This window comes from Rhodobacter sp. P2_H5 (assembly GCF_056403335.1).
Genome location: NZ_JBFUFS010000023.1, coordinates 1 through 55507, shown reverse-complemented (window position 1 = coordinate 55507; position 55507 = coordinate 1). Strand labels below are relative to the sequence as shown.

The window sequence follows — 55507 nt, the reverse complement described above, 5'->3', positions numbered from 1 at the left end:
TGGCTGCTTTGCTGCTTCTGGAATTCGTGTTCCTCCTGCTCGGCGTGTCCCTGCACGGTCACGATGTTGACGTGGAGCTGCCCGGAGAGGTTGCGGCCCTGCATGCGCAGTTCGATCTTGCGCATGGGGCGACGCCGGATGTGCCGCAGCTCCTTGAGGCGAGCGCGGCCCTGAGCCAGGTGGAACCGAGCCTTCCCGACAACGGGTTGATGGCCATGATCGGCTTGCAGGATGTGCCGCTGATGATCTGGCTGGCCGCGATGCTGTTCAGCTTTGGCCTCGGCGGGTTTGTGTTTCAGGCCTTGACCGCCAGCGCGCTGCCGACCGCGCTCGTCGTGCTCATGGCGGCAGCAACAGCCCTGATCTTCACGCGCCAATTCGCAAAATTCTTCGGCCGCTTCGTTCCGCGCCTGGAAACCAGCGCCACCTCGGCGCAATTCATGGGCGGCCTGCGCGGTGTGGTCACCCAAGGCACGGCACGGACAGGCTCTGCCGCCGAGGTCCGGCTGCGCGACCGGCATGGCAACATCCATTACATGCGCTGCGAACCCTTCAGCCCGACCGACGTGATCGGCGAGGGCACCGAAGTCCTTACCCTGCGCGAAAGGCTCGGGCCAGATCGCTGGAGCCTTCGCATCCTGCCCCTGTCATGACTTTCCCCTTCTGAAAGGCTGCGCCTGATGGACCTCAAGACCTTGTTAATCGCCATAGCGGCGGTCGTCGTCTTCCTCTTGCTGATCGGTCTGCTGCTTGGACGGCTCTACCGCCGGGCCAGCCGTGAGGTGAGCCTTGTCAAGACCGGGGCCGGTGGCAAGCGCGTGATCATGGATGGCGGGGTCATCGTGCTGCCCTTGCTGCACGAAATCAGCCCGGTGAACATGAAAACCTTCCGGCTCGAAGTGAAGCGCGCCGATGAAGGGGCGCTGATCACCAAAGACCGGATGCGGGTGGATGTCGGCGTGGAGTTCTACGTCTCGGTGCAAGCGACCGAAGACGGGATCTCGCGGGCGGCGCAGACTTTGGGCGCGCGCACCTTCGACGTGAACCTCTTGCGCGAAATGATCGAGGGCAAGCTGATTGACGGCTTGCGCGCGGTGGCGGCCCGGATGACCATGGACGAGCTGCATGAAAACCGCACCACCTTTGTGCAGGAGGTGCAGAACACCGTCGCCAACGACCTGCTGAAGAACGGGCTGGAGCTGGAAAGCGTGTCGCTGACAGCACTTGACCAGACACCCTTCGGCGCCTTGGACGAAAACAACGCCTTCAACGCGGTCGGCATGCGCAAACTCGCCGAAGTGATCGCCAAGTCGAAGAAGGAACGCGCCGAGATCGACGCCGAGGCCGAGGTTTCGGTGGCCCTCTCGGTGATGGAGGGCGAGAAGCGGAAGCTTCAGATCGCGCGCGATCAGGAGGAGGCGCGCCTTGCCCGGGTTCAGGAAATCGACCTGATGAAGGCGGCGCAGAACTCGCAACTGGCCCAGGCCCGCGAACAGGCGGAATCCGAAACCGAACGCGCCCGGATCAAGCGCGAGCAGGACATCAAGTCGGCCGAAATCGCCCGCGCCCGCACGATCGAAGAGGCGCAGATCAGCAAGGAACGCGATATCGAGGTGGCCAACCAGGACCGCCAGATCATCATCGCCGAGAAATCCGAGGCGGAAAGCCGGGCCCGCGCCTCGGCCGACGCGGCGCGCGCCGAGGCGACCAAGGCGGCAGAAGCCATCGAGACCGCCCGCGCCATCGCCGTGGCGGAGCGGACCCGCGAGATTGCCGTGATCGAAGCGCGCCGCGAAGCCGAACGCGAAGCGACCAGGATCCAGCTTGCCGCCGGTGCCGAACGCTCTGCCGCGGTTGACCGCGCCGCTGCGGTGCGGGAGTTCGCTCAAGGCGAAGCCGATGCGCTGACAATCCGGGCTGCCGCGAAGAAAACGGACCTGCTTGCAGAAGCCGAGGGCCGCCAGGCGCTCGCGAATTCCGAAAACACCCTCTCGCCCGAGATCATCGCCCTTCGGATCGCCCTGGCCAAGCTTGAAGCCATGCCGCGGATCGTCGCCGAGATGGTGAAGCCGGCCGAAAAGATCGAGTTCATCCGGATCAACCAGATCAACGGGCTGAATGGGAATGCTGGGGGTGGGGGGGACGCCGCCAAGGCCCCGGTCAACCAGGCATTTGACGCGATGCTCGGGGCGGCCCTGCAACTGCCCGCCATGAAGAAGCTGGGCGAGGAGCTTGGCATGAACTTCGACGACGGGCTGACCGGCATCCTGAGCGACCCCAAGACAGCGCCGTCGCAACCGGATAAGGCCAAGTCATAGTCGGTGACCTGGGGGCCGTGGCCGATCGGCCCCCAATTCCCTGGCCCTCCGGAAAGCCACTTACGGGCGACGGAAATAGTGCAAATGCAGCGATCGCACCGTGGCAGCCCTCGCCGCGCGATCTTCCTCAGGCGCAGCCTCCCAGACCTCGTGCGCAGCGTCCAGGTCCATCACCGCGATGGCAAGATCTGCTACGACATCAGGCCAGACCGACAGGGTATAAGCCGTCACGAAACCCGCGCCGATGAGGGCGATATTCGCCAAAGCATCATTTCGTGCTGACAGGAAGGCGGCCTTGGTCGGGCTTCCGCTAAGATGCCTGTGACCAGACAGACGGAAGGCACAGGTCAGGTTGACCGCCAGAGCCCCGATACCAGTGAGAGACCGGTTGACCGCATCGGGCGGCACCGGATTAGCCCCACATCCCGCGCATCCTGGCCGAGACGTCGATCGGCTTCGGCGCGCTCGGTCTGGGCCTTCCGTCGGCCATGATCGGTGGCGACCAGTGGATGACCTCGAACCTGTCCAGCATCGCGCGCGCGATGAAGCGGCTGCGCATGGCGTGGATATGGCGGTCGCCGTGGCGGGTCTGCTGGGTGACGTAGAAGCGCAGCGGCACGCCGAGGGTCAGCTGGTCTTTTGCGCGGGTCATCGCGACGTAGAGCAGGCGGCGCTCCTCCTCGATTTCGGCGCTGGAGCCGGTGCCGAGGTCGGAGGGGATGCAGCCGTCGACCACGTTCAGCACGAAGACGGCGCGCCATTCCTGCCCCTTGGCGGAGTGGATGGTGGACAGGATCAGGTAATCGTCATCCTTCAAGGGCACGCCGGCCTGGCCGCCCGTCGCATCCGGCGGGTCGAGCGTCAGGTCGGTCAGAAAGCGTTCGCGGGACGGGTAGCCGGCGGCGATCTGCTCCAGTTGCAGAAGGTCGGCACGGCGGGTTTCCGCATCCTCGTGCAGGCGTTCCAGATGCGGGTCATACCAGGCGCGCGCCCTTGCGAGACCAGCGGGCCAGTCGGCAGCATCAAGTCCGCTCAGGGCCTCGATCAGGTCTTTCCAGGCGGTTCCGGCGCGGGGCGGCGGCGGCAGGGTCGTCAGGGCCTCCATCGGGTGGAGATGCGGCGCCAGGGCATCCAGCACCTTGCCGGCGGCGGTCGGACCGATCCCCGGCACCAGTTGCAGCACGCGGAACCCTGCCACCCGGTCACGCGGGTTCTGCGCAAAGCGCAGCACCGCCAGCAGGTCTTTCACATGGGCGCTGTCGAGGAATTTCAGCCCGCCGAATTTCACGAAAGGCACGTTGCGGCGGGTCAGCTCGACCTCGATCTGCCCGGAATGGCTGGAGGTGCGGAAAAGGACGGCCTGGTTCATCAGCCGCATGCCGGTTTCCCGGTTCAGAAGGATCTGGTCGACGAAATGGCGGGCCTGGTCGGACTCGTTCAACAGGGTGACGAGGCGGGGCTTTTCGGCGGACAAACGGTCGGTCCAGAGCGACTTGGTGAAACGCTCGCGCGCCTCTTCGATCACCGCATTGGCGGCGGCGAGGATCGGCTGGGTGGAGCGGTAGTTGCGCTCGAGCGTGATCACTTCGGCGGGCGGGGTGAAGGCCTTGGGGAAGTCGAGGATGTTGCGCACCGTCGCCGCCCGGAAAGCATAGATCGACTGGGCATCGTCGCCGACCACGGTCAGACCGCGGCCATCCGGCTTCAGCGCCAGAAGGATGCGCGATTGCAGGCGGTTGGTGTCCTGGTATTCGTCGATCAGCACATGGTCCCAGGTGGCGCCGATATGGGCGGCAAAGTCGGGATGCTCCAGCACCTGCGCCCAGGCCAGCAAGAGGTCGTCATAATCCAGCACGTTCTGCGCCTGCTTGGCTTCGACATAGGCGGCAAAGAGGCGCTTCAACTCCGCCTCCCAGCTGGCGCACCAGGGGAAGGTCTGGCGCAAGACCTCGGCCAGGGGTTCCTCGGCATTCACTGCACGGGAATAGATGGCGAGGCAGGTGCCCTTGGCGGGAAACCGGCTTTCGGTCCTGGAGAAGCCCAGGCTATGCCGGGTGAGGTTCATCAGATCGGCGGAATCCTCGCGGTCATGGATCGAGAAGTCCGGGTTCAGACCGATCTCCAGCGCGTGCTCGCGCAGAAGGCGGGCGCCGATGCCGTGGAAGGTGCCGGCCCAGGTCAGCGCCTCGGCGGCGTAGCCCTGCCCCAGCGCCTCGGTCGTGATCTTTTCCACCCTTCGGGTCAGTTCGGTCGCGGCGCGGCGCGAGAAGGTCATCAGCAAGATGCGGCGCGGGTCGGCCCCGCCCACCAGAAGATGCGCCACGCGATGCGCCAGCGTGTTGGTCTTGCCCGACCCCGCGCCCGCGATGATCAGCAAGGGCGGCGGCAGGCCCACGCCCGCGCCAAACTCCACCGCCTGCCGCTGCCGGTCGTTCAGTTTGTCGAGATAGGATACCTGCATCGAACTGCCCCCTCCGCCTGCTTCCGGGCGGTTCGGAACAGGTTACATCAAATAGAACAGAAGCGGAACAGGTAGCTTTCGCGCCAAGTGCCTTCCGAAATGGCCGCGGCGGCCAAGCGCCAGGACGAGTCGACCGGAAATGGTTTGATGGCCCTCTCGACGGAATAAAGCTCAGATCGAGCCTCCAATGGCCCCATGCCCGCTTCGCGCTTCGACGCTCAGCCCCCCTCAGGTTGGTTGCATGATGGCGGCGGCCACGGTATCAGCCGCCCAACCGGTCGCAGCCTACCCGGTCATCAAAACAAGGGCCCCATCATGAAGACTGCTGTTGTCTGCTCCGGCGGACTCGATTCTGTTTCGCTTGCCCATATCCTTGCCGCCGAGGGGAACCTCAGCCGCATCGTCTCGTTCGACTACGGCCAGAGGCATCGCAAGGAGCTGGACTTTGCGCGCCGCACCGCCGAACGGCTGGGCGTGCCCTTCCATCTGGTCGACCTGCGCGCCATCGGCGCCGCACTGACCGGCTCGGCCCTGACCGACGACATCGCGGTGCCAGACGGGCATTATGCCGAGGAGACCATGCGCATCACCGTGGTGCCGAACCGCAACGCGATCATGCTGACCGTGGCTTTCGGCGTGGCCGCCGCCAATGGTGATGACGCGGTGGCGACGGCGGTGCATGGCGGCGACCATTTCATCTACCCCGACTGCCGCCCCGCCTTCACCGAGGCTTTCGCGGCGATGCAGCGGGCAGCGCTCGACGGCTATGCCGAGGTGGCGCTGCTTGTACCCTTCGTCCACCGGACCAAGGCCGATATCGTGACCGAAGGCGCCCGCGTCGGCACGCCCTACGTTGAAACCTGGTCCTGCTACAAGGGCGGCGAGATCCATTGCGGCCGCTGCGGCACCTGCGTGGAGCGGCGCGAGGCCTTCGATCTGGCCGGGGTGCAAGACCCCACACCCTATGCCGACCCGGATTTCTGGCGCGCCGCCGTGGCCTCGCGGGGGGCAAGCTGATGTATCGCATCGCCAAGGAATTCCACTTCTCGGCCTCGCACCAGCTGTCGCATCTGGCCGCTGACCACCCCTGTGCGCGGCTGCATGGCCACAACTACGTGGTCGTGGTCGAACTCGCGGCGGCGGAGCTGAACGCGGACGGCTTCGTGCGCGACTATCTCGAACTGTCCGCCCTGAAAGCCTATATCGACGACCACTTCGACCACCGCCACCTGAACGAGGTGCTGGAGGGCCCGACCACCGCCGAGGCGATGGCGCGGCATTTCCACGATTGGGCGCGGGCGCGCTGGCCCGAGGTGGTGGCGGTGCGGGTATCCGAGACGCCCAAGACCTGGGCGGAGTTCCGGCCATGACTCTGCGCATCGCCGAAATCTTCGGCCCGACGATCCAGGGCGAGGGCGCGCTGATCGGGCAGCCGACGGTCTTCATCCGGGCCGGCGGCTGCGACTACCGCTGCACCTGGTGCGACAGCCTGCACGCCGTCGACAGCAGCTTTCGCCACACCTGGGCGCCAATGGAGCCGCCCGCCATCATGGCCGAGGTTGCGCGCCTTTCGGGCGATCAGCCGGTGCTGGTGTCGATCTCGGGCGGCAATCCGGCCCTGCAGGACTTCGCCCCGGTGATCGCACTTGGCCGCGAGAGCGGCTACAGCTTCGCCTGCGAGACGCAGGGCTCGGTCGCCCGTCCGTGGTTCGCTGACCTTGCCCTGCTGGTCCTGTCGCCCAAACCGCCCTCCAGCGGCGAAACCCCGGACTGGGCCGCTTTCGACGCCTGCATCGCGGCGGCCGGGACGACCGAGAAGATCATGAAGATCGTGATCTTCGACGAGACCGACCTCGCCTGGGCGCGCGCCGCCTCCGCCCGCTACCCAAGCCTGCCACTTTACCTGCAGCCCGGCAATCCCGAGGTCGATCCCGAAAAGCCGGTCGATCCCCAGGCGCTCGCCGACCGGATGCTGTGGCTGGTCGAGGCGACGGTGGGCCGCGGCTGGCTGACACCGCGCATTCTGCCGCAACTGCATGTCCTGATCTGGGGCAACCGTCGTGGCGTGTAGCCTGCGTGCCGGGGCCATCGCAGAGCGAGATCTCCTGAAGACACCATGGGATGCATTTGCGCCGCCATCAGCCCGATGCAATCGCCTCTGCCCGACCCGGACTCGAGGCTGAGGCCGCAGCGCGGCATGGGTCCGTCGGGAGCCCTCATGCCCGCCACTCCTGCAATTCCCTCGCCTCCTGCACCCGCTATGCTCGGGTCATCGCTGGTGGGCGCGTACCGGTGCAGATGGCTGGTTGGATGTGGAGGGCTGTGACGCCCTCCTTCCCGGCATATCTTCGGTTGCGCGTCCTTTGACGCGGGCGACGCGAGGGGAAAGGGCGGCGGCGCGTTGGGGTCCGCGGCCCGGGGCCTTCGCGCCCTCCTGGCACGCACTTCTGGCACGGCCTGCCGCGCGGGCGTCAGGCGGTGGGGACCGTGCCCCCGTCGATCACATATTCCACCCCGGTGATGCTGCCCGCGCGGTCGGAGGCGAGGAAGGCCACCAGGCTTGCGATCTCGGCCGGGGTCGAGGGGCGGCCGAGGGGGATGCCGCCGAGGCTTTGCATGATGATCCTCTTGCCGCCGGCAAGATCCGTCCCTGCCTCCTCTGCCAGCCGTTCCGCCAGCCGGATCGAGGCCGCGGTCTCGATCCAGCCGGGGGCCACGCGCAGCACCCGGACGCCTTTGGGCGAGACTTCCTTCGACAGGCTCTTGCTGTAGGTCGACAGCGCGGCCTTGGCGGCGGCATAGGCGGTGGTGGCCTCGGGCAGCGGCAGGAGGCGCTGGATCGAGGTGACATGGATCACCACGCCCGCGCCCTGCGCCACCATCGCGGGCAGAAGCGCCCGGTCCAGACGGACGGCGGGCATCAGGTTGTGATCCAGCTCCGCCTGCCATTCCGCATCGCCCAGGGCAGCAAAGCCTCCGCCGGGGGACGACGAGCCGCCGAGCATGTGGACTACGATATCCACCCCGCCGAGCCGGTCGCGCACCGCCGCGGCCACGGTCGCGCAGCCCTCTGGCGTCGTCAGGTCGGCGGCAACGAAGGCTGCTTCCGGCAGGGTCGCGGGCCGGTTGCGGGCCGTGGTCAGGATCGTGGCGCCAAGCTCGCGGAAGAGCGCCACCGTGGCCGCGCCGGCGCCTTGCGTGCCGCCCGTGATCAGGGCGCGCTTGCCCTGCAAGGTCAGGAAACCGGTCATGCGCCGATCCTCAGGTCAGAGATGCGCTCGCCCGCCAGGCCGAAGGTGAAGCGCAGCACGGCCGGGCTGCCGGGGAAATCGCCGCTGACCCGGGCGCGGACCACGGTCTTGCCCGCGACCTCGGTCAGGTCGAGGGGGGTGGCGCTGTGGTTGTATTTCGCCTTGGCCGCCAGCCACCAGGCGCGGATCTCTGCGGGGCCGCGGTGGGTCGCGCCCTCGTCCTGCACCAGGGCATCGGGGGCAAAGGCCGCGGCGAAGGCGGCGCCGTCTTGCGCGGGTTCTGCGGCGAAATAGGTCGCAATCGCGGGGGGAAGGGTCATCGGAAGGCTCCTTGGTTGGGTCAAGGGAACATAGGCCTCGACAGAACCCAGGATAATCGGGATAAACCGGGACCAGTCGATGACAGGATCGGGATAATCATGGAAGGCGGGCTGAAAGGGCTCGAGGCGGTGCTGACCATCGCGCGGCGCGGGTCGTTCCGGGCGGCGGCGCTGGACCTTGCCATGTCGACCACCGCCCTTTCGCACACTATCGCGCGGCTGGAGGCGAACCTCGGCGTGCGGCTTTTCAACCGCACCACGCGCAGCGTGTCGCTGACCGATGCCGGGCGGGAGTTCGTGGCCCGCGTCGCGCCAGCCCTGGCCGAGATCCGCCTCGCCCTCGACAGCGCCCGCTCGCAGCGCGAGACGCCTTCTGGCATGTTGCGGGTCAATGCCTCGGTGCAGGCGGGCCGGGCGGTGGCGCCGCTGATCCTGGAATTCCTGCGCCGCTACCCGGAAATGCAGGTCGATCTGGTGACCGAGGGGCGGCTGGTCGATATCGTGGCCGAGGGCTTTGACCTTGGCATCCGCACCGCCGACCTCGTGCCGCGCGACATGATCGCCGTGCCCCTCGGGGCGACGCAGCGCCATGCCGTGGTGGCCTCGCCCGGCTGGCTTGCGGTCCATCCGGCGCCGCGGTCGCCGGCAGACCTTGACCCCGCCCAGTGCATCCGGGTCCGTCTGCCCAACGGCGGCTTGCTGCGCTGGCCCTTTGAAAAGGACGGAAATCAGCTGCAATTCGAGGCGAGGGGGCGGCTGACCCTGGACGAGGCCTCGGTCGCGCGGATGGCGGTGCTGGAAGGCGCGGGCATCGGCTTTTTCATCGAAGCGGGCGTGGCCGAGGATCTTGCCAGCGGTCGCCTGATCCGCCTGCTGGAGGACTGGACCCCGCCGCGCCCGGGTTTTTGCCTGTATTACCCCGGGCGGCGCAACCCTTCCGCCGGGTTTGCGGCCTTCCTGGCCCTGGTGCGCGAAAAGGCAAGCGCCCCGCAGCCGAGGCCCTGACCGGCCCATGCCCCATTCAGCCCGATGCCGATGGGTCCGGCTTCTGGGTTTCCTTCGCTGATCTGGCCGGTCCTGCAGGAAATCGCCGGCCGCCGCAGCGGAATTGCGGACGCGGCCCTGCTTTGGGCGATCGCAACGAAGATCGACCTGGCCGTCTTCGCCGTCAATCAGGATGGCATGATGTTGCGCTGCAACCGAACGGCAAAGGGCGTGCTCGAATGCGGGCGCATCCCCAGACGGAACGGGCAGGGAATCTCATGCAGCCGCGACCTTAAGGCCCGCCAGATGCGCGAGGCCGGCGCCACCTGCCCCATTTCGCGCCGAACGGCTCCGACACGGTGATCTTCCTGTCGCCAAAGGGGGGCACAGCAGCACGCATCACCTCTCGTGCGCCGCCCCATTCAACGCATATCTCTTGAGGACCAGCAAAACGACCTGCGTTCCGAAGCATAACCAGGACGCGCCCGTGACCCTGTATCGCCACGTGGGCCTGGGCAAGACCGGCGGCGGCAACAGCCAGGCCGCCGGCACGGTCGGCGCTGACTGGATCGACCTGCGCCTGCCCGGATCGCCCGACAATTCCAACGCCGGGGCCGGGGCGGAAATCGTGGTGGGCAATGGCGACGGACTTTGAAATGAGCGCGTGCACCCTGATCAACGGCACAGACGAAGAGGACGAAGACCACCTGTTTGGCAGCCGTGACAGCGATTTCAAGAATGGCAGCGCGGCCGATGACGCCATGCAGGCCGACGCCGGCAGCAACCTGATGCGCGGCGGCTCCGGCGACGGCTGGGTGATGGGCGGCGCGGCCCTTCCATCACGCATTGGCCGAACTGGGCCCGGACGCGCAGGCCCGCCTGCCGAATGTCAGACTGCAGCGCGGGATGAGGCTCAGGTGATGATCGCCACGCGCAAGCGCACCCTGGCCGATGACCTGCTTGGCCCGGCGCCGAGCGGTCTGGATCTGGCGTTGCGCGAAGACAGGGGCACGCGGCCCGAACGCGGGCGGGAGTCGGCAGCGCAGCCCCGCCCCTTTGGCCCGCCCTGTCAGGCCAGCCGCGATTGCCGGCCCTTGACCCTCCGGATCGGGATCGAGGATTCCAGCGAGGCCACGCCCGGCACCTTGGTCAGCCTGCCGGTCAGGAAGCGTTCGAACTCCTGCGGATCGGCGACCGCGATGCGCAGAAGGTAATCGCGCGTGCCGGTCATCAGCCAGCAATCCACCACCTCGGGAAAGCCCGCCAGCGCCTTCTCGAAGGTCACCAGCCGCTCGTCGATCTGGCGATCCAGCTGGACCGAGACGAAGACCGTGAAGCCGAACCCCATCTTGGCCTCGTCCACCAGCGCCGAATAGCCGGTGATATAGCCCTTCTCCTCCAGCAGCCGGACCCGGCGCGCGCAGGGCGTGGGCGACAGATTCACCCGCTCGCTCAGCTCCTGATGGGTCAGGCGCCCGTCCCGCTGCAGCTCGTTCAGGATCCGGCGGTCGATGGGGTCGAGGTCTTTGCTCATGCCAGATTGGTAATGAGATCGGCCCTGCGGCGCAAGTTTGCTGCTTTGGGGTATCAGGACAGCGCGAGGGCGGGCGGCGGCGCGAGGAGGTTCTGCCCGGCCGCATCGAACAGATGCACCGCCCTCGGCGCCGCGCGGAAGGCGACGGTTTCGCCATCCCGCACCGCCAGATCGCCCGGCACCTTGGCGATGAAGCGGGCCGCGCCTTCGACATGCAGAAGCTGCACCTCGCCCAGCTGTTCGACCAGCCGGATCGTGCCGGAGACCAGCGCCTCGCCGGGCTCGCAAAGGGTCAGATCCTCCGGGCGGATGCCAAGCTGGCCCGACGTCGCGGCGCTGGCCGCAAGCGGCAGCGCCAGACTGGCGCCGGTGTCGAGCGTCACCCGCAGCCCTTCGCCCTCAGGAGTCATCCGGGCCGGAAAGATGTTCATGCTGGGCGAGCCGATGAAACCCGCCACGAACAGATTGGCCGGGCGGCGGTACAGATCGACCGGGCTGCCCACCTGCTCGATCTTGCCACCGCGCAGCACCACGATCCGGTCGGCCAGGGTCATCGCCTCGACCTGATCATGGGTGACATAGATCATTGTCGTGCCCGGCAGCGCCTTTTTCAGCGCGGCAATCTCGACCCGGGTCGAGGCGCGCAGGGCGGCGTCGAGGTTGGACAAGGGCTCGTCAAACAGGAAGACCCCGGCGTTGCGGGTGATGGCGCGGCCGATGGCGACGCGCTGGCGCTGGCCGCCCGACAGGGCCTTGGGATAGCGCGCAAGGTAAGGCGTCAGCTGCAGCTTCTCGGCCGCCTCGGCGACGCGGGCCGCAACCTCGGCCTTGGGCAGGCGGGCGATCTGCAGGCCGAAGGCCATGTTCTGGAACACCGTCATATGCGGGTAAAGCGCGTAGGACTGGAACACCATCGCAATGCCGCGCGCCGCCGGGGGAACCTGGTTCATCACCTTGCCGTCGATGGCCAGCGTGCCTTGGGTGATCTCCTCCAGCCCCGCGATGCAGCGCAAGAGGGTGGATTTCCCGCAGCCCGAAGGGCCGACAAAGGCCACGAACTCGCCCGAGGCGATGTCGAGGTCGATGCCATGCAGCACCGGCATGCTGCCGAAGGTCTTCTGAATGCCGCGCAGGTGAAGCTCTGCCATGGTCTGTCTTTCTGAGCCTTAATGCCCGGGGGTGAGCGTGGAAAGGAAGCGCACCAGCGCGCCGGGGCTTTGGTTGCGGATCTCGGCCGCGTTGCGGCGCGAGATGGCGGCGCGCACGACGCGGGCGCCGATATAGCGGAAGGGTTCGGGTGGCAGCCTGGTGCGGGATTTCAGGCCGACAAGGCCCGAGCGCGCCCATTCGTCATCGCGCCCCAGCACCAGACTGGCCAGGATATGCCCCGCCACCGGGATCTGCGCGATGCCGGTGCCGTTGAACCCGAGGCCGAAGACAATGTCCGGCTCGCCGCTCAAATGGCCAAAGACCGGCAGGTGTTCGGCCACACAGTCAATCGGCCCGCTCCAGTGATAGGCCGCGCGGGCCTTTGCCAGTTCGGGGTAGACCCGCGCCAGTTCGGCCAGATTGGCCGCGGGCCCCTTGGTGCCCCGGTTGAAGCCCTGCCCCAGCCGGTCACCATAGGCGATCCCGCCGCTGCCCCGGCCAAAGATCACCCTGCCCTGCCTGGTCTGCTGCCAGTACAGCACATGCGCCTGCGCATCGCAGATCGAGGCGCCGCTGGCCCAAGGCAAAAGCTCAGGCATCGGGTCGGTCGCGATGATCTGGCTGTCCACGACGTAAAGATAGGGATGAATCTCGGCCAGCGACGCGCTCCAGGCATTGGTCGCGATCACGACCTTGCCGGCCTGCACCACGCCGCCCGGGGTGACCAACCGGCACGGCTTGCCGCTTTCGATGCGCTGCACCGGGGTTCCCTCGTGCAGCACGACGCCTTTCGACAGCGCCAGCGCCCGCAGCCCCAAGGCCAGTTTGGCCGGGTGAACCGTGCCCGCGCGGTCCTCGATCACGCCTTGATAGCTGCTGCGGGTGCCGGTGCGCTGCAGGATCTCTGCCGCATCCAGCGGGCGGAGCGGGGTCTTGCCGCCTTCGGTGGCACCCTTCCACGCCCCCTCCTGCGCCTTGGAGCTGGCGGTCCAGAGCCAGCCATCCAGCCGCAGCTCCATGTCGATCTGGCCCGAGGCCTGCAGCCCCGCCAGTTCCTCGATCGCATCGGCCGTGGCCTGACACAGGCGCAGCGCCTCTGCCTTGCCCACCACCCGCTCCAGAAGGTCGATCTCGGCGAACCAGCTGTGGACCTGCCCGCCATTGCGGCCCGAGGCGCCGCCGCCGCAGATATCGGCCTCCAGCACCATGACCTGCAAAGCCGGGGCCGCGGCCTTCAGCCGCAAGGCGGTCCACAGCCCGCAATAGCCGCCACCGATGATCGCCACATCACAGCGCGCCGGGCCGGACAAAGGGGCCGAGGCGGCGCGGGCGCCCGCGTCCTGCAGCCAGAAGCTGCGATCCCGGGCAATGGCGACGGGTCGGAAGGAATAGTGCGTCATGTCAGGACCCTGCCTCTGCAATGGTGGTGGCGTAGTGGTCGAGCAGGGTCTGCGGGATCGCCCCCAGAACCTGCGGATAGCCGCCGCCATGGCCGCAGGTCTCCGCCGCAGCCAGCGCCGCCGCAGCCATGGCAAAGGCGGCGGGGCGGGCGTGGACCATGTGTTCCGCCAGAAAGGCCGCGATGAAACTGTCGCCCGCGCCGCAGGTATCGACCACAAGCGCCGGGGCGGCGGGCTGGTGCAACAGGGCTGAGCCGTCGTAGAAAAAAGCCCCCCGCGCCCCGCAGGTCAGCACGACCCGCGAAGCCCCCCGCGCCAGCAGCGCCTCGATCGCGGGCCTAACCGGCGCGTCCTCGGCATCGGGGCCGGAGGCGAGCACCAAGGCCACCCCCGCCAGATCCAAGTCCTGATGCCGGGTCGAAACATCGACGCTGAACGCCACCCCCATCCCCGCCAGATCGCGGACCAGTTCGGGGGCGGAGTTGGTGCCCAGATGCACCCATCCCGCCTCACCCAGCGCCGCCATCCGCGCCGCATCGGGCCGGTAGTGCAGGCCAACCCCCAGATCCTCCAGCAAAAACCGGCGGTCGCCGTTCTTTTCCTGCAGAAGGGTGACGGCGGTGGTGCCGGCACGCTCCTCCATATCCGCAACGTCCAGCCCGCCCCGCGCCACGGCGGCGCGCATCAGGGCGCCAGCCTCATCCGTGCCGGTCACACCGAAATAGCGTGCCGCAAGGCCCTGACGGTGCCACTGCATGGCCACGTTCAAGGCATTGCCGCCAAAGGCCATCTGCCCCCGTGTCAGGAACAGGTCGAGGCAATTGTCGCCCACGGCGATCAAAGGCTTGGTCATTTGCCGATCCCCTCGGTCAGGCCACGGATGAAGTAGCGTTGCGTGAGGAAGAACAGGATCACGATGGGCAGGGCCGAGATCGTCATGGCGGCGAAAAGGGCGGCAAAGTTGGTGCCCTGTTTCGACATCATGGAGGTCAGGCCCACGGGCAGCGTCTGCACGCCGGGGCTGTTGGTGAAGATCATGGCGAAGAGATATTCGTTCCAGGCAAAGAGGATATGGAGCACGATGCAGGAGATCAGGATCGGGCTGCACAGGGGCAGGATGATGCGGCGGAAGATCTGGCCGGGGCTGGCACCATCCATCGTCGCGGCCTCGTCCAGGTCGCGCGGCAGATCCAGCATATAGGCGCGGATCAGGAAGGTGGTGAAGGGCACCCGAAAGGCGGTGTAGAGGAGGATCAGCGCACTTTGCGTGTCGTAAAGCCCGATGGCCTGCAGCATCCGCACCAGAGGCACCAGGGCGACGGTGGGCGACAGCATCATGCCGCCAAGGATGAAGGCCACGATCACCGGCTGCCCCGGCACCTTGGTCCGCGTCAGGCCAAAGGCGGCCCAGGCGCTGATCAGCACGGTCGAAACCGTGGAAACCAGCGTCACCGTGAGGCTGGAGAACAGGTAGCCCCGTGTCGCCCCCCAGGCCTCGGCATAATTCGCCAGCGACCAGCTGGTGGGCAGGCCGAAGGGGTCGTTGAAGATCTGCGCATTGGTCCGAAACCCGCCCAAGGCCATCCAGAGCAGCGGATAGAGCACCAGAACCCCGATCGCCAGCAACAGCGCCCACAGGAAAGCCCGCGCCATCGTGGGCCAGAAGGCCGGGGCGGAAGACAGCGCCGTCATGCGAACCTCCTGCGGCCGTTGAGCCAAAGCTGCGCCACGCCGCAGGCCATGGTGATCGCGAAGATCAAAGCGCCGATCGCCGCCGCATAGCCCATGTCGTTCTGGCTGAAGCCCTGTTCGTAAAGCCATGTCCCCAGAACTTGGCTGGAGTTGTTGGGCCCGCCGCTCGTCATCACCATGACCTCGTTGAAAACCTGAAAGGCGCCGGTCACGGTGATGATCACCATCATCCCCGTCATCTCGCGCGTCATCGGCAGGGTGATCGACCAGAGCTGGCGCAGCGGCCCTGCCCCATCCATCCGGGCCGCGTCGTAAAGCTCACCCGGGATCTTCTGGATCGCGACGGAGAAGAGCAGCGCCGAATAGCCGAAACCCTGCCACTGGCTCATCGCGATGATCGCATAGATCGCGGTATTCGCATCGCCGAGCCAGACCCGCGACCAGTCGCCCAAGCCCATGCCGGTCAACAGCCCGTCCAGCAGCCCCATGTTGGGCTGGTAGATGAAGTAGAAGAGCAGCCCGGTGACCGTGGTCGAAATCGCCGAGGGGATGAAATAGACCGCCCGCCAGATCGCCCGCCAGCGCGCCGAGCCGAGGCCCTCGATGATCGCCGCCAGCACGAAGGCGCCGAAGACCTGGAAGATCACCGAAATCACCGCATAGGCCGCGTTGTTCCAGAGTGCTGTCGCGATCACCGGGTCTTCGGTGAGGCGCTGGTAGTTTTCCAGACCGGCGGGGGTGACCTCGCCGGTGAAGATGTCCTGATGGGTCAGGCTGACGCGAAAGTTGTCGAGGATCGGCCAGTAGACAAAGCCGCCCACGATCACGACCGCCACCGCGACCCAGCGCAGGGACCACAGCCCCGCCAGACCCCGGCGCAAACCCGCGCCGGGAAGGGTTGCCATGGTCCCGCCTGTCACTTGGCGTCTTTCGCGGCTTTTTGCACTTCGGCCATGACCTGATCCGCGGTGACCGTACCGCCGAGGAAGCCCTGCACATTCGACAGCCAGGCCGCCGCCACCTTGGGGTGGTTCACCGTATCCAGCCACTGGATGAGATACGACGCCTCGGCCAGATCCTTCAACCCGCCGACGACCGCCGGGTTCATGGTGGCGGGATCAGCCCCGCCGACCACGGCGCTCGGCTGGCCATAGGGCGGCGCCGACAGCACCTTGCCATTCTCCGGGCTGGTCACAAACTTCAGGAAATCCAGCGCCAAAGGCACGTTTTCCGAGGCGGAGGAGACCATATAGCCCTCGGGCGCGCCCTCCAAAGCCTTCGGGTCGCCCTTGGCATCCTTCGGCGCGGGCAGGCGGAAGAAGCCGAACTCTTCCGGCTTCAGCTTGGTCGTGGCATTGGCGGAATTGTCGAATTCGATGATTTCCTGATAATACATCGCAGCCGTGCCATCGCTCAACTGCTGCAACGCGGTCTGATAGGCGATGCCGTTCATCTCCGCACCCACCGTGCAATGGCTGGCGATATCGGCAAGATGGCCAAGGGCTGCGACATAGCCCGGGTCGTCGTAAGTGGCGGTTGTCGGGTCAAAATCCTTCTCCAGCACAGCGCGCGGCACGTCATAGGCGAGAAGCTGGCCCAGGTAGTGCAGCGCCACCCAGGGCTCCTTGTTGCCGATGGCAATGGCGGTCATGCCCTTGGCCTTCAGCGTGTCACAAACCGCCAGCAGGTCCTCCAGCGTCTTCGGGACTTCGACGCCAGCGGCGGCAAAGGCCGGTTTGGAATAGCCCATGAACTTGGCGTCCAGATACAGGGGAATGCCATAGTTCTTGCCGCCATAGACAAACGCATCCAGCGCCGCCGGGGCCAGCGTCTTGCCCCAGTCCGTGGTCGGCCCCGCCACCGGCGTCAGGTCCACCGCCCGATGGCCACGCACGAAATTGCCGCCCCAGGTGCCGGTCCAGGAGAAGAACACATCCGGCATCGCGTTGGAGGCGACCAGCGTCTTGGTCTTGCCCTTCACGCTGTCGTCGTCTTCTTGAATCAGCTCGACGGTGACGCCGGGATGGGCCGCCATATAGGCCTTGGCGATATCGGCGAAGTAGGGTTGCAGACGCTGGGCGCCGAACTTGGTCAGCACTTTCAGCGTGCCGGAGTAATCGACCGTCGCGGCGGGGTCAGCGGTGGCCGTTTCGGCCGCCAAGGGCGCGCCCAGCACGGCCAGGACGGCGGCAAGGGCGGACATATGGGAAAGACGCATGGGAACCTCTCTGTTGATGCGGGACACTGTGTCAAGGATGGGCACTTCGGCCTCGGGGTCTTGGGGGCGCCTGTCTCGGCGCCCCGGTCTGGCAAGCTCAGTATTCGACGCGCTTGTAATAGCGCCGCGTGGTCAGCGGATGGTCGCGCAGCACCTCCAGATGGGCGGAGAGGCGTTCCAGAAGGGTGGCCAGCACGACGGGCGAGATCAGCGCACGCAGCTTCGGCGAGATGCCGGGCAAGGCGACCTGCGCCGCATCCAGAATATGGATCTTGTCGGTATAGCGGCGCAGGAAGCGGTCAACCCGCTCGCCCAGGGGGCGCAAGGCATCTTCGCCCTTGAAGAGGAAGACGCTCACCCCCGGCTCGACCAGTTCCAGGGTGCCGTGGAAGAAATCGGCGGCATGAACCGGGCGGGTGCGGATCCATTGCATCTCTTCCAGGATGCACATGCCGTAGTAATTCGCCTGCGGCCAGACCGCGCCTGCCCCGGTGAAGATATGCCAGGGCTCGTCGCGGATCGCCTCAGCCAGACTTGCGGCCTCGGCCTCATAGGCCTCTTTGGCGGCGACCAGAAGCGCGGGCAGGCCCTGCAACTCGGCCATGAGCGCATCGGCATCGGAAAGATCACCCGTCTCGGCCAATAGGGCCAAGGCGATGATCAGCGTCTGCAGATAGAAGGATTCCGAAGAGGTGTCATCCTCGGCAAAGTTGGTGAAAGTGTGGGTGGCCTCGCGCGCCAGGGGCGTGTCGGCATGGCCGGTCAGGGTCAGCGTCCTGATGCCGCGCGCCTTGAGGAACGCCATCAGCTCCACGCTTTCCCGCGTCGTCCCCGAAAGCGAGGGGATCACCACCAGCGCCTTCTCGTCCAGCCCCTTGGGCGGGTCGAGCACGACCTGCGCCGGAAAGCACGCCTCGACCGGGAAGGTCGAATAGCGCCGGATCACGTCGATCGCCGGCAGCGTCAGAAGCTGCACGCCGCCGGTGCCCATGAAGTACAGCCGCTCCACGCCTTGGTCCAAAAACGCGCGCATCATCGGACGGATCGTGCCCGTCAGCGCAATGGCGCCCGATTGGATGCGCAGGAAACGGTCCTTGTCGAAGTTCAGCATGTTCTGTCCTTGGCTGCTGTGAGACCGATCTCACATTCGGGTTTAAAAAAAGTCGATCCCGAGCTCTTGCGGAGTGTGGGACCGATCTCACACTCACGCTAAGTCCGTGCACACCCGCTTGGCAAGAGGGGTTTTGCGGGGGAAGTGATTTTTCTGATCAGGCCTTGGCAGGCCGGTTGACCGATCCGCGCAGGATCAGTTTCGTCGGAAACCTTGTGCGCCGGGGTGGCAGATCAGCCCCGCCCATCCGGTCCAGCAGCATCTTCACAGCCAGCGGCCCGATCAGCCCAACCGGTTGCGCCACAACGGTAATCTGCGGGTCGGTGAAGGTCGCAAGGTCGAAGTCGTCAAACCCCGCCAAGGACACATCCCGCGGGATCGCCAGCCCCATCGAGCGCAGCGCCAGAAGCGCGCCCTTGGTCATCTGGCTGTCGACGGTGAAGAGGGCGGTCGGCCGGTCCGACTGGCTGAAGAGGCGGATCGTGGCATCAATCGCATGTTCGACGGTCGAGGGTGACACCGCGATCAGCGCCGGGTCATGGGTGATTCCCGCCTCGGACAGCGCCTGCAGATAGCCCGAAAGCCGCTGCCTTGCGGTGACAATCGCCGCCCCCTCGTGGATCACCGCGATGCGCCTGTGACCCTGCGCCACCAGATAGGCCACCGCCTCGCGCGCGCCACCGGCATTGTCGACCGTGATGCTGTCGCAGGGTAGATCGGGCAGATCGCGGTCGATCAGCACCAGGGGCATCCCCGCCGCCGCCACCCGCGCCAGATGGCGGTTGTCGGCATCCGAGGCGGGCGCCACGATCATCCCCCGCACATGCAGCGCCTGAAGATTGCCGACCAGATCGCGCTCCTGCGCCAGATCCTCCTCGCTGGAAGCGATGATCAGGCTGTGCTTGCTCCGCCGCAGGTCAAAGTCGATGTCATGGGCGATCCGCGCAAAGAAAGGGTTCTGGATGTCGCCCGGCACAAAGCCCACCAGCGGCATCTGGCCCTGCCGCAAAGCCTGCGCCACGCGGTTGCCGTGATAGCCCAGGGCCTCGGCCGCAGCGCGGACCTTCTCGCCCGCATCGCCGCCGACATAGCCGTAATTGTTCATCGCCCGCGCCGCCGTGGCCCGCGATACCCCCGCCAGCGCCGCCACATCCTTCAGCGTCGCCCGCCCCGCCTTCACCTGATCGTTCTCATCGTCCATGACCGCACCTCAAGGCCGCGTTCCTAGCATGCGGGCCGGCGCTCTTCCAACCGCGATCGCGCAAAGAAAAACCCCCGGCCTCACGGACGGGGGTCAATCGGTGGGCATCGCTGCCCCAGTGTTCGTAGGCGTTGGCTTGCGGCGTCAAAGCCTCAAGTCCGACGGTCTAATTAAAGACCGCCTTCACGCTGAAGCTTTTTGCGCGCAAGTTTCCTTGCACGGCGGACGGCTTCGGCTTGCTCGCGCGCTTTTTTGACGGAGGGCTTCTCGAAATGCTGCTTGAGCTTCATTTCGCGGAACACGCCTTCGCGCTGGAGCTTTTTCTTGAGGGCCCGAAGGGCTTGCTCAACGTTGTTGTCACGGACGCTGACCTGCATGTGGTTGTCACCACCTTCCTAAGCTAGAGTTGCACTGATGTGCAGGCTCGCCGCGCTTAGCAAAGCTGGCGGCGCTTGTCCACAAAAGCTTGGGAGACCGACGATGGAAGCCGATACAGATCGCGAAATCGCCCTGCAAAAGCTGGTGGAAGCCGCTTTGCCGCATGTGATCTTTGACGGATGGTCGCAGGCCACGCTGGCGGCTGCGATTGCCGAATCAGATGTGCCCCCCGGGCTGGCCCATGCGCTGGTGCCAAGGGGCGGCATCGATCTGGCGCTGGCCTACCACCATCAGGGTGACCGCCAGATGGCACAGACCCTCGCCGCAAGCGACCTTTCCACCCTGCGCTTTCGCGAGAAAGTCACCCATGCCGTCCGCCTGCGGCTGGAAGGCGCCAACCGCGAGGTGGTGCGGCGCGGCACCGCGCTTTTCGCCCTGCCCGCCCATGCCGCCAAGGGGGCGCAGGCGATCTGGGGCACGGCGGATACGATCTGGACGGCGCTTGGCGACACCTCGACCGACGTGAACTGGTATTCCAAACGCGCCACGCTGTCGGCGGTTTACGGGGCGACCGTCCTTTACTGGCTGGGCGATGACAGCGAGGGTCATGCCGAAACCTGGGCCTTTCTTGACCGCCGCATCGCCAATGTGATGGCCTTTGAGAAGGCCAAGGCGGGATTTCGTGAAAATCCGCTGGGAAAGGCGCTTTTGGCTGGACCTTTGAGGATTTTGGAAAGGATACATGCGCCACAAAAGGCGGATGACCTGCCCGGGCATATCTCAAGGAAAGGCCTGTAACATGACCATGTCGAACGCGATGCTGGCGATGGAGATTGCCGCCCCCGGCGGGCCGGATGTGCTGAGCCCGGTGTCCGTGCCGGTGCCGGTGCCCGGTCTTGGCCAGATCGTGATCCGGGTGGCCTATGCCGGGGTCAACCGCCCCGACGCTTTGCAACGCGCCGGGCTTTACGCGCCGCCGCCCAGCGCCTCGCCCCTGCCGGGGTTGGAATGTTCGGGCACCGTGGTTGCGATGGGGCCGGGTTGCACGCGCTGGCAGATCGGCGATCAGGTCTGCGCTTTGCTGGCCGGCGGCGGCTATGCCGAATATGCCGCCTGCCCCGAAACCCACGCCCTGCCGATCCCCAAGGGCCTGTCCTTACGCGAAGCCGCCTGCCTGCCCGAGACCTGCTTCACCGTCTGGTCCAACATGGTGATGCGCGGCGGGCTGAAAGGCGGCGAGCGCTTCCTCGTCCACGGCGGCACCTCGGGCATCGGTGTCACCGCGATCCAGATCGCCAAGGCCTTGGGCGCACGGGTCTTCGCCACCGCCGGAAACGATGACAAGGCGCGGATCTGCGAAACCCTCGGGGCCGAGCGTGGCCTCAATTACAAGTCCGAGGATTGGGGCGCCATCCTGAAGAAAATGGGCGGGATGGACCTGATCCTCGACATGGTGGGCGGCCCCTATCTGCCGATCAACCTGTCCGCTTTGGCCGATGATGGGCGTCTGGTGCAGATCGCCTTCCTGCAGGGCGCCAAGATCGAGGCCAATTTTGCCGAACTGATGATGCGCCGCCTGACCCTGACCGGCTCGACCCTGCGCCCGCAAAGCGACCTCGCCAAGGCCCGCATCGCGGCGGAGGTCGAGGCGCATGTCTGGCCGATGATCGAGGCGGGCAAGTTCAAGGTGGTGATCGACAGCGAATACCCCCTGCCGCAAGCCCCCGCTGCCCATTGGCGCATCGAGGCGCCCGGCCATGTCGGCAAGATCCTGTTGAAGGTCGAGGAATAGCGCCGCCGGAACGCCCGCCTCCGACGCATCTACCTCCGGCGCCATCATTTCTGGCGCCGTGACTTCGACCACGGTGCCTTCGGGCGCATCTCTCCCCGCCGGGCCGCTTCGGGACAGCCTTTTGCGGCGGCCTTCCTGCGGCCCTAGGGGGTCCGCAGCTTGCGGCGGTGTGCGGGTGGGATGCCCAGCATGGCGCGGTATTTGGCCACGGTGCGGCGGGCGATGGTCACCCCCAGATCGGCGGCGAGGCTCGCGGCCAGGGCCTCGTCCGACAGGGGGGCGGTCGCGGTCTCGCCGGCGATCTTGCGGGTCAAAAGGTCGCGCATCGCGGCAGCGGACAGGGCTTCGTCGCCATCCTGCGCCCCAAGGGCGCGGCTGAACAGCTTGCGCAGCCACCAGACCCCCCAGGGCGTGTCGACCGAGGTTCCCGCCACCACCCGGCTGACCGTGCTTTCATGCAGGTCCAGCGCCGTGGCCACCTCGGCCATGGTCATCGGCTGCAGGCGGCCGGCCCCATCGGACAGGGCAAGTTGCTGGCGGCGCAAGACTTCGGTGCCGACGCGCAGCAGGGTCTCGTTGCGCGCCCCCACCATCCGCTCCAGCATCCGGGCCGCGGCGCGGTTTTCCGCGCTGCCCGCCGTGGCCGCGATCCGCATCTCGGGCAGGGCGCTGCCGTTGAGCGTGATCTCCCAGCCGGCATCGGCGCGCTTGCGGGCCAGCAGGTCGGGCTCGCGCAGGGTCTCGGCCATCAACGGGTCAAAGGCGGTGCCCGGCTTGGGGTTCATCGTCCGGATCGAGCGGAAGCGGCGCAGGATCTCGGCCTCGCTCACCCCCGCCATCTGCGCCAGCCGCGCCGTGGCGCCGCGCGCCAGCAGGTCCAGATTGGCCAGAACCACCTTCATCACCGCATCATAGATCCCGGCCTCCTGCGCCTGCAGCTTCAGACATTCGGCCAGGTTGCGGGCGAAAAGCCCGGCCGGCTCGGTCTCCTGCAGACGGTGGAGCACGGCCTCGACCTCGGCGACCTTTACCCCGGCCTCGCGGGCGATGGCCAGAACCGGCCGGTCCAGCCAGCCCGAGGGCGCCAGCGCCTCGGCCAGCAACAGGGCGATCCGCCGCTCGGGCGCGGTCTTGATCCGGCGCTCGATCCCGGCCAGCACATGGGCCATCAGGCTCGGCCCCGGCCCGGCGGTGGTCTCGCCCATGTCGGCGCGCATCGGCTCGGCCCGGGCCGCGCCCGGCAGCACCCCGGCCCAGCGCGGCAGCCAGTCGCGCGGCAGCGGGTCGGTCAGGATCAGGCCGGGATTCTCGGCCGCCTGCTCCTCCAGCTGGCGCGTCAGCCCCGCCGCATCCAGCCGCAGCATGTCGATCGAGGCCCGAAGCCCGGCGGAGAGCTTCAGCCGCAGGCTCTGCTTGACCTCGATGCGCTGTCTTTGGGCCATGGGCCATGGCTAGACCACGAAGTGCAGCCTTGCAACGCCTGTTCCCTCGCCTTTGGCCGCCCGCACCGCTAGGCTCGCGCCGACCTTCAGGAAAGTGCGCGATGCAAGACCCGACCCTGCCCCTCGTCCGTGACCTCGTGCTGATCGGCGGCGGGCATGCCCATGCCCTGGTCCTGCGGATGTGGGCGATGAAGCCGCTGCCCGGCGTCCGCCTGACCCTGATCAACCCCGATCCGGTGGCGCCCTACACCGGCATGCTGCCCGGCCTGATCGCCGGCCACTACCGGCGAGAGGAGATCCTGATCGACCTCGTCCGCCTGTCGCGCTTTGCCGGGGCGCGGCTGATCCTCGACCGCGCCACAGGCCTCGACCGCAGCGCACAACTGATCCACCTCGCCGGGCGACCGCCCCTGCCCTATGACCTCGCCTCGCTCGACATCGGCATCACCTCCGACCTGCCCGACCTGCCGGGCTTTGGCGCGCATACCCATTCTGCCAAACCCCTCGGCGCCTATGCCAAAGCGTGGGAGGCTTTCGTGGCCCGTGCCCTGCCCACCCCAAGCATCGTGGTGATCGGTGGCGGCGTGGGCGGGGTCGAGCTCGCCCTCGCCTCCGCCCACTGCCTGCGCCAGTCCGGTGCCGCGCCGCAGGTCACGCTCGTCGACCGCGAGACCACGCTTCTGCCCCACCTCCCCGCCGCCAGCCGCGCCGCCCTGCGCCGCGCCCTGCAGGCCCAAGGCGTGATCGTCCTGTCAGGCCAGACCCCGGCCGAGGCGAGGCCCGGCCTTGTCCTTTTGCAGGACGGCACCGAACTGCCCTCCGACTTCACCCTGACGGTGGCGGGCGCCCGCCCGCAAAACTGGCTTACCGACACCGGCCTCGCCCTGCACGAGGGCTATGTCGCCGTGGGCCCGGATCTGCGCAGCTCCGACCCCCTGATCTTTGCCGCCGGCGACTGCGCCCACTTGACTCAGGCCCCGCGCCCCAAGGCCGGCGTCTACGCCGTCCGCGCCGCCCCCATCCTGCTGGAGAACCTGCGCGCCACCCTGACCGGCGCGCCCCTGCACCCTTTCAAACCGCAGCAGGATTACCTCAAGCTGGTCTCGCTCGGGCAAAGGAAGGCCCTCGCCGAGAAATGGGGGCTGCGCGCCGGCGGCGGCTGGCTCTGGCGCCTGAAAGACCGGATCGACCGCAAATTCATGGCGAAGTTCGAGGATTTCCCCGCGATGGCGCCCCCCGCCCTGCCCCGCCCCGCCGTCACCGGTCTGGCCGAGGCCTTGGGCGACAAGCCGCTCTGCGGTGGCTGCGGCGCCAAGGTCGGCTCGGTCGGCGTCTCGGCCATGGTCGCAGCCCTGCCCAGCCCCCAGCGGGCCGAGGTCATGGCCGGCGCCGGCGACGATGCCGCCATCCTGCGGGTGATCGGCGGCGTGCAGGTCCTGACCACCGACCATTTGCGCGCCTTCACCCACGACCCGCGCCTGATGGCCGAACTGACCGCGATCCATGCGCTCGGCGACATCTGGGCCATGGGAGCCAAGCCGCAAGTGGCGCTCGCGCAAGTCATCCTGCCCCGCCTCTCGCCCGAGCTGCAGGCCCGCACCCTGACCGAGGTGATGGCGGCCGCAGCGGAGGTCTTCACCGCCGCCGGCGCCGATGTGGTCGGCGGCCATACCAGCCAGGGCGCCGAGCTGACGCTAGGTTTCACCGTCACCGGCCTTGCCCAGCGCCCGGTGCCCAAGGGCGGCGCGCGGCCCGGCGACCTTCTGGTGCTGACCAAGCCCATCGGCTCCGGCACCATCCTCGCCGCCGAGATGGCCATGGCTCGCCTGCCCGACCTCATGCTGGGCGAGGCGGTGGCCGCCTGCTTCACCCGGATGCGCCGCCCCCTGGCCGAGGCCTCGACCCTCCTCGCCCCCCATGCCCATGCGATGACCGATGTCACCGGCTTCGGCCTCGCCGGCCACCTGATCGAGATGATGGAAGCCTCCGGCACCACCGCAGAACTTTGGCTCGACGCCATCCCCCTGATGCCGGGGGCCGAGGCGCTAACGGCAGCCGGCGAACATTCCTCCCTCGCCCCCTCCAACCGCGCGGGCCTCCTCGGCCGGATCCGCGGCGAGGGCCTGACCACCCCGCAGGGCGCCCTCCTCTTCGATCCGCAAACCTGCGGCGGCCTCCTCGCCGCCGTCCCCGCCACCCTCGCCACCCAATTGCTGCCCCGCCTCCACGCCGCAGGCGACCCCGAGGCGCGGATCATCGGCACCGTCACCGCAGGTGTACCGGAGATCATCCTCACCAACCGCCCGGTCGCCGGTTGAACGGCGGGGAGGCCAGCCTCCCCGGGCCCCTCCGGAGTATTTGGGCAAAGCGCAAATGGAAATGGGTAGAAGGCGAAGGACTCAGGTCTGGTTTGTAGGATGGGCAATTTGCCCATCTTCCAGAACAATCTCCGCCAGCGCCGCACGCACCTGGGCCGCCAGACCCGGCAAGTCTGCTTCGGCAAGGCTCGGCGCCGCGATAGTCCGTACCAGAACCGCCATCCGGGCCCGGTGCTTTTCATAGCGCGGGTCGTAGTGGACGCGCATCAGGTCATGCGCCAGCGCCTCGAAATCGCCCGCCTCGGCCAGCGCCATCCAGCCCTCGATCGTCTCGCGGGAATGGGCGTGGCGGAGAAGGTCGATCACCTGCGCCAGCCTCGCGCCATCGGCCACGATATCGGCATAGGCCCGCGTCAGATAGCGCGCCCGCTCCTCCAGCGAAGCCGCGATGCGGATGCGTGGCGCCTTGCCCATCGCGGCCCAGAGATGCGGTGGCAGGCGCAGGTCGCCGACCTTGGCGCTTTCCGCCTCGACCAGCACCGGCCGCGCGGGGTCGAGCCGCGCCAATTCCATCGCCAGCGCGCATTCGAAGGCCTTCTGCGAAGGCTGCCCGCCCGGCATATGCCCGAACAACGAGCCGCGATGCCGCGCCAGCCCTTCCAGATCAATCACCTGCACGCCCTGCGCTGCCAATATCGTCAACAGATCCGTCTTCGCCGTGCCGGTATTGCCATCCAGCACCACCACTTTCGCCGCCACCGGCGTGTCGTACAATTGCTTGACCACCAGCGCCCGCCAGGCCTTGTAGCCGCCCGCCACCGTCTCGGCCCGCCAGCCGATCTGCGCCAAAATCGTGGCGAAAGACCCCGAGCGTTGCCCGCCCCGCCAGCAATAGACCAGGGGCCGCCAGCCGCCCGGCTTGTCGGCCAGGGGCCCCTCCAGGTGCTTTGCCGCATTGCGCGCCACCAGCGCGGCGCCAAGCTTGCGCGCCGTGAAGGGCGAGACCTGCTTGTAGATCGTGCCCACCCGCGCGCGTTCCTCGTCATCCAGCACCGGCAGGCTGATCGCGCCCGGCACATGATCCTCGGCAAACTCCAGCGGCGCCCGCACGTCGATGATCGTGTCGAACCCCAGCGTCACAAGATCCGACAGCGCCGTCAGCGTCACCGCCATCTAAAACCCCGCCTCAAGCCGGGTGAGCAAGGCCGCCATCATCGCCTCGCAGCGCGCCATCTGCTCGACCGAGACGAACTCATCCGGCTTGTGCCCCTGCGCCATCGACCCCGGCCCGCAGATCACCGTCGCAATCCCCAGCCTGGCATCGAACAGCCCGCCTTCCGTGCCAAACGCCACCTTGATCGTGCCATTGGCCCCGGTCAGCCCCTTGACGAAATTCACCACCCCGGCATCCGAGGGCGTGCCGAGCCCCGGATAATCCCAGAGCCGCTCGATCTTGATCGCGGCCTCGGGGAACTGCCCGCGCAAGGGCGCACAGATCGCCTCTGCCTTCGCGCGCAGCCGTTCAATCAAAACCGCCGGGTCATCCTCGGCCAGGGAGCGGATCTCGAAATCCAGCACCGCCGTGTTGGGCACGATATTGACCTGCACCCCGCCCGACATCTTGCCGACATGGAGCGTGGTATAGGGCACATCGTAATCGCCGTCCTTGACGCCATAAGCCGCCACATCCGCCTGCAAACCCCGAACGGCGCTCAGGAAATCCGCCGCCAGATGCAGCGCGTTCAGCGCCATGGGCGCCAGCGCCGAATGCCCCTCGCGCCCGGTGCAGGTCGCGCGCAAGGCCACCTTGCCCTTGTGCCCGGTCGCCACCTGCATCCCCGTAGGCTCGCCCACGATGCAGAACCGCGGCCGCACCGGCGCCCCCTCCAACATGGTGATGAGGGAGCGCACCCCCATGCAGCCGATTTCCTCGTCATAAGACAGCGCCAGATGCAAGGGCACAGCCAGCCTGTGGCCCGCAGCCTCCCGCCCCGCCGCCTCGATTATCAGCGAGATCGCCGCCGCACAAAACCCCTTCATATCCGCCGCCCCGCGCCCGTAAAGCCGCCCCTCGGCCTCGGTCAGCTGGAACGGCGGGCGGGTCCAAGCCTGGCCCTCGACCGGCACCACATCGGTATGGCCCGACAGCATCACGCCACCCTCCCCCGCCCCAACCGAGGCGTAAAGGTTGGCCTTGCCCCCCGTCGCATCCGGGATCAGACGGCTGTCCACCCCGGCCTCGGCCAGCAGCCCCTGCACATAGGTCATTAGGGCCATGTTCGGATTGGCGCTGACCGTGTCAAAGGCGATCAGGCGGGACAGGATCTCTCGGGTGCGGGCAGACAGGATTTCGGGCAAGGGCAGGCTCCTCTTTGCCCCGACGATAACCCCATCCCGCCCCCCTGCGGAAGGGCGCTTCTCTTTCCCCCGCAGTTCCGCCACCATGGCCGCGAAGGAGACCCCATGCGCCCGCTGCCCCTTGCCGCCATCCTCACCGCGTGTCTCGCCCTGACCGCCCAGGCCGATGACCTGCCGCCGCCCAACCTCGCCCCCCTGCCCCAAAGCGCGCCCGCGACCGAAGGCGCCACCGCCCGCCTGATCGAAGCGCACCGCCTGCAGGCCATGGGACTTGCGCTCAAGGACCCGGTTCTGCTGCTCGCCGCCGCCCGCCTGATGGCCAGCGTCACCCTGCGCGAGGTGACACGCGCCACGGCGGAGCCGGTGGCCGAACCCAAACCGCCCGAAAAGCCCGCCGACAAGAGCAAGAAGAAGAAGGCCAAAGCCGACCCCGCACCCGTCCCGCCCGCCGAAGCCCCGCAGGTCGTCCCCGACCCCGCGACCGCGGCCCCCCTGCCCGGCACGCTGGCAATCCCCGCGCTGCTCGATCAGGCCCGCGACTTGGCGCCCGAAGGCGACATCCTGCGCGACGTGATCGCCGATGCCCGCTCGGACCTCGCCCCGCCCGCCCCGGTGGCCGAGGTCACCGCCCTGCGCCAAGCTCCCAACGGGGCGACGACCTTCGCCCTGCCGATGGCGGGCCAAAGCTATGGCGAGATCGGACTTCTGCGCCTGTTCGGCGGCCCTGTGACGCTGAAGGTGACCGATGCGGCGGGCAACCCCGTCTGTCAGGACCAATCTGCCGGGCCTTCCGCGCTCTGCGGCTTTGTGCCACGCGAAAGTGACCGCTTCCTTGTGACCATCGCCAATGACGGCAGCACAGCTGCCGACTATCTTCTGATCACCAACTGACGCCCATCCGCCATAGTGAGGCCACCATGACCCCGACGCGCCGCCAATTCCTGTCCGCCGCCGCAGGCCTCGCCTTGGTCCCCGCCCTGCCCCGTCTGGCGCGCGCCGCATCCCCCGCCCTGACCGTGGCCTCCCGCCAGCTCGAGGTTCTGGGCCGCGCCGCCACCGTCTACGGCATCACCGGCCCCGATGGCACCTCCGGCATCTTCGCCAGGGAAGGCGACCGCTTTCAGGGCCCTGTCCGCAATGACAGCGGCACCGACCTGATCCTGCATTACCACGGCCAGGTGCTCTACAAGAACACCGACGACCGCACCCGCCCCGATGGCGGCTTTCAACCCACCGGCACCGAGGAGGCCTACGACTTCCCCCTCACCCCCGGCACGCATTGGATGCACTCCCACACCCTGACCGAGCAGCAGCTTCTGGCCGCCGCCATGGTCACGCGCGAGGCAGATGCGCCCGAGATGCCCGAGGCCGTGATGATGCTGCACGACTTCGCCTTCCGCCCCCCGGCCGAGATTGCCCAGGAGCTTCTCACCTCCAAGGCCCATCACATGGCAGGCACGGACACGACCGGCGGCAGCATGCCCGGAATGGACATGAAGGGGATGGACATGAAGGGGATGGACATGTCCCACATGGACATGTCCCACACGCCCACCGCCACCGGCGCGATGCCCGGCATGGCGATGCCCGCGATGATCCACGCCAATGACGTGACCTACGACGCCTATCTGGCCAACGACCGCACCCTCGCCGACCCGCAGGTGATCGAGGTCGCCCCCGGCCCCTTCCGCCTGCGCGTGATCAACGGCGCCACCGCCACCGCCTTCTGGCTTTCCCCTGGCGCGCTTGGCGCAAAGATCGTGGCGGTCGATGGCAACCCGGTCACCCCGGTCAGCCAGCCCCTGCTCCCCCTCGCCCAAGGCCAGCGCATCGACCTCATCCTGACCATCCCGCCCGAGGGCGGCGCCTTCCCGATCCTCGCCCAGGTCGAAAAATCCCGCGCCCGCACCGGCCTGATCCTGGCCACCAAAGGCGCCCCCATCACCAAACTCGCCGATGCGGCCGAGGACGAAGCGCCCTACGTCGACCTCTCGCTCGAATCCACCCTCGCGGCCCTGAACCCCCTCCCCGTCAAACCCGCCAACGGGATGCTCCACATCGCCCTCGGCCAGGGCGACAACTACCGCTGGACGATCAACGGCGCCGCCCATGGCGAGGCCCCGCCGCTCGAGGCGGCCCTCGGCTCACGGGTGGAACTCATGTTCATGAACCCCACGATGATGATGCACCCGATGCACCTGCACGGCCACCATTTCCAGGTCGTCGACATCGGGCAAGGCCGCTTCAACGGCCCCAAACGCGACACGGTCATCGTCCCCCCCGGCGGCATGGTGACGGTTGCGGTGGATTTCACCAACCCTGGAGGCTGGTTCCTGCACTGCCACCACCTCTACCACATGGCCAACGGCATGATGACCTCCATCACCGTGGCTTAAGCCCCCCCATTTCATTGGTCCATAAATATCCCGGGGCCCGGGGCAGCGCCCCGGACGCTTCCGCAAAAGCAAACGGCGCAGGATCTCTCCCGCGCCGCGAACCCTGAACCTCGCGAAACCCCTCAGCCGGTGATTTCCGACACCAGAACCGTCCGGCCTTCCTTGACCGATTTCAGCGCCGCTTCCGCCAAAGCCAAGGCCAGAAGCCCATCCTCGCCCGAAGGCAAGGCCGGCGCCTTCGCCGCCACCGCCGCGATGAAGGCCGTGATCTCCGCCGCATAGGCCTCGGTATAGCGCGTCATGAAGAAATCGTGCAGCGGCGGGCGGGTGTAGCCCTTGGCATTGGCCACCTCGATCGACACCGGGCGCTGGTTCTCGGCCGAAACCTGGCCTGCCGCGCCATGCACCTCGATCCGCTGGTCGTAGCCATAGGTGGCGCGACGCGAGTTCGAGATCAGCGCCATCTTGCCCGTCGCCGTCCGCAGCATCACCTGCACCGAGTCGAAATCGCCCGCCACCCCAATCGCCGGATCCACCAGGACCGAGGCCATCGCCGACACTTCCGTGATCTCCTCACCCAAGAGGAACCGCGCCATGTCGAAATCATGGATCGTCATGTCGCGGAAAATCCCGCCCGAGCGCTTGATGTAATCGACCGGCGGCGCGCCCGGATCGCGCGAGGTGATCGTCACCATCTCGACCGCGCCAATCGCGCCCCTGTCGATCTCCGCCCGCACCGCCATGAAATGCGGGTCAAAGCGGCGGTTGAAGCCGACCATCAGCGTGCCCTTGGCCTCGCGCACCACCTTCAGGCAGGCTTTCACCCGGTCGAGGCTCAGGTCGATCGGCTTTTCGCAGAACACCGCCTTGCCCGCCTTCACGAATTTCTCGATCAGGTCGGCATGGGTGTCGGTCGGCGTGCAGATCACCACCGCATCAATATCCGAGGCGGCAAGGATCGCCTCGATCGTGCGGACCTCGCAGCCGTATTGATCGGCAATCGCCTGCGCCGCAGGCGCCATCGCATCGGCCACCGCCACCAGCCTGGCCTGCGGATTGCCCGTCACCGCCTTGGCATGCACTTTCCCGATCCGGCCAGCGCCCAAAAGCCCAAAACGCAGAGTCATGTTCCGTCCCTTTCCACCGGCCACACCCCGACGGCGCGGCCCATCCCGAATTTCATGGAATGCATATTCCATTTTCCGACTTTTTCAACCACAAATTCCAAAATCGGCGCGCCTTTGCGCTTTGGCAAAATACTCCCGCCGGAGGCTACTCGGCCGAGCGCAAAACCTGCGCCGGCCGCGCCGAGATCGGCGCCAGGGCAAAGACCACCCCCGCCGCCAGCGTGGCGAGCATCCCGCCCAGCACGATGCCCACCGCCGACCACGGCTCGAACGCATAGGGCAAATCCATCACCAGCCGCAACACCGCCCAGCCGCCGATGCCGCCGGCCAGCATCGCGACCAGCCCCGCCGCAGCCCCGGTCAACGCCGCCCGCAAAGCGAAACTCGTCAGAATCCGCCCCCGCGTCGCCCCCAGCACCTTCAGGACCGAGGCTTCCTGCATCCGCCCGCGCACCCCCGCCGCCGCCCCGCCGATCAGCACGACCAGCCCGGTCACCAGCACCGCCCCCGCCGCGATCACCGTCGCCATCGCAATTGCGCCCAGGGCCTGCCCGACCCGCTCGATCGCCTCTTTCACCGAAATCGCCGTCACATTCGGAAAGGCCCGCGAGGTGTCGCGCAGGATGCCACCCTCGGCCCCCGGTGCCGCATAGACCGTCGCAATCGAGCTGTGCGGCGCCCCCGCCACCGCGCCCGCGTTCATCACCATGACAAACCCCATCCCCGCGGTGGAGAAATCGACCTTGCGGAACGAGGTGATCTTCGCCTCGATATCCCGGCCAAGGATGTTGACCACCAGCATGTCCCCCAGCTTCAGATGCATCTCCGTCGCCTCTTCCTCGGCGAAAGAGATCTCCGCCGGGCCGGTGTCACCCTCGGGCCACCACTTGCCAGCCACAAGCTTCGTGCCTTTCGGCATCGCATCGGCAAAGCTGATGCCGCGATCACCGCTGACCACCCAGTGATCCCCCGCCACCTCGCGCGCCGGGCGCCCGTTGATCTGGGTCAGAAGCCCGCGCAGCATCGGCGCGGATTCCATCCGCGACACCGCCGGATTGCCCTGCATCATCGCGGTAAAGGCAGGCATCTCGTCATCCTGCAGGTCGATGAAGAAGAAAGACGGCGCCTTGGCCGGCAGATCCCGCGCAATCGCGGCGCGGAAGTTCGCGTCGATCTGCCCCACCACCGCCAGCACGCTGAGGCCCAGCCCCAGCGACAGAACCACCGCCAGCGCCTCCGACCGTGGCCCGCCAATCGCCGCCAGCGCCAGCCGCAAGCCCGGTCGGCCCGCCACAAACCCCCGCCGCGCAGCCCAGCGCGCCAGCGCCGCCAAGCCCAGACCCGCCAGCGCCAGCACCAGAAGCGCCGCAAACACCCCGCCCAACGTGCCCAAGGCCAGCATCGCGCTGCCCGAAAACCACACCGCCCCGCCGACAAACAGCGCGAGCAGAGCAACCATCGCCGCCAGATGCGACGCCTTCGGCCAAACCCGCGCCGCAGCCCCCCGATAAAGCGAGGCCGCGCCCTGCCGCACCGCCTGCGCCAAAGGCCAGAGCGCGAACAACAGCCCCGTCACCACTCCATAAAACGCCGCCTGCGCCAGAGGTGCGGGATAAAGCGCAAACTTCACCGGAAAGGGCATTACCCCGGCCAGGAACGGTGCCGCAACCAGTGGCCCGCCCCCGCCCAGCACCAGCCCGATCCCCACGCCCACCGCCGTGATGGCCAGGATCTGCACCAGATAAATCCGCAAGACCAAGGCACTTTCCGCCCCCAGCACCTTCAGCGTCGCAATGGTGGCGACCCGGGCCTCCATGAAGGCCCGCACCGCCGAGGCAACCCCAACGCCCCCCACCGTCAACCCGGCGAGGCCGACGAGGATCAGGAAAGACCCCATCCGCTGCACGAACCGCTCAATCCCCTGCGCCGCGTTGCGCCGGTCGGACCATTGCATGCCCTTGTCGCGGAAGGCCTGCTCGGCCGTGATCTGCAGGGCGGCAAGATCGGCGCCCTCGGGCAGCGCCAGCCGATATTCCGTCTCGTACAGAGTGCCCGGCGCCAAAAGCCCCGACTGCGCGAGGTCGGCGGTGCGCACCAGCGTGCGCGGCCCAAGGCCGAAGCCCGCCGTCGCGGTGTCCGGCTCGGTCACCAGAAGCGCGCCAAGGCGGAAGGTCTGGCTGCCCAGCTTGAAATGATCGCCCGGCTTCAGGCCCAGACGCGCGGCGAGAACCGGCGCCATCAGGCCGCCCGGCACGCCATCCTTGACGGCCAGCGCCGCCTCCAGCGTGCCCTGATCCAGCCTCGCCTCGCCCAGCAGCGGCCAAAGCCCGTCCACCGCCTTGACCTGGGTCAGCGCGCGGTCATCGCCGGTGACCGCCATCGAGCGGAAATCCACCACCTCCGAGACCCGGGCCGCATGCGCGGCCATCCACTGCTTTTCCGCATCCGAGGCGAGGCGGTAGGTGAATTTCATCTGAGCATCACCGCCGAGGATCACCGCCCCCTGATCGGAAAGCCCGCCCTCGATCGCGGCGCGCAGGGTGCCCACCGCGGCAATCGCGGCGACGCCGAGGGCCAGGCACAGGATCAGGATGCGAAAGCCGGCCAGCCCGGCCCGAAGCTCGCGTCGGGCCAGGCGGAAGGCCAGCGCCCAGTCGGCCGCGCCGGTCACGCCGCGGCCCCCCCGGCCCGGCTGTCCTCGACCAGGCGGCCATCGGCCATCCGCAAGACCCGGTCGCAGCGCGCCGCCAGTTCCGGCGCATGGGTGACCATGACCAGCGTGGCGCCATGCCGGTCGCGCAGCTGAAAGATCAGATCCATGATCGCCGCCCCGTTGACGGTGTCGAGGTTCCCGGTCGGCTCATCCGCCAGCAACAGCCTTGGCCGCGGCGCCGAGGCGCGGGCCAAGGCCACCCGCTGCTGCTCGCCCCCCGACAGCTGGCTCGGGTAATGGTCGCCCCTTGCGCCAAGCCCCACCGCCGCCAGCTCGGCCTGCGCGCGCGCCCCGGCCTCCGCCATCCCGGCGATCTCCAGCGGCAGCGCGACGTTTTCCAGCGCGGTCAAGGTCGGAATAAGGTGGAAGCTTTGGAAAACCACCCCCATATTCCCCCTGCGGAAGCGGGCCAGACCATCCTCGTCCAAGGCGGTCAGGTCCTGCCCCAAAGCCGCAACCCGGCCCGCCGAGGCGCGTTCCAGCCCGGCCATGAGCATAAGGAGCGAGGATTTGCCCGACCCCGAAGGCCCGACCAGCGCCAGGCTCTCGCCCGAAGCCACATCCAGGCTGATGCCGCGCAGGATCTCCACCGGCCCGGCATTGCCCTTCAGCGTCAACCGCACCTCTTTCAGATCGAGAACCCTGTCCATGCCCGCCCCATTCCAAACCGTTTTCAAACCCCTGTTCCGGGGCCGTTGGATGTCATATGGGCCGATCCGCGCCCTGCGCAATGTCACTTTGGCGTTATCGCTGGCGCTTTGGGCGCCGATCGCCATGGCTTCGGTGACCATCGCCGCTTTGGGCGACAGTCTGACGGCGGGCTTCGGCCTGCCGCGCGAACAGGGCTTCACCGCCCAGCTGCAGGACTGGCTGCGCGCGCAAGGCGCCGATGTCACGATCGCCAATGCCGGTGTCTCGGGCGACACCACCGCCGGAGGCCTGTCGCGGCTGGACTGGACCCTGTCGCCCAGCGTGAAGGCGCTGATCGTCAACCTCGGCGCCAATGACATGCTGCGCGGCATCGACCCGGCGCAAAGCCGCTCCAATCTCGACGCCATCCTGAAGGAGGCGACCAGCCGCAAGATCCCGATCCTCCTCGTCGGCATCAAGTCCACCCGCAACTTCGGCCCCGACTACCGCACCCAGTTCGACGCCATCTACCCCGAGCTTGCCGCCCAGTATCACACCCTCTTCTTCCCGGATTTCTTCGGCCCCTTCCTCGCCGTGAACCCCGACCCCGCCGCCATGGGCCAGTTCCTGCAGGACGACCACCTGCACCCCAATGCCAAGGGCGTCGCCACCATCGTCGCGGCGCTCGGCCCGCAAGTCCTCGACCTTCTGAAGGCCGTGAAATGACCCTTCTGGATGACCTCCGCACCCTCCTCGGCCCCGCCCATGTGATCACCGGCGCAGGCCTCGCCAAATATGGCGAGGAGTGGAGCGGCCATTACCACCCCGAACCCCTCGCCGTGGCCCGCCCCGCCAATACGGCGGAGGTGGCCGCCACCCTGCGCCTTGCCGCCCGCCACAAGATCCCGGTGATCCCGGTCGCAGGCCTCACCGGCCTCGTCGGCGGCGCGATGACCCGGGGCGGGTTGATGCTCTCGGTCGAGCGCCTGAACCAGATCCGCGAGATCCGCCCCGAAACCCGCATCGCCGTGGTCGAGGCCGGGGTTGTCCTGCAGAGCCTCCACGACGCCGCCGAAGCCCAGGGCCTCTACTTCCCGCTCTGGTTCGGCGCCCGTGGCTCGGCGATGATCGGCGGCGTCCTTAGCACCAATGCCGGCGGCTCCAACGTCGTGCGCTACGGCTCCACCCGCGCGCTGTGTCTGGGGCTGGAGGTGGTGCTGCCCGATGGTCGCATCCTCAACCTCATGTCGGAACTGCACAAAAACAACTCCGGCTACGACCTGCGCCAGATGTTCATCGGGGCCGAGGGTACCTTGGGCGTCATCACCGCCGCCGTCATGAAGCTGGTGCCGCGCCCGAAAGCCTATGCCACGGCCACCCTCGCCGCCCGAAGCCTCCCCGACGCCCTCACCCTCCTGAACCGCCTGCAAGAAGCCTCGGGCGGCCAGGTCGAGGCCTTCGAATACATGCCCGCCAGCTTTATGCGCCGCCTGTCCGAGGCCCGCCCCGACATCCGCCTGCCCTTCGACCGGCGGTATGAGACCAATATCCTCGTCGAACTCGCCGCCACTGCGCCGAAGGACTACACCCCCGGTCCCGACGGCACCGTGCCCCTCACCGCCCTCCTCGAAGATACCCTCGGCGCCCTGATCGAAACCGGCGCGGTCCTCGATGCCGAAATCGCCCAGAACGACGCCCAGCGCCTCGCCATGTGGAAGCGCCGCGAATTGGCGGCCGAAATCACCATCGCCCGCCAGCCCACCATCGACACCGACATCGCCCTGCCCCTGCATCTGGTGCCCGACTTCTTCACACGCATAGAAGCCCGCCTGCCCGCCCTCGACGCCGGGGCCGAAACCCTCTCGGTCGCCCATCTCGGCGATGGCAACATCCACTTCACCGTCTACCCGACCCGCGACGACCCCGCCCTCTACGACGCGGTGATCGAGGCGGTGGAGGACGTGGTGCAAGACCTCCACGGCAGCTTCTCCGCCGAACACGGCGTGGGCCTGTCGAAGTTGAACACCATGGCCCGCCGCAAGGACCCCGTGGCGCTGGACGTGATGCGCGCCGTGAAGGCGGCATTGGACCCGCAGAACCTGATGAACCCCGGCAAGGTCATCCCGCCAAAACCCTGACCCGACAAAGGGGCTTCTTGCCCGATTTGTCCCGCGACAAATCGGGCCGCGCCTGCCTGCCCCCGGGCAGGCGCGTTCCCGCGCCCACCCCAGTCAGGCGCGCCCCGATTTTCCAACCTGCAGCTTGCTGCATGAACCCCCTTGGCCTCCAGCTCACGCCTCCGGCCAACCGTCCCGGGCAAGGCTCCCCCGGAGCCTCGCCTTGTCGGGCTGGGGCGCCCGAAATTCATCTCGTCAGAGCCCTGGGCCGATGCTAGCCTCCTCTGACGAGATTGAAGGCCGCCCAATGCCCCCAAGCGTTTTCTCCCGCCGCGACCTTTTATTGCATGCGGCCACCCTGTCGACGGGCGCCTTTGCCGTTGGCTATGGGGCTTGGGGGCTGATCCACAGCATGGCCCCCTCCGAAGACGTCGTGGCCGAGCAGCGCTACATTGATGCGCTTCTTGCCGAAGCGGCGACCATTGACCTGCGGCAACTGCCCGAGAACCAATACGAGAGGATCATCGCCTACGGTCGGCCCATTGCCATCTTGCACCGGACCAAAAGGACCATCGCGGCAGCCGAGGCTATCAAGTTGACCAGCCTTCGCGATCCCTTGGCGCGCAACGCCAATCTGCCTGCCGAAGCTTCAGCGCTGGACCAAAATCGCCGCGCCACCCCTGATGGCAGCTTCATCGCCTACAGCCTGGTTTGCCCGAAGCAAGGCTGCGTTGTCACGGCGGCAGGCTCCCATTGGACTTGCACCTGTGACGGATCGGAGTTCGGCGTGAACGGATTGCTCACCAAGGGCCCTGCGGCCCGGAATCTGTCGATCCCGCCCTATCGCATGCTGGACCCAAACACGCTGCAATTCCAGCCCCGGCGCGGCTGACCCGAAGGGCTTTCCCACCCATCCCGCCTTAACAAAAGGTGAATAAGATTCATCTTCCCAAATTATATCAACCCCTTACGTCACATTGCACGCGTGCAATCCCCCTGATTGCACACTCATTTCCCCTTCCAGACCGGGTCCCTCTTCTCGGCAAAGGCCCGCGCCCCCTCCAGCTGATCCTCGCTCGAATAAAGCTTGTCCACCGTCGCAAGCTGCCGCTTCGTCACGCGATTCAACGCGTCCTGGAACCGCAAGGCCTCCGCCTCGCGGACCACTTCCTTGATCGCCGCGTAAACCAGCGGCGGGCCAGACTCGAGCAGCCGCGCCAGATCCCAGGCCTTGGCGAGCAGATCGGCCGGAGAGGTGATCTCCTTCACAATCCCCCACCGCAGCGCCTCCTCGGCATCGAACCAGCGGCCCGTCAGCAGAAGATCCATCGCGACATGATAGGGAATCCGCTTGGGCAGCTTGATCGAGGCGGCATCGGCCACGGTGCCGGACCGGATCTCCGGCAGGGCGAAGGTCGCATTGTCCGAGCACAGGATCAGATCGCAGGACAAGGCCAGCTCCAGCCCGCCGCCGCAGCAGATGCCATTCACGGCGGCAATCACCGGCTTGTTCAGGTTGGGCAATTCCTGCAACCCGCCAAAGCCGCCAACGCCATAGTCGCCATCCACGGCGTCACCATCGGCGGCAGCCTTCAGATCCCACCCCGGGCAGAAGAATTTCTCCCCCGCCGCCCGCAGGATACAGACCCGAAGCGAGTCATCATCCCGGAACGCCCGGAAGGTCAGCCCCATGATCCGGCTGGTCTTGAGGTCGATCGCGTTGGCCTTGGGACGGTCCAGCGTGACCTCGAGGATCGCGCCCTCCCGCCGGGTCTTGATCGGGCCTTCGGTTACCATGTCCATCTTACGCTCTCCTGATCAGGGCATCCACCGCCACGGCGCCGCTGTCGCGGAGCAGAACGGGGTTGATTTCAATTTCCTCAAGGCGGGCATCCTCGGCCATCAAGGCGCCCAGCCGCACCGCCAAGGCGGCCAGCGCCGCCACATCCGCCCGCTTGCGGCCCCGGTAGCCATCCAGCAGCGGCCAAAGCCTAAGCTTGCGCAGGGCGGAGAGAACCTCCGCCTCGGTCGCGGGCAGGACCAGCGTCACGGTATCGGCCAGAACCTCCGCCGTCACCCCGCCCATGCCCAGCGTCAGGCTGACGCCATAGACCGGGTCGCGGCGGAGCCCGACGAGGATTTCCGCCACCGCACCCGTCACCATCTCCTCCAGCAGGTAGCCGGTGGCGCCAGCCATCTCCGCCTGCCCCTCCAGCGAGGTCAGGCCAAGCCGCACCGCCCCGGCCTCGGTCTTGTGGGCAAAGCCCAGGCCCTTCAGCGCGAAAGGCGCGGTCATTGTGCCGGCCTGGGCCGCCACCTCGGCCAGGGTGGCGCCACTGACCGAACGCGGCACCGCCACGCCCGCCCGGGCGAGGAGGGCCTTGCCCTCGGCCTCCGACAAGAGATGGCTCGCCCGCTCCACCACGGGGGGCAGCGGCACCCAGGCCGCAGGCCCGGCTGGGGTCTGCGCCGCACGCAGCGCGGCCAGCGCGGTTTCCAGACCCATCAGCACGCAGACGCCGGAATCGATCAGCCGCGCCGCCTCAGCCTCACCGAAGTTCTCCGGCATCGAGGCGACAGGGAAGGCCGGCTTGCCGGTGTTGGCCTGCGCCGCCACGATCGCATCGAGCGCCGGCTGATAGCCGGAAGGATCGCAGCGGTCCGCCCGCGGCGTGTCGATGATATAGATGCCGGCGTCATAGCCCGAGAGCATCGTGGTGAAGACATCCGTGGTGCGCGGCCCGTCGCCCCAGATGAAGGTGTGGTAATCCAAGGGATTGGCCACGGTCACGATCGGCCCCAGGATCTCGCCCAGCCGCTGTCGGACAGGCGCCGGCACCGGCGGGAAGTCAATGCCGAAGGGCGCGGCGAGGTCCGCCACCAGCCCCGCCTCACCGCCCGAACAGGACAGCGAGCAGAGCGCGGTGCCCAGCCCCAGGCCATGGACGTGAAAGATCTTCAGCGTCTCGATCAGCTCGGAGGGCGTGTTGACCTCCGCCACCCCGATCTGGCGCAGGAAGGCGCTTGAAGCGGCGCCGCCCCCGGCCAAGGATGCGGTATGCGAGGCAGCGGCGGTACGGCTGAGCTCGGTCTTGCCCGATTTGATCAGGACAATCCCCTTGCCCATGGCGCGGGCCCGCTGGGCCAGGCGGGCAAAGGCCGCGGCATCGTCGATGCCCTCGATATACATGCCAAGCGCCGTGACTCGGGGATCATCCAGCAAGGCGCCGGCAAGCTCGGCCAGCCCCACCACGGCGGCATTGCCGAGGCAGGCGACATAAGACACCGGAAGCCCGCGCTTCTGCATGCCAAGATTGATGACGATGTTCGAAGACTGGCTGATCAGCGCCACGCCCTTCTCCACCGGAACTCCGCCATGCTGGTCGGGCCAGAGGAGCGCGCCATCAAGGTAGTTGATCACGCCGTAGCAATTCGGCCCGAGGATCGGCATCTCGCCCGCCGCCGCAACCAGCCGCGCCTGCAACTCGGGCTCGCCCGCCTCGGTCCAGCCCGAGGCAAAGCAGATTGCCCCGCCGGCGCCCATGGCAGCCAGTTCCGCCACGACATCGATCGTCGCGAACCGGTTGACCCCGATGAAAGTCGCATCCGGAGGAGAGGGCAGATCGGCGAGAGAAGCATAGGCCCTCAGCCCGCCAATCTCGGCCTTGGTCGGATGCACCGGCCAGACCTCGCCCACAAAGCCCATCTTGCGGCATTGTTCAATGACATTGAGGGCCCAGCCCGCGCCCAGAACGGCGATGGTCTTCGGTCGCAACAGGCGGTCGAGGCGCGTCATGCCAAGGCTCCGCACCGGTTGAGGCGGCCGGGGGCCAGCCCCCGGACCCCCGGGATATTTATGGACCACTGAAATTGCGCGGCAAGACGCCCTGCCCCGATCCAACGAGGCAGGGAATCTTCACCGGTCACCGTCATCGGGGTCCCCCCCTGTTCGGTGATGTCATGATGGCAGCAAATGGTTAAGATCTCGTGCATTTCATTGGTCCATAAATATCCCGGGGGTGAGCCCGGCACGGGCGAGGGGGCAGCGCCCCCTGATTTTTCGCCGAAAAATCGTCGCTCCGGCGGGTCAGGCGCCCAAGGGGCGCAGAAGTTCGCGGCTGATGATGTGGCGCTGGATTTCCGAGGTACCCTCCCAGATCCGCTCGACCCGCGCATCGCGCCAGATACGTTCCAGGGGGAGTTCCTCCATCAGGCCCATGCCGCCGTGGATCTGGATCGCCTCATCGGCGATCATCGCCAGCACTTCGGTGGCTTTCAGCTTGGCCATCGACATGTCGGCCTCGGTCACCGAGCCCTGGTCGTATTTCCAGGCGGCTTCTCGGGTGAGGAGTTCGGCGGCCTTCAGCTCCATCGCCATGTCGGCGAGTTTGAAGGAGATGCCCTGGAACTTGCCGATCTGCTGGCCGAATTGCTTGCGCTCGGCGGCATAGCTCAGGGCATGGCCCATTGCGCGCTCGGCGCGGCCGAGGCAGGTGGAGGCGACCTGCAGGCGGGTGGCGCCCAGCCAGGAATTCGCCACCTCAAAGCCCTTGTGCGCCTCGCCGAGGATCTGGCGCTTGTTGATGCGGCAGTCGTCGAACTCCAGCACGGCATTGGTGTAGCCGCGGTGCGAGACGTTGCGGTAGCCGTCACGGACGTTGAAGCCCTTGGTGCCCTTGTCGACGAAGAAGGCGGTGATTTTCTTCTTCGGGCCGCGCGGGGTGGCCTCCTCGCCAGTCGCCATGAAGACGATGGTGAAGCCGGCCAGATCGGCGTGAGAGATGAAATGCTTGGTGCCGTTCAGCACCCAGTCATCACCATCCTCACGGGCCGAGGCCTTCATGCCGCGCAGGTCGGAGCCCGCGCCGGGCTCGGTCATCGCCAGACAATCCCAGGTCTCGCCCCGGATGCAGGGCATCAGGTACTGCTCGCGCTGTTCGGCATTGCCGGCCAACAGGATGTTCGAGGGGCGCGCGACGCAGGTCCAGTGCAGGGCGTAGTTGGCCCGGCCAAGCTCCTTTTCGTAGAGCAGCCAGCTCAGCGTATCGAGCCCCGCCCCGCCCACTTCGGCGGGCATGTTGGCGGCGTAGAGGCCCGCCTCCATCGCCTTCTTCTGGATCTCGCGGATCAGCTCCAGCGGCAAGTGACCGGTCCGCTCCACCGCGGCCTCATGCGGGTAAAGCTCCCGCTCCACGAAGGTGCGGGTCGTGTCGACGATCATCTGTTGTTCTTCGTTCAGGCCGAAATCCATAGGTCCCATCCCTTTGCGGTTATTGCGGGTCCACGTTGTAGGTCATGCCATCGACCGCCAGCGCCTGGCCCGAGACCATGCGCGCGCCGTCGGAGGCGAGGAAAAGCGCCATCTCGGCCACGTCCTGCGGGTCGGAGAGGCGTTTGAGGGCGGTGCCCGAGGCATAGCCCTGCCGCACGGCATCGGGGGTCAGGCCCTTGGCCTCCGCCTCGGCCGCGATCACCGCGTCGATGCGCGGGCCGGTGACCGAGCCGGGGCAGATCGCATTGGCGCGGATGCCATAGGGGCCAAGTTCCATCGCCACGGTCTTCATCAGGCCAATGACGCCCCATTTCGCCGCCACATAGGGCGCGCGATACGGCGTGCCGTAGAGGCCGGAGGTGGAGGAGGTGAAGATCATCACCCCCGCCTTCGCCGGTTTCATCAGGCGGGCGGCATATTTCGCCGCCAGCATCGCGCCGTCGAGGTTGACGCCGAGGCACTGGTGCCAGGCCTCCAGCGGCATATCCTCGATGGCCGCCGTCGGCCCCTTGATCCCGGCATTGGCGCAAAGCACGTCGAGCCCGCCCCAGTCCTTCTCGATATCGGCAAACAGGGCCTCCATCGCCAGTTCGTAGGCGGCATCGACATGGCTGCCCCTGATGCCCGGCGGCAGGGCGGCGATCATCGCCGCATCGACGTCCGTCACCCAAACGCGGTGGCCAGCGGCCTGGAAGGCCTCGGCCATCACAAGGCCAATGCCATTCGCGCCTGCGGTGATGAGGACGCGTTTCACTTCTTCTGCCCCACGGCGCGGCCGGCGCCTTCGGGCAGTGGCAGGGAGGCTTGGGCGTCAGCGATGGCCTTCAGCTTGGCCCAGACCTCGGGCGCTGCCGCAACCGTCTTGCCGGCAGCCATGTCGACATGCAGGCAAAGCTGCTCGATGGTCGCCACGCATTCGTCGCCCTTCATGATGCGCACGAAGGAGCGGAAGCGCTTCTCGTCCGCCGAGATGATCTGCACCGTGCCGAGCAGCCTGTCGCCCAGCTTCGCCTCGCCCAGGTGGCGGATGTGGGTCTCGGCGGAGTAGTAGGAGTGCCCCGCCTTCACATAATCCATCCCCGCCCCGATCAGCCGCAGGAAAGCATCCACGGTCTCGGAATTGGCAAAGTAATAGCGGCTTTCGGTCATGTGGCCGTTGTAGTCGATCCAGCCGGGCAGGACCTGCATATGGGCCATGGCGAGGGGCGCGGCCTTCGGCGCGGTGTCGGTGGCCGCGTTGAAAACGGCAGCACGAGCCTCGTCATGTTCGCGCAGGACCTTGCCCGCGCCCCAGTTGCGGTCTTTCAAGGCGCGCAGGAAGCCGATCAGGTTGCTGTCGCGGATCCGCTCCAGCTCGCGGATCGTGTGCATGCCCGATTGCGCATCGGACTGGCCAGCGATCAGGTCGACGAGTTCATCGTTGAACTCGGGCACGTCCATCAGCTTGGTCCAGGGCCAGGTGAGACACGGCCCGAACTGCGCCATGAAATGCTTCATCCCGGCCTCGCCGCCCGCCACGCGGTAGGTCTCGAACAGGCCCATCTGGCCCCAGCGCAGGCCGAAACCCATGCGGATCGCCTCGTCGATTTCCTCCGTGGTGGCGACGCCGTCCTTGACCAGCCACAAAGCCTCGCGCCAGACGGCTTCGAGGAAGCGGTCGGCGATATGGGCGTCGATCTCCTTGCGGACATGCAGGGGGAACATGCCGATCTCTTTGAGGATCTGCTTGGCCGCCTCGATCACCTTGGCGTCCGACCGGGGCGAGGGGACGACCTCGGCCAGCGGCAGAAGGTAAACCGGGTTGAACGGGTGGGCGACGAAGATCACCCCGGGGTTGGCCGCCCCCTCCTGCAGTTCCGAAGGCTTGAAGCCCGAGGTGGAGGAGCCGATGGGCGTGCCCAGACCCGCCGATTGCTGGATCTGCGAGAAGACCCGGTGTTTGAGGTCGAGGCGTTCCGAGACGGATTCCTGAATGTAATCCGCGCCTTCCACCGCCTCTGTGATGGTGGCGGCAAAGCTGAGCTTGCCTTCGGCGGGCATCGGCACATCGCTGAGGGCGGGGAGGGCCGCCCGCGCATTGGCCAGCACTTCGCTGATCTTGCGCTCCGCCTGCGGGTCCGGGTCGAAGACCGAGACGTTCCAGCCGTTCAGCAGGAACCGCGCCGCCCAACCGCCGCCGATAACGCCGCCACCGATGATTGCTGCTTTCCGTGTCATCATAGTACCCTTCGATTTTCCTTATTGGACGATCTCTTGCAGGTGCCCGTTTTCATCAAGTTGGGCCCAGGAGCCTCGCCCTCTCTGAGCCGCGCATTGGTGGGTGTCTCCATCGCAAAAGAGTGAGCAGTCCGTTGATTTAGAACAAGACTTCCCCGAGTCAGCAGCATCAGGATAGGGATAGACGCAATTCACGCCCCCCATCAAAATATCGTACATCCCGACTACGCCACCTTCCGCTTTGCATTTTGCCTGATCGGCGGCGTTATCTTCTACCGTACGGGCCGGGCAGATCTGAGGAGTAGGCTTGGCCGGGTCCACACTGTTAACGCACTCGGCATTCTGTAAAGGCTTGCCCGCAGGGGTTACCCAATTGATGACCGGGGCGCAGGCGAGTGCCAAAGCACCAAGGCCAGCCAGTATTCCGATGATCCAAAGTCGATATTTCGACATCTCATCCTCACTTCGCCACCGGCGCCCGCTTCTCCAGCTTCAGCTTCGCCCGCACCTCGGCCGGGGTGATCACCCGGGCGCCGAGGTTGGAGATGATGGTCACGGCCCGTTCGACCAGTTGCGCGTTGGTGGCCAGCACGCCCTTGTCGAGCCAGAGGTTGTCCTCCAGACCGACGCGGACGTTGCCGCCGGCCAGAACGGCGGCAGCGACATAGGGCATCTGGTTGCGGCCGATGGAGAAGGCGCTCCAGAACCAATCCGACGGCACGTTGTTGACCATGGCGAGGAAGGTGTTGAGGTCATCCGGCGCGCCCCACGGTACGCCCATGCAGAGCTGCACCAGGGTCGGGGCGGGGATGACGCCCTCTTTTGCCAGTTCCTTGGCGAGCCAGAGGTGGCCGGTGTCAAACGCCTCGATCTCGATGCGCACACCCGCCGCCGTCATCCGTTTGGCCATGTCCCGCAGCATGCCGGGGGTGTTGACCATGACGTAATCGGCCTCGTTGAAGTTCATCGTGCCGCAGTCGAGGGTGCAGATCTCGGGCCGGCATTCGACGACATGGGCGACGCGCTCGGTGGCGCCGGCCATGTCGGAATGGCCCGCCATCTGGTTCATCTTCTCGGTGCCGTCGAACAGAAGGTCGCCGCCCATGCCGGCGGTCAGGTTCAGGACGACATCGGTGCCCGAATCGCGGATCCGCTCGGTCACTTCGCGGTACAGCTTCGGATCACGCGAGGGTTTGCCGGATTCCGGGTCGCGGACGTGGCAATGGACGATGGCGGCGCCGGCCTTGGCGGCGTCGATCGCGGATTTGGCGATCTGCTCGGGCGAGCGCGGCACATGGGGGGAGCGGTCCTGCGTGCCGCCCGATCCGGTGACGGCGCAGGTGATGAAAACTTCGCGGTTCATGGAAAGCGGCATGGGGGTCCTCCGATTGGGTTGCCGGCACCATAACGGGCTTGGCAAGGCGCGCTTGACGATTTACGAAATCCTCATGTCAAAAAGCGCATCAATTTTCACGTCCTCGCGAGAGGCTTTGACGCTGGCCCTGCTAGTCCTGCCGCAGTCTTCGATTCTGGAGGTCGCCTCGACCCTCGACCCGATGCGGTCGGCCAACCGGCATCTCGGGCATGAGGCCTACCGCTGGCGCGTGGTGTCGCCCGATGGGCGGGCGGTGCCCCTGACCTGCGGGATCGAGCTGCCCTCCTCCGGCCCCCTGGCCGCGGCCGAGGGTGCGGATGCCTTGGTGGTGATCGCGGGGTTCCGGCAGTCCGAGGTGGCGACGGTACCGCTGATCCGCGATCTGTCGCGGATGGCGGGGCGGTTCCTGGCGGTCGGCGGGATTGATGCGGCCCCCTGGGTCATGGCGCGGGCCGGGCTGCTGTCCGGCCACCGCGCCACCGTGCATTGGGAGGATCAGGAGGATCTCGCCGCCGCCCACCCCGATGTCGATGTGGTGCCCGACCGCTGGGTGATCGACCGCAACCGTTTCACGGCGGGAGGGGCCGCCCCTGCCGCCGACCTGATGCTGCATCTGATCGGCAGTCGCCACGGCCCGGGTCTGGCGCGGCAGGTCGCGGCGTCCTTCCTGACCATGCCGCGCCCGGGAAGCGAGCCGCAGGTGGCGCCCTCCCCAATCAGCGACCTGCGGTTGGACCCGAGGGTGGCGCAGGCCGTGGCGCGGATGGAGGCGCGGATTGATACGCCCGAGACGGCGGCGGAGACGGCAGCGGCCATCGGCCTGTCGCCCCGCCGGATGGAGACCCTGTTCCGTCAGACCTTGCAGACCACGCCTGCGGCCTTTGCGCTGCTTCTGCGCCTGCAGGCGGCCCGCAGGATGATCACCGACACGCGGCACCCTTTGGCCGAGGTCGCGCTGCGAACCGGGTTTTCCAGCGCCTCTTCCCTGTCACGCGCCTTTCGCCAGCAGTTCGGCCAACCGCCGAGCGGCTTGCGCTGAAGTTCGGGCCGGTCGCTTGGGGCCGGGGCGGGGAGGCCAGCCTCCCCGCGCCCCTCCGGAGTATTTGGGCAAAGCGCAAATGGGTTGGGGGTCAGGCGGGCAGGCCTTCGACCAGGATCACCCCGGCAGACCCTCGACGATGATGATCTGCACCTTGGCCGCCCCCGTGCGTTCGGCGCGTGCGGCGGCATATTCGGGCGAGGCATAGCAGGCACGCGCCGCCGCAAGGCTGGGGAATTCGATCACGACATGGCGCTCATAATCCGCCGGGCCTTCCACCACGTCACTTTCGCCGCCGCGCGCCAGAAAGCGCCCGCCATGGGCGGCAAAGGCAGCGGGGCCGAGCGCTTGATAGCCCTTGTAGCGGGCGGGGTCGGTGACGGTGACATGGGCGATCCAATAGGCGGGCATCAGCTTTCCTCGGCTTGCAGAAGGCGGCGGGCGATCTGGGCGGCCTCGGTCAGATGGTCGTGGACGGCCTGGCCCGCGCCCGCCACATCATTGGCCGCGATGGCCGTGCAGATCCGCGTCATCCGGGCCAGACCCGAGACATTGCGTTCGCGCGTGGCAAGGGTCAAAGCGCGCAACCGGCTGATGCGGCCGTTCAGACGCTGGACGATCTCCCAGGCGATCTCGTGGCCGGCGGAGAGGAAGATCACCTCGTAAAACTTTGTGGTGGCCTGAAAGAGGGCGAGGCTCTGGCCCTTTGCAAAGGCCGCTTCGATGCCCTGCAAAGCCTCGGTCAGGCGGGCCTTCACGCTGGCATCGGCCACTTCGGCGCAGGCGCGGGCGGCGCCCTGCTCCAGCAAGAGCCGGATGTCATAGATCTGCCGCGCCTGTGCCCAGTCCAGCGTCGCCACCGTGGGGCCCCGGTTGGGCAGGGCTTCGACCAGACCCTCGGCCTCGAGAATGCGGATCACCTCGCGCACGACGGAGCGGCTGACGCCGAGTTGATCGCACAAAGTGCGCTCCACCAGCCGCGCGCCGCTGGCGAAACGGCCCGACAGAATGGCGTCGCGCATCCGGCCCAGCACGATCTCGCGCAGGGTCTGGGGCATCTGGTCGATCTTCAGGTCGTCATAGGGCTGGTCCATGGCACCCTTTAAGCATTTTTCGCCGGGGCATGCAAGTTTTCTTGACATGTTGTCTTATGGTATACCAAGATAGGAGAAACCACGGAGAGAGACTCATGCCCGCGCAGATCCGCAAGACCCTGACCCATGTCGAGACCACCTTCATCGAAGGTGGCAAACTGGCGCCGCGCCCCCTGGTGCTGATCGCCGCCGCTGCCGTGATCAAGAACCCCTGGGCCGGGCGCGGCTTTGTCGAGGACCTCGGGCCGGAGATCCGCGAGGTTGCCCCGGTTCTGGGCCAGCTTCTGACCGAGATGGTGCTGGAACGCAGCGGCGGCGGGGCGGCGGTTGAAGGCTATGGCAAGTCCGCCGTGGTGGGCCTGGATGGCGAGGTCGAACATGCCTCGGCCCTGATCCACACCCTGCGCTTCGGCAACCACTACCGGACGGCGGTGGGCGCGAAATCCTACTTGTCATTTTGCAACACGCGGGGGGGTGCCAATGCGCCGATCATGATCCCGCTCATGCACAAAGACGATGAGGGCGCGCGGTCGCACTACCTGACCATCCATTTCGCGATCCCGGATGCCCCTGCGGCGGATGAAATCGTGATCGCCTTGGGTGCCTCGATCGGCGGGCGGCCGCATCACCGGATCGGTAACCGCTACAAGGATCTGGAGGAGCTGGGCCATGACGCCAAGAACCCTGCAGGCGTCTGACGGCAGCACCCTGCGCTGGATCGAGGCGGGCAGCGGCGCGCCCCTGTTGCTGATCCATGGCGTGGGGATGCGGGCCGAGGCCTGGGGGCCGCAGATGGGCCTGCCGGGCCGGGTGATCGCGCTGGATATGCCGGGGCACGGCGGCACCTCCGCCCTGCCCGAGGGTTGCTTGTTGCAGGATTACGTTGCCTGGGCCGCAAGGGCCATGGCGGAACTGGGCCTGACCTCGGCCAGTGTGGCCGGGCATTCGATGGGGGCATTGGTCGCCCTGGGCCTGGCCGTGACACATCCCGACAAGGTGCGCCGGGTGGCCTTGCTGAACGGCGTCCATCGCCGGACGCCGGAGGCGCGGGCCGCGGTCGTGGCGCGGGCCGATGCGATTGCGGCGGGTGAGTTCGACCTTGAAACCCCGCTGAACCGCTGGTTCCAGCCCGGCGAGGAAGCCGAGCGCGCCGCCGTGGCGGGTTGGCTGTCTCAGGTGAACCGCGCGGGCTATGGGGCGGCCTACAGGGCCTTTTCTCTGGGCGATGATACCTATGCCGACGAACTGGGCCGCCTCGCCTGCCCGGCCCTGATGCTGACCGGCGCGGGCGACCCGAACTCGACCGCCGAGATGGCCGAGGCGATGGCCAGGGCCGCCCCGCTGGGTCAGGCCGTGGTGATCGAAGGCCACCGCCACATGGTCAACCTGACCGCCCCCGAAGCCGTCAATGAAGCCCTGACCCGCTGGCTTGCCACCGAACCGATGGAGAGACGCGCATGAGTGATCCTGACGCCCGCCGCCGCCTGCGCGACGCTTTCGGCACCTTCATGACCGGGGTGACGGTCGTCACCACGATGGCCGAGGGCAAACCCCTGGGCTTCACCGCCAATTCCTTCTCCTCGGTCTCGCTGGAGCCGCCACTTCTGCTGGTTTCCATCGCGAAGGCCTCGGCCAACTACGCGGCCTTCACCGCCGCAAAAGGCTTTGCGATCAACGTCCTGGCGGAAGACCAGCGCGAGGTGTCCAACACCTTCGCAAGGCCCGTCGCCGACCGGTTCGGCATGGTGGACTGGCAGCAAGGTCCGCATGGCGCGCCGGTCCTGTCCGGTGTCTCGGGCTGGTTCGACTGCGCGATGCATCAGGTGATCGAAGCAGGCGACCACGCTCTGCTGATCGGCAGGATCGAGGCGTTTTCGGCCAATACCACCTCGGGCCTCGGCTACTATCGGGGCAGCTATTTCACCGCCACCGCCAGCGCAGTGGCCCCCGGCCCCGATGTCGTGATCAGCGCCATCATCGAGAAGGAGGGCACCGTCCTTCTGATCGACGACGGTTTCGGCGGCTTGACCCTGCCCACCGCCAAGGTTGGCCGCGACGGCGCCACTGCCGCCCTGACCCGCCTGCTCGACGGGCTGCACCTGCAGGCCTCCCCCGGCTTCATCTATTCCGTCTTCGAAGACGTGGCACGCGGCCACCAGCACATCGCCTTCCGCTGCCCCTGCACCGGGGGCACGCCGGCCAAGGGCGCCTTCGTTGACCTCGCCCCCGACAGCCTTGGCGACATCACCGACCCAGCCCTGCGCATCATGCTCGACCGGCTGGCCGAGGAGACCCTCCACGGCAATTTCGGCATCTATTTCGGCAACCAGACCTCGGGCCGCGTGGCCAAAGTGGCAGGAGAAACCCCATGAAATTCTCGCTTTTCGTTCATATGGAGCGGCTCTCGGCCGATGTCCCGCACCAGCAGCTCTATGAAGAGATGGTCGAGCTCTGCCGCATCGCCGACGAGGGCGGCATGCATGCGATCTGGACGGGCGAGCATCACGGGATGGATTTCACCATCGCGCCCAACCCCTTGCTGAACCTTGTGGATCTGGCGCGCCGCACCAAGAATGTGCGCCTCGGCACCGGGTCGATCATCGCCCCGTTCTGGCACCCGATCCGTCTGGCCGGTGAGGCCGCGATGGCCGATATCATCATGGATGGCAGGCTGGAGCTTTGCGTGGCGCGCGGGGCCTACAGCTTTGAATACGAACGCCTTTCGCCCGGTCTGGATGCCTGGAACGCGGGCCAGAAGATGCGCGAGCTGATCCCGGCGGTCAAGGAACTCTGGAAGGGCGATTACGCCCACGACGGCCAGTATTGGCAGTTCCCCAAGACCACCTCGGCCCCCCTGCCCCTGCAACAGCCGCATCCGCCGATCTGGGTGGCGGCGCGCGACATCAACAGCCACGAATTCGCCGTGGCCAATGGCTGCAACGTGCAGGTCACGCCGATGCACCAGGACGATGGCGAAGTGCAGTCCTTGATGGACAAGTTCAACTCCGCTTGCGCCAAATACTCCGACCTGCCGCGCCCGAAAATCCTCGTCCTGCGGCACACTTACGTCGCCGACAGCGAGGAGGACGCGATGCAGGCGGCGCGGGAATTGTCCGTCTTCTTCAACTACTTCGCCGCCTGGTTCCGCAATGAAAAGCCGGTAACCATGGGCCTGATGGAGGCGATCCCCGAGGCAGAGATCGCCGCCAACGCGACCTATGCCCCCGAGGTGCTGCGCAAGAACCACATCGTGGGCGAACCGGCCGAGGTCATTGAGCGGGTGAAGAGCTACGAGGCCATGGGCTACGATGAATTCGCCATCTGGATCGACAGCGGCATGAGTTTCGAACGCAAGAAAGCCTCGCTGCAACGCTTCATTGCTGACGTCATGCCCGCATTCGGGGGCTGAGATGGAACGCTTCCAGCTTTACATCGACGGCGCTTTCGAAGACGGCGCGGCCCAGTTTGAAAGCCTTGATCCGGCGACCGGCACGCCTTGGGCCCTGATGCCTGAAGCGCGCGAGGACGAGGTCAACCGCGCCGTCGAGGCCGCAGACCGCGCCTTCCGCAGCGGCCCTTGGCCCGCGTTGACCGCCACCGCGCGGGGGAAACTGCTCTTGAAGTTGGCCGATCTGGTGCAGGCCGCAGCGCCGCGCCTTGCGGCCTTGGAGACGAAAGACACCGGCAAGATCATCCGCGAAACCTCGGCCCAGATTGCCTATGTGGCGGATTATTATCGCTATTACGCGGGCCTTGCCGACAAGATCGAAGGCGCGCATCTGCCGATAGACAAGCCGGACATGGAGGTCTGGCTGCGCCGCGAACCGATCGGCGTGGTGGCGGCCATCGTGCCGTGGAACAGCCAGCTGTTCCTGTCGGCGGTCAAGCTTGGCCCGGCGCTCGCCGCCGGCTGCACGGTGGTCCTGAAAGCATCAGAGGACGGCCCGGCGCCGCTTCTGGAGTTTGCGCGGCTGGTCCATGAGGCGGGCTTTCCGCCCGGCGTCGTCAATGTGATCACCGGCTTTGGCCCGAAATGCGGCCATGTCCTGACCTGCCATCCGAAAGTGGCCCATATCGCCTTCACCGGTGGGCCGGGCACAGCGCGGGCAGTGGTGCGCAATTCGGCCGAAAACCTCGCCTCGACCTCGCTGGAACTGGGCGGCAAGTCGCCCTTCATCGTCTTCGAGGATGCCGATCTGGAAAGTGCCGCCAATGCCCAGGTCTCGGGCATCTTCGCCGCCACCGGGCAAAGCTGCGTCGCAGGCTCGCGGCTTCTGGTGCAGCGCAGCGTGAAGGCGGCCTTCCTCGCCAAGCTGAAAGCCAAGGCCGAGGCGATCCGCATCGCCGCCCCCGACCTGATGACGACCGAGGTCGGCCCCCTGTGCACCCAACGCCAGCGCGCGCATATCGAGGCCACCATCGCAGCCTCTCTCGCCAAGGGCGCAAGCCTCGTCACCGGCGGCACCGCCCTGCCCGGCCCGGGTTTCTACTTCCCGCCGACGATCATCGACTGTTCCGAAACCCCCGATGCCCCCGCGCTGGCGCGGGAATTCTTCGGCCCGGTCCTGTCGGTGGTCACCTTCGACACCGAGGAGGAGGCGATCCAGCTGGCCAATGACACGGAATATGGTCTGGCTTCGGGCGTCTTCACGGGGTCCCTGACCCGGGCGCACCGGATGATCCGCGCGCTCAGGGCCGGGGTGGTCTGGGTCAACACCTACCGGGCCGTTTCGCCCATCGCGCCCTTTGGCGGCCACGGGCTTTCGGGCCACGGGCGCGAGGGCGGGCTTGCGGCGGCGCTGGACTACACCACGACCAAGACGGTCTGGCTGCGCACCTCGGATGCGCCGATCCCGGACCCCTTCGTGATGCGGTGAACTCTAGTCCACGGCGGGCCGAGCCAGATAGGCCTGCAAGGCCCTGGCCCGCCGCCGCGCCAGCGCCACCGCCTCGGCGGGCGAGATGAAGCGGAAACGCGCGGTGTCACGGGGCCGCAACTGAACGAAACCGTCGAGATCGTCGGAGAGGATCGTGGCGATCTTCGGGTAACCGCCGGTGGTCTGGTGGTCAGCCAGCAGCACCGTCGCCACCCCCTCGCCCGAGACCTGCACCGAACCACGCAGGATCGCCTCCGACGGGATCGACAGGGCGCCTTCAGGCCGCAAGGCGGGGCCGCGCAGCCGCACCCCCATCCGGTCATAGGCATCGGTCAGATGGAAGGGCTGGCTGGCGAAATCGGCGAGTGTCTCGGCAGAGAAAAAGCGGTCCTGCGGCCCGGCCACGGCATTGAGAACGGCCCTGGGCCGTGCCCAGACCGGGCAGGGAATTGGGCCGTCCCGGCGCAAGACACGCGGCGCGGTCACCACGATCTCTTGCCCGGCCACGAGCTTGCCGCCGCCGAGGCCCGAAGGCCCATGCGTGGCGTGACTGCCCAACCAGGCGGGCGCCTCCAGCACACCGGCAAAGGCCAGATAGGTCCAGCTGCCCCAGGGGCCGGGGCGGATCACCAGGCGCTCGCCCGGAGCCGGATGCATGATTTCCCAGGACCCGCGCCGCTCTGCCCCCTTCTGCACGACAAACCCGCCGCCCACGACGGCGAGCGTGACGGCACCCGAAACCGCCTCCAGCGTCAGGCCCCCCAACGAGACCTCGATCGCGGTGGCGCCAGGCGGGTTGCCCAAAGCGGCCTGGGCGATGGCAAAGGCCTTGGCATCCATCGGGCCAGAGGCGGGCACGCCAAAGCGCATCATGCCGCGCCGCCCGGCGTCCTGAAAGGTGACATGCGGGCCGGCAAAGACCACGCGGAGCCGGGCTTCGGTCATCGGAAGGCCTCGTCATCGCTGCGAATGCGGCGAAACTTCACTCGGTCACCGACGTCAAACAGGAAGGGCCGCGCTGGATCGCCGGTCAGGATCTTGGTGGGCGAGCGGCCGATGATCCACCAGCCGGTCGGCATGGTGAGCGTGGTGACCAGGCATTGGGCGCCCGCGATGATGACGCTGCCCGCCGCGATGCCGCGCAGGGGGCTGGCCTTGCGGTCAAGGTGAAGCGGCTTGGGCAGGCCGCCCAGATAGGCATAGCCGGGGGCGAAACCATACATGAAGACGCTGTAATCGCCGGAAAGATGCGCCGCGATCACCGCCTCGGGCGCAAGGCCGGTCAGGCGGGCCACCTCGGCCAGATCGGGCGAGTCCTCATAACAGACCAGCACCTCCCGCGTGGCGGAGGCAGTCCTGGTCGGGCCGGCGGTAGCCTCTGTCAGGCGGCGCAGATGGGTTTCCACGGTGGCATGGTCGGTCAGAACCGGGTCGAAATCGACCAGCAGGTTGACGAAGGCCGGGATCGCCTCGCGCAGGCCCGGGAAGGGATGGGCGGCCAGGGCCTGATCCAGCGCCAGCACGGCGTCATGGGCGGCATCGGTGATCGTCGCGCCGAATTCCACCAGAATTGCGTGGTCGGCCACAGGGCGGAACAGGGCCATGGCCTAGCCCGCAAAGGCCGCGAGGGTGACGCCCGCCGCGGTCAGCCGGGCGCGGATCTCCCGCGCCATGGCGACGGCATGCGGGCTGTCGCCATGGATGCAGATCGACTGCGCGGCAAGCGGGATCGGCGGGCCATCGACCACCGGCATCAATCCGGTGTCGAGAAAGCGCAGCAGGCGGTCGGCGGCCTCTCCCGCATCTTTGATCATCGCATCGGGGCGGCTGCGGGGCACCAGGCGGCCCGTCGAAAGATAGCCGCGGTCGGCGAAAATCTCGGAATAGACCGGGTGGCCGGCGGCGCGGGCGGCCAGTTCGACCTCGGTCCCCGAGATCGCCAGAAGGGCGAGGTCGGGCGAGATGGCACGGGTGGCGGAAAGGATCGCCTCGGCCACGTCACGGCGGTCGGCGGCGAGGTTGGCCAGGGCGCCATGCGCCTTGACATAGGCGACCCGCGCCCCGGCGAGGGCCGCAACCCCCATCAGGCTGCCGATCTGGGCGGCCACCATGCGGGAGATCTCCTCCGGCGTCATCGGGATCACCCGGCGGCCAAAACCCTCGCGGTCGGCATAGCCCGGATGCGCCCCGACCACGACGCCATTGGCCGCGGCCAAGCGCAGCGTGGCGAACATCGTCTCGGGGTCGGAGGCATGACCGCCGCAGGCGATATTGGCCGAAGTCACCAGCCGCAGCATGGCAGCGTCATCGCCCATGGCCCAGGGACCATAACCCTCGCCGAGGTCGGAATTGAGGTCGATCTTGTGCATGGAGCCTCCGCTTTCGGCCATGCAACTATGGCGCGCCGCCGGATGCAAGGGCCACGATTTTTCGACGAAAAATCAGAGCCAGGCGCTGCACCTGAATTTTCGCAGAGGGTCTTGACTAGGAGAGCGGGTTTTCGCGGCAGATTTTGAGCAGGATCCTGGTCAGGTTCTTGCCGCGATTGTTGTATCTGAACTCGCATTCCTTGAGGTGCAAGGGGAAGGTTTTGGGGCTTAGGCCGCGGAAGCGGGCGAGGCGGGTTTTGGCGTAGCCCCAGAAGGCCTCGATGCCGTTGATATGGACCTCGCCACGGGCGAATTCGTCGCGACCGTGGTCGACGCGGACATGGGCATAGCCGA

Annotated in this window: 54 protein-coding genes (1 of these 54 cut by a window edge); 22 read left to right on the top strand and 32 right to left on the bottom strand. The window is 67.2% G+C overall.

Annotation, left to right across the window (positions count from 1 at the left end):
- Window positions 1-653 carry the 3' portion of an OB-fold-containig protein gene (locus AC1DVR_RS20935; protein WP_478002556.1) on the top strand. The gene continues 43 nt to the left of window position 1, outside the view, so 653 of the gene's 696 nt are visible here — the last part of the coding sequence; its start codon lies beyond the left edge, outside the window; its stop codon occupies window positions 651-653.
- A 27-nt stretch (window positions 654-680) separates the two neighbouring features.
- The gene (locus tag AC1DVR_RS20930) at window positions 681-2318 is read left to right on the top strand and encodes a flotillin family protein (RefSeq protein ID WP_478002555.1); all 1638 of its coding nucleotides are present in this window, start codon (window positions 681-683) and stop codon (window positions 2316-2318) included.
- A 60-nt stretch (window positions 2319-2378) separates the two neighbouring features.
- Here the strand turns inward: AC1DVR_RS20930 and AC1DVR_RS20925 are convergent, their stop codons facing one another.
- Window positions 2379-2726 (bottom strand): cation efflux transmembrane domain-containing protein, encoded by a 348-nt coding sequence (locus tag AC1DVR_RS20925; RefSeq protein WP_478002554.1) that lies wholly within the window; start codon window positions 2724-2726, stop codon window positions 2379-2381.
- A gap of 4 nt (window positions 2727-2730) precedes the next feature.
- Entirely contained in the window at window positions 2731-4779 is a 2049-nt protein-coding gene (locus tag AC1DVR_RS20920) for an ATP-dependent helicase (protein ID WP_478002553.1), read from the bottom strand.
- 315 nt (window positions 4780-5094) lie between these two features.
- Between AC1DVR_RS20920 and queC the strand changes: the two genes are divergently transcribed.
- From queC to queE, 3 genes are read left to right on the top strand one after another with little or no spacing between them, the layout of a single operon-like run.
- Window positions 5095-5796 (top strand): 7-cyano-7-deazaguanine synthase QueC, encoded by a 702-nt coding sequence (gene queC / locus AC1DVR_RS20915; RefSeq protein WP_478002552.1) that lies wholly within the window; start codon window positions 5095-5097, stop codon window positions 5794-5796.
- Window positions 5796-6149 (top strand): 6-pyruvoyl trahydropterin synthase family protein, encoded by a 354-nt coding sequence (locus tag AC1DVR_RS20910; protein WP_478002551.1) that lies wholly within the window; start codon window positions 5796-5798, stop codon window positions 6147-6149. The genes queC and AC1DVR_RS20910 overlap by 1 nt, the downstream gene beginning before the upstream one ends.
- Complete coding sequence (gene queE, locus AC1DVR_RS20905) at window positions 6146-6850, top strand: 7-carboxy-7-deazaguanine synthase QueE (RefSeq protein ID WP_478002550.1); 705 nt, start codon at window positions 6146-6148, stop codon at window positions 6848-6850. Before AC1DVR_RS20910 ends, queE begins: the two co-directional genes overlap by 4 nt.
- A 400-nt stretch (window positions 6851-7250) precedes the next feature.
- On the opposite strand, the gene AC1DVR_RS20900 is transcribed toward queE, so the two are convergent.
- Window positions 7251-8030, bottom strand: a complete 780-nt coding sequence (locus tag AC1DVR_RS20900) for an SDR family oxidoreductase (protein ID WP_478002549.1) — start codon at window positions 8028-8030, stop codon at window positions 7251-7253.
- Window positions 8027-8350 carry a nuclear transport factor 2 family protein gene (locus AC1DVR_RS20895; RefSeq protein ID WP_478002548.1) on the bottom strand — a complete coding sequence of 108 codons (324 nt, stop codon included), beginning with the start codon at window positions 8348-8350 and terminating at the stop codon, window positions 8027-8029. The genes AC1DVR_RS20900 and AC1DVR_RS20895 overlap by 4 nt, the downstream gene beginning before the upstream one ends.
- A 99-nt stretch (window positions 8351-8449) precedes the next feature.
- On the opposite strand from AC1DVR_RS20895, the gene AC1DVR_RS20890 reads away from it, so the two are divergent.
- From AC1DVR_RS20890 to AC1DVR_RS20880, 3 genes are all read left to right on the top strand, one after another.
- On the top strand, window positions 8450-9355 hold the full coding sequence (locus AC1DVR_RS20890) for a LysR family transcriptional regulator (protein ID WP_478002547.1): 906 nt from the start codon (window positions 8450-8452) through the stop codon (window positions 9353-9355).
- A gap of 30 nt (window positions 9356-9385) precedes the next feature.
- Window positions 9386-9697, top strand: a complete 312-nt coding sequence (locus tag AC1DVR_RS20885) for a hypothetical protein (RefSeq protein WP_478002546.1) — start codon at window positions 9386-9388, stop codon at window positions 9695-9697.
- Window positions 9698-9821: 124 nt separating this feature from the next.
- A complete protein-coding gene (locus AC1DVR_RS20880; protein ID WP_478002545.1) occupies window positions 9822-9989 on the top strand; it encodes a hypothetical protein in 168 nt (55 codons plus the stop codon).
- Window positions 9990-10403: 414 nt separating this feature from the next.
- On the opposite strand, the gene AC1DVR_RS20875 is transcribed toward AC1DVR_RS20880, so the two are convergent.
- The 10 genes from AC1DVR_RS20875 to rpsU form a co-directional block, all read right to left on the bottom strand.
- On the bottom strand, window positions 10404-10868 hold the full coding sequence (locus AC1DVR_RS20875; RefSeq protein ID WP_478002544.1) for an Lrp/AsnC family transcriptional regulator: 465 nt from the start codon (window positions 10866-10868) through the stop codon (window positions 10404-10406).
- Window positions 10869-10921: 53 nt separating this feature from the next.
- The gene (locus AC1DVR_RS20870; protein ID WP_478002543.1) at window positions 10922-12016 is read right to left on the bottom strand and encodes an ABC transporter ATP-binding protein; all 1095 of its coding nucleotides are present in this window, start codon (window positions 12014-12016) and stop codon (window positions 10922-10924) included.
- 18 nt (window positions 12017-12034) lie between these two features.
- Window positions 12035-13417 carry an NAD(P)/FAD-dependent oxidoreductase gene (locus tag AC1DVR_RS20865; RefSeq protein ID WP_478002542.1) on the bottom strand — a complete coding sequence of 461 codons (1383 nt, stop codon included), beginning with the start codon at window positions 13415-13417 and terminating at the stop codon, window positions 12035-12037.
- A gap of 1 nt (window position 13418) precedes the next feature.
- Window positions 13419-14270 (bottom strand): PfkB family carbohydrate kinase, encoded by an 852-nt coding sequence (locus AC1DVR_RS20860; protein WP_478002541.1) that lies wholly within the window; start codon window positions 14268-14270, stop codon window positions 13419-13421.
- Window positions 14267-15109, bottom strand: a complete 843-nt coding sequence (locus tag AC1DVR_RS20855) for a carbohydrate ABC transporter permease (RefSeq protein ID WP_478002540.1) — start codon at window positions 15107-15109, stop codon at window positions 14267-14269. The genes AC1DVR_RS20860 and AC1DVR_RS20855 overlap by 4 nt, the downstream gene beginning before the upstream one ends.
- Window positions 15106-16014 carry a carbohydrate ABC transporter permease gene (locus AC1DVR_RS20850; RefSeq protein ID WP_478002539.1) on the bottom strand — a complete coding sequence of 303 codons (909 nt, stop codon included), beginning with the start codon at window positions 16012-16014 and terminating at the stop codon, window positions 15106-15108. Before AC1DVR_RS20850 ends, AC1DVR_RS20855 begins: the two co-directional genes overlap by 4 nt.
- 11 nt (window positions 16015-16025) lie before the next feature.
- On the bottom strand, window positions 16026-17327 hold the full coding sequence (locus AC1DVR_RS20845; protein ID WP_478002538.1) for an ABC transporter substrate-binding protein: 1302 nt from the start codon (window positions 17325-17327) through the stop codon (window positions 16026-16028).
- A 97-nt stretch (window positions 17328-17424) separates the two neighbouring features.
- Window positions 17425-18438 (bottom strand): SIS domain-containing protein, encoded by a 1014-nt coding sequence (locus tag AC1DVR_RS20840; protein ID WP_478002537.1) that lies wholly within the window; start codon window positions 18436-18438, stop codon window positions 17425-17427.
- A 157-nt stretch (window positions 18439-18595) separates the two neighbouring features.
- Window positions 18596-19639 carry a LacI family DNA-binding transcriptional regulator gene (locus tag AC1DVR_RS20835; protein ID WP_478002536.1) on the bottom strand — a complete coding sequence of 348 codons (1044 nt, stop codon included), beginning with the start codon at window positions 19637-19639 and terminating at the stop codon, window positions 18596-18598.
- Between the two features lie 170 nt (window positions 19640-19809).
- Complete coding sequence (gene rpsU, locus AC1DVR_RS20830; protein ID WP_008027119.1) at window positions 19810-20016, bottom strand: 30S ribosomal protein S21; 207 nt, start codon at window positions 20014-20016, stop codon at window positions 19810-19812.
- A 103-nt stretch (window positions 20017-20119) separates the two neighbouring features.
- On the opposite strand from rpsU, the gene AC1DVR_RS20825 reads away from it, so the two are divergent.
- Complete coding sequence (locus AC1DVR_RS20825; RefSeq protein WP_478002535.1) at window positions 20120-20815, top strand: COQ9 family protein; 696 nt, start codon at window positions 20120-20122, stop codon at window positions 20813-20815.
- A gap of 7 nt (window positions 20816-20822) precedes the next feature.
- The gene (locus AC1DVR_RS20820; RefSeq protein ID WP_478002560.1) at window positions 20823-21809 is read left to right on the top strand and encodes an NAD(P)H-quinone oxidoreductase; all 987 of its coding nucleotides are present in this window, start codon (window positions 20823-20825) and stop codon (window positions 21807-21809) included.
- A 143-nt stretch (window positions 21810-21952) separates the two neighbouring features.
- Here AC1DVR_RS20820 and rpoN read toward each other — a convergent pair whose 3' ends face one another.
- The gene (gene rpoN, locus AC1DVR_RS20815; RefSeq protein WP_478002534.1) at window positions 21953-23251 is read right to left on the bottom strand and encodes an RNA polymerase factor sigma-54; all 1299 of its coding nucleotides are present in this window, start codon (window positions 23249-23251) and stop codon (window positions 21953-21955) included.
- A gap of 101 nt (window positions 23252-23352) precedes the next feature.
- Between rpoN and selD the strand changes: the two genes are divergently transcribed.
- Window positions 23353-25569, top strand: a complete 2217-nt coding sequence (selD, locus tag AC1DVR_RS20810; protein WP_478002533.1) for a selenide, water dikinase SelD — start codon at window positions 23353-23355, stop codon at window positions 25567-25569.
- A gap of 81 nt (window positions 25570-25650) precedes the next feature.
- On the opposite strand, the gene mnmH is transcribed toward selD, so the two are convergent.
- A complete protein-coding gene (mnmH, locus tag AC1DVR_RS20805) occupies window positions 25651-26742 on the bottom strand; it encodes a tRNA 2-selenouridine(34) synthase MnmH (RefSeq protein WP_478002532.1) in 1092 nt (363 codons plus the stop codon).
- The gene (argE, locus tag AC1DVR_RS20800) at window positions 26743-27927 is read right to left on the bottom strand and encodes an acetylornithine deacetylase (protein ID WP_478002531.1); all 1185 of its coding nucleotides are present in this window, start codon (window positions 27925-27927) and stop codon (window positions 26743-26745) included.
- A 105-nt stretch (window positions 27928-28032) separates the two neighbouring features.
- On the opposite strand from argE, the gene AC1DVR_RS20795 reads away from it, so the two are divergent.
- Entirely contained in the window at window positions 28033-28818 is a 786-nt protein-coding gene (locus tag AC1DVR_RS20795; RefSeq protein WP_478002530.1) for a hypothetical protein, read from the top strand.
- Window positions 28819-28844: 26 nt separating this feature from the next.
- The gene (locus tag AC1DVR_RS20790) at window positions 28845-30323 is read left to right on the top strand and encodes a multicopper oxidase family protein (protein ID WP_478002529.1); all 1479 of its coding nucleotides are present in this window, start codon (window positions 28845-28847) and stop codon (window positions 30321-30323) included.
- A 122-nt stretch (window positions 30324-30445) separates the two neighbouring features.
- Here the strand turns inward: AC1DVR_RS20790 and iolG are convergent, their stop codons facing one another.
- The 3 genes from iolG to AC1DVR_RS20775 all read right to left on the bottom strand — a co-directional run bounded on the left by iolG (window position 30446) and on the right by AC1DVR_RS20775 (window position 34813).
- A complete protein-coding gene (gene iolG / locus AC1DVR_RS20785; RefSeq protein WP_478002528.1) occupies window positions 30446-31450 on the bottom strand; it encodes an inositol 2-dehydrogenase in 1005 nt (334 codons plus the stop codon).
- Window positions 31451-31595: 145 nt separating this feature from the next.
- Complete coding sequence (locus AC1DVR_RS20780) at window positions 31596-34121, bottom strand: ABC transporter permease (protein ID WP_478002527.1); 2526 nt, start codon at window positions 34119-34121, stop codon at window positions 31596-31598.
- Entirely contained in the window at window positions 34118-34813 is a 696-nt protein-coding gene (locus AC1DVR_RS20775; protein ID WP_478002526.1) for an ABC transporter ATP-binding protein, read from the bottom strand. The genes AC1DVR_RS20780 and AC1DVR_RS20775 overlap by 4 nt, the downstream gene beginning before the upstream one ends.
- 49 nt (window positions 34814-34862) lie before the next feature.
- On the opposite strand from AC1DVR_RS20775, the gene AC1DVR_RS20770 reads away from it, so the two are divergent.
- The 3 genes from AC1DVR_RS20770 to AC1DVR_RS20760 all read left to right on the top strand — a co-directional run bounded on the left by AC1DVR_RS20770 (window position 34863) and on the right by AC1DVR_RS20760 (window position 37802).
- A complete protein-coding gene (locus tag AC1DVR_RS20770) occupies window positions 34863-35519 on the top strand; it encodes an arylesterase (protein ID WP_478002525.1) in 657 nt (218 codons plus the stop codon).
- Window positions 35516-36931 (top strand): FAD-binding oxidoreductase, encoded by a 1416-nt coding sequence (locus AC1DVR_RS20765; protein ID WP_478002524.1) that lies wholly within the window; start codon window positions 35516-35518, stop codon window positions 36929-36931. Before AC1DVR_RS20770 ends, AC1DVR_RS20765 begins: the two co-directional genes overlap by 4 nt.
- Before the next feature lie 250 nt (window positions 36932-37181).
- The gene (locus AC1DVR_RS20760; RefSeq protein WP_478002523.1) at window positions 37182-37802 is read left to right on the top strand and encodes a ubiquinol-cytochrome c reductase iron-sulfur subunit N-terminal domain-containing protein; all 621 of its coding nucleotides are present in this window, start codon (window positions 37182-37184) and stop codon (window positions 37800-37802) included.
- A gap of 116 nt (window positions 37803-37918) precedes the next feature.
- Here the strand turns inward: AC1DVR_RS20760 and AC1DVR_RS20755 are convergent, their stop codons facing one another.
- The 6 genes from AC1DVR_RS20755 to bcoG all read right to left on the bottom strand — a co-directional run bounded on the left by AC1DVR_RS20755 (window position 37919) and on the right by bcoG (window position 45774).
- Window positions 37919-38707 (bottom strand): carnitinyl-CoA dehydratase, encoded by a 789-nt coding sequence (locus AC1DVR_RS20755; RefSeq protein WP_478002559.1) that lies wholly within the window; start codon window positions 38705-38707, stop codon window positions 37919-37921.
- 7 nt (window positions 38708-38714) lie between these two features.
- On the bottom strand, window positions 38715-40706 hold the full coding sequence (locus tag AC1DVR_RS20750; protein ID WP_478002522.1) for an acetate--CoA ligase family protein: 1992 nt from the start codon (window positions 40704-40706) through the stop codon (window positions 38715-38717).
- A gap of 291 nt (window positions 40707-40997) precedes the next feature.
- On the bottom strand, window positions 40998-42161 hold the full coding sequence (locus AC1DVR_RS20745; protein ID WP_478002521.1) for an acyl-CoA dehydrogenase family protein: 1164 nt from the start codon (window positions 42159-42161) through the stop codon (window positions 40998-41000).
- 19 nt (window positions 42162-42180) lie between these two features.
- The gene (locus tag AC1DVR_RS20740; protein WP_478002520.1) at window positions 42181-42936 is read right to left on the bottom strand and encodes an SDR family oxidoreductase; all 756 of its coding nucleotides are present in this window, start codon (window positions 42934-42936) and stop codon (window positions 42181-42183) included.
- Window positions 42933-44399 (bottom strand): carnitine 3-dehydrogenase, encoded by a 1467-nt coding sequence (locus AC1DVR_RS20735; RefSeq protein ID WP_478002519.1) that lies wholly within the window; start codon window positions 44397-44399, stop codon window positions 42933-42935. Before AC1DVR_RS20735 ends, AC1DVR_RS20740 begins: the two co-directional genes overlap by 4 nt.
- 460 nt (window positions 44400-44859) lie before the next feature.
- Window positions 44860-45774 (bottom strand): 3-dehydrocarnitine:acetyl-CoA trimethylamine transferase BcoG, encoded by a 915-nt coding sequence (gene bcoG / locus AC1DVR_RS20730; protein ID WP_478002518.1) that lies wholly within the window; start codon window positions 45772-45774, stop codon window positions 44860-44862.
- Between the two features lie 73 nt (window positions 45775-45847).
- Between bcoG and AC1DVR_RS20725 the strand changes: the two genes are divergently transcribed.
- On the top strand, window positions 45848-46813 hold the full coding sequence (locus AC1DVR_RS20725) for a GlxA family transcriptional regulator (protein ID WP_478002517.1): 966 nt from the start codon (window positions 45848-45850) through the stop codon (window positions 46811-46813).
- Between the two features lie 117 nt (window positions 46814-46930).
- On the opposite strand, the gene AC1DVR_RS20720 is transcribed toward AC1DVR_RS20725, so the two are convergent.
- Both AC1DVR_RS20720 and AC1DVR_RS20715 read right to left on the bottom strand, forming a co-directional pair.
- The gene (locus AC1DVR_RS20720) at window positions 46931-47224 is read right to left on the bottom strand and encodes a DUF1330 domain-containing protein (protein WP_478002516.1); all 294 of its coding nucleotides are present in this window, start codon (window positions 47222-47224) and stop codon (window positions 46931-46933) included.
- Window positions 47224-47907 carry a GntR family transcriptional regulator gene (locus tag AC1DVR_RS20715; RefSeq protein WP_478002515.1) on the bottom strand — a complete coding sequence of 228 codons (684 nt, stop codon included), beginning with the start codon at window positions 47905-47907 and terminating at the stop codon, window positions 47224-47226. The genes AC1DVR_RS20720 and AC1DVR_RS20715 overlap by 1 nt, the downstream gene beginning before the upstream one ends.
- A 95-nt stretch (window positions 47908-48002) precedes the next feature.
- Between AC1DVR_RS20715 and AC1DVR_RS20710 the strand changes: the two genes are divergently transcribed.
- Genes AC1DVR_RS20710 through AC1DVR_RS20690 form a run of 5 tightly spaced genes read left to right on the top strand, consistent with a single transcriptional unit; the run spans window position 48003 to window position 52784 of the window.
- Window positions 48003-48605: an amino acid synthesis family protein gene (locus AC1DVR_RS20710; protein ID WP_478002514.1), complete on the top strand. Its 603-nt coding sequence runs from the start codon at window positions 48003-48005 to the stop codon at window positions 48603-48605.
- Window positions 48577-49368 carry an alpha/beta fold hydrolase gene (locus AC1DVR_RS20705; protein ID WP_478002513.1) on the top strand — a complete coding sequence of 264 codons (792 nt, stop codon included), beginning with the start codon at window positions 48577-48579 and terminating at the stop codon, window positions 49366-49368. Before AC1DVR_RS20710 ends, AC1DVR_RS20705 begins: the two co-directional genes overlap by 29 nt.
- Complete coding sequence (locus AC1DVR_RS20700; protein WP_478002512.1) at window positions 49365-50279, top strand: flavin reductase family protein; 915 nt, start codon at window positions 49365-49367, stop codon at window positions 50277-50279. The genes AC1DVR_RS20705 and AC1DVR_RS20700 overlap by 4 nt, the downstream gene beginning before the upstream one ends.
- Window positions 50276-51316, top strand: a complete 1041-nt coding sequence (locus AC1DVR_RS20695; protein ID WP_478002511.1) for an LLM class flavin-dependent oxidoreductase — start codon at window positions 50276-50278, stop codon at window positions 51314-51316. The genes AC1DVR_RS20700 and AC1DVR_RS20695 overlap by 4 nt, the downstream gene beginning before the upstream one ends.
- 1 nt (window position 51317) lies before the next feature.
- Complete coding sequence (locus AC1DVR_RS20690; protein WP_478002510.1) at window positions 51318-52784, top strand: aldehyde dehydrogenase; 1467 nt, start codon at window positions 51318-51320, stop codon at window positions 52782-52784.
- 3 nt (window positions 52785-52787) lie between these two features.
- Here the strand turns inward: AC1DVR_RS20690 and AC1DVR_RS20685 are convergent, their stop codons facing one another.
- The 4 genes from AC1DVR_RS20685 to AC1DVR_RS20670 form a co-directional block, all read right to left on the bottom strand.
- Window positions 52788-53729 carry a 5-oxoprolinase subunit C family protein gene (locus AC1DVR_RS20685; protein WP_478002509.1) on the bottom strand — a complete coding sequence of 314 codons (942 nt, stop codon included), beginning with the start codon at window positions 53727-53729 and terminating at the stop codon, window positions 52788-52790.
- Complete coding sequence (locus tag AC1DVR_RS20680) at window positions 53726-54388, bottom strand: 5-oxoprolinase subunit B family protein (RefSeq protein WP_478002508.1); 663 nt, start codon at window positions 54386-54388, stop codon at window positions 53726-53728. The genes AC1DVR_RS20685 and AC1DVR_RS20680 overlap by 4 nt, the downstream gene beginning before the upstream one ends.
- Before the next feature lie 3 nt (window positions 54389-54391).
- Window positions 54392-55153 (bottom strand): LamB/YcsF family protein, encoded by a 762-nt coding sequence (locus AC1DVR_RS20675; RefSeq protein WP_478002507.1) that lies wholly within the window; start codon window positions 55151-55153, stop codon window positions 54392-54394.
- Between the two features lie 115 nt (window positions 55154-55268).
- The coding region (locus tag AC1DVR_RS20670; protein WP_478001260.1) for a transposase at window positions 55269-55507 on the bottom strand (239 nt) is incomplete at its 5' end.

Bases quoted from the DNA above. Each gene is read 5' to 3' on its own strand.
- AC1DVR_RS20930 (WP_478002555.1), top strand. From the start codon at position 681: ATGGACCTCAAGACCTTGTTAATCGCCATAGCGGCGGTCGTCGTCTTC.
- AC1DVR_RS20920 (WP_478002553.1), bottom strand. From the start codon at position 4,779: ATGCAGGTATCCTATCTCGACAAACTGAACGACCGGCAGCGGCAGGCG.
- queC (WP_478002552.1), top strand. From the start codon at position 5,095: ATGAAGACTGCTGTTGTCTGCTCCGGCGGACTCGATTCTGTTTCGCTT.
- AC1DVR_RS20910 (WP_478002551.1), top strand. From the start codon at position 5,796: ATGTATCGCATCGCCAAGGAATTCCACTTCTCGGCCTCGCACCAGCTG.
- queE (WP_478002550.1), top strand. From the start codon at position 6,146: ATGACTCTGCGCATCGCCGAAATCTTCGGCCCGACGATCCAGGGCGAG.
- AC1DVR_RS20900 (WP_478002549.1), bottom strand. From the start codon at position 8,030: ATGACCGGTTTCCTGACCTTGCAGGGCAAGCGCGCCCTGATCACGGGC.
- AC1DVR_RS20895 (WP_478002548.1), bottom strand. From the start codon at position 8,350: ATGACCCTTCCCCCCGCGATTGCGACCTATTTCGCCGCAGAACCCGCG.
- AC1DVR_RS20890 (WP_478002547.1), top strand. From the start codon at position 8,450: ATGGAAGGCGGGCTGAAAGGGCTCGAGGCGGTGCTGACCATCGCGCGG.
- AC1DVR_RS20885 (WP_478002546.1), top strand. From the start codon at position 9,386: ATGGGTCCGGCTTCTGGGTTTCCTTCGCTGATCTGGCCGGTCCTGCAG.
- AC1DVR_RS20875 (WP_478002544.1), bottom strand. From the start codon at position 10,868: ATGAGCAAAGACCTCGACCCCATCGACCGCCGGATCCTGAACGAGCTG.
- AC1DVR_RS20870 (WP_478002543.1), bottom strand. From the start codon at position 12,016: ATGGCAGAGCTTCACCTGCGCGGCATTCAGAAGACCTTCGGCAGCATG.
- AC1DVR_RS20865 (WP_478002542.1), bottom strand. From the start codon at position 13,417: ATGACGCACTATTCCTTCCGACCCGTCGCCATTGCCCGGGATCGCAGC.
- AC1DVR_RS20860 (WP_478002541.1), bottom strand. From the start codon at position 14,270: ATGACCAAGCCTTTGATCGCCGTGGGCGACAATTGCCTCGACCTGTTC.
- AC1DVR_RS20855 (WP_478002540.1), bottom strand. From the start codon at position 15,109: ATGACGGCGCTGTCTTCCGCCCCGGCCTTCTGGCCCACGATGGCGCGG.
- AC1DVR_RS20850 (WP_478002539.1), bottom strand. From the start codon at position 16,014: ATGGCAACCCTTCCCGGCGCGGGTTTGCGCCGGGGTCTGGCGGGGCTG.
- AC1DVR_RS20845 (WP_478002538.1), bottom strand. From the start codon at position 17,327: ATGCGTCTTTCCCATATGTCCGCCCTTGCCGCCGTCCTGGCCGTGCTG.
- AC1DVR_RS20840 (WP_478002537.1), bottom strand. From the start codon at position 18,438: ATGCTGAACTTCGACAAGGACCGTTTCCTGCGCATCCAATCGGGCGCC.
- AC1DVR_RS20835 (WP_478002536.1), bottom strand. From the start codon at position 19,639: ATGGACGATGAGAACGATCAGGTGAAGGCGGGGCGGGCGACGCTGAAG.
- rpsU (WP_008027119.1), bottom strand. From the start codon at position 20,016: ATGCAGGTCAGCGTCCGTGACAACAACGTTGAGCAAGCCCTTCGGGCC.
- AC1DVR_RS20825 (WP_478002535.1), top strand. From the start codon at position 20,120: ATGGAAGCCGATACAGATCGCGAAATCGCCCTGCAAAAGCTGGTGGAA.
- AC1DVR_RS20820 (WP_478002560.1), top strand. From the start codon at position 20,823: ATGTCGAACGCGATGCTGGCGATGGAGATTGCCGCCCCCGGCGGGCCG.
- rpoN (WP_478002534.1), bottom strand. From the start codon at position 23,251: ATGGCCCAAAGACAGCGCATCGAGGTCAAGCAGAGCCTGCGGCTGAAG.
- selD (WP_478002533.1), top strand. From the start codon at position 23,353: ATGCAAGACCCGACCCTGCCCCTCGTCCGTGACCTCGTGCTGATCGGC.
- mnmH (WP_478002532.1), bottom strand. From the start codon at position 26,742: ATGGCGGTGACGCTGACGGCGCTGTCGGATCTTGTGACGCTGGGGTTC.
- AC1DVR_RS20795 (WP_478002530.1), top strand. From the start codon at position 28,033: ATGCGCCCGCTGCCCCTTGCCGCCATCCTCACCGCGTGTCTCGCCCTG.
- AC1DVR_RS20790 (WP_478002529.1), top strand. From the start codon at position 28,845: ATGACCCCGACGCGCCGCCAATTCCTGTCCGCCGCCGCAGGCCTCGCC.
- iolG (WP_478002528.1), bottom strand. From the start codon at position 31,450: ATGACTCTGCGTTTTGGGCTTTTGGGCGCTGGCCGGATCGGGAAAGTG.
- AC1DVR_RS20775 (WP_478002526.1), bottom strand. From the start codon at position 34,813: ATGGACAGGGTTCTCGATCTGAAAGAGGTGCGGTTGACGCTGAAGGGC.
- AC1DVR_RS20770 (WP_478002525.1), top strand. From the start codon at position 34,863: ATGTCATATGGGCCGATCCGCGCCCTGCGCAATGTCACTTTGGCGTTA.
- AC1DVR_RS20765 (WP_478002524.1), top strand. From the start codon at position 35,516: ATGACCCTTCTGGATGACCTCCGCACCCTCCTCGGCCCCGCCCATGTG.
- AC1DVR_RS20760 (WP_478002523.1), top strand. From the start codon at position 37,182: ATGCTAGCCTCCTCTGACGAGATTGAAGGCCGCCCAATGCCCCCAAGC.
- AC1DVR_RS20755 (WP_478002559.1), bottom strand. From the start codon at position 38,707: ATGGTAACCGAAGGCCCGATCAAGACCCGGCGGGAGGGCGCGATCCTC.
- AC1DVR_RS20750 (WP_478002522.1), bottom strand. From the start codon at position 40,706: ATGACGCGCCTCGACCGCCTGTTGCGACCGAAGACCATCGCCGTTCTG.
- AC1DVR_RS20745 (WP_478002521.1), bottom strand. From the start codon at position 42,161: ATGGATTTCGGCCTGAACGAAGAACAACAGATGATCGTCGACACGACC.
- AC1DVR_RS20735 (WP_478002519.1), bottom strand. From the start codon at position 44,399: ATGACACGGAAAGCAGCAATCATCGGTGGCGGCGTTATCGGCGGCGGT.
- bcoG (WP_478002518.1), bottom strand. From the start codon at position 45,774: ATGCCGCTTTCCATGAACCGCGAAGTTTTCATCACCTGCGCCGTCACC.
- AC1DVR_RS20725 (WP_478002517.1), top strand. From the start codon at position 45,848: ATGTCAAAAAGCGCATCAATTTTCACGTCCTCGCGAGAGGCTTTGACG.
- AC1DVR_RS20720 (WP_478002516.1), bottom strand. From the start codon at position 47,224: ATGCCCGCCTATTGGATCGCCCATGTCACCGTCACCGACCCCGCCCGC.
- AC1DVR_RS20715 (WP_478002515.1), bottom strand. From the start codon at position 47,907: ATGGACCAGCCCTATGACGACCTGAAGATCGACCAGATGCCCCAGACC.
- AC1DVR_RS20710 (WP_478002514.1), top strand. From the start codon at position 48,003: ATGCCCGCGCAGATCCGCAAGACCCTGACCCATGTCGAGACCACCTTC.
- AC1DVR_RS20705 (WP_478002513.1), top strand. From the start codon at position 48,577: ATGACGCCAAGAACCCTGCAGGCGTCTGACGGCAGCACCCTGCGCTGG.
- AC1DVR_RS20700 (WP_478002512.1), top strand. From the start codon at position 49,365: ATGAGTGATCCTGACGCCCGCCGCCGCCTGCGCGACGCTTTCGGCACC.
- AC1DVR_RS20695 (WP_478002511.1), top strand. From the start codon at position 50,276: ATGAAATTCTCGCTTTTCGTTCATATGGAGCGGCTCTCGGCCGATGTC.
- AC1DVR_RS20690 (WP_478002510.1), top strand. From the start codon at position 51,318: ATGGAACGCTTCCAGCTTTACATCGACGGCGCTTTCGAAGACGGCGCG.
- AC1DVR_RS20685 (WP_478002509.1), bottom strand. From the start codon at position 53,729: ATGACCGAAGCCCGGCTCCGCGTGGTCTTTGCCGGCCCGCATGTCACC.
- AC1DVR_RS20680 (WP_478002508.1), bottom strand. From the start codon at position 54,388: ATGGCCCTGTTCCGCCCTGTGGCCGACCACGCAATTCTGGTGGAATTC.
- AC1DVR_RS20675 (WP_478002507.1), bottom strand. From the start codon at position 55,153: ATGCACAAGATCGACCTCAATTCCGACCTCGGCGAGGGTTATGGTCCC.